Source organism: Paraburkholderia sp. BCC1885, from assembly GCF_900996235.1.
GTDB lineage: Bacteria > Pseudomonadota > Gammaproteobacteria > Burkholderiales > Burkholderiaceae > Paraburkholderia.
On the sequence record NZ_CAAJGM010000241.1, the window covers coordinates 227,979 to 280,002 of the forward strand.

The following is a 52,024-nucleotide window of genomic DNA, read 5'->3' on the forward strand; positions in this document are numbered from 1 at the left end:
AAGGCATTTCCGAATCGCTCGCCACCGAAGTGAAGCCGCTCGGCATCGACGTGCTGCTGGTCGAACCGGGACCGTTCCGCACCAACTGGGCGGGGCCGTCCATCAAGCAGTCCGCCACGCAGATCGACGATTACGCGGCCACGGCCGGCGAGCGCCGCAAGCAGACCGCGGCGCGCAGCGGCAACCAGGCCGGCGATCCGGTCCGCGCCGCCCAGGCGATCATCGACGCCGCCCTCTCGGACTCGCCGCCGCTGCGCCTGCTGCTCGGCAAGGCTGCGCTCGAACTGGCGCGCAAGAAGCTCGATTTCATGCGCAAGGATTTCGACACGTGGGAAGCCACGACCGTCGGCGCGGACTTCCCGGAAGGCACGCAATAACGTCGGCTTAAGTGTTAAGTGTCTAGATCAACCCGAGCGTCGATGCCTTGAGGGTAGCCGCCGCCCGGGTTGAGCACTCGAGCTTGCGGAACACGCTTTCCACGTGCGTGCGCACCGTGCTCGGGCTCATCTGCAGCGTGCGGGCCACTTCCTTGTTGCTCGCGCCGAGGCTGATGTGCTTGAGCACCTCGGATTCGCGCGGCGAAAGCAACGAAGCGCGGGCCGCGCGGGTTCGATCGGCCGCCGGCTCGTGACCGTCTTTCTCGAAAGACAGCAACGCGTCCACCGTGCCTGCGTCGAAGCGTCCTTTGATGGCTTCCTCATTGAGCAGCTTCGCCGCCTCGTCGACGGATAGCGCGGCGCGCCACGGACGCGGCGAGCGCAACGCGACCCAGCATGCCGCCGTCGCCAGCACCCGTGCTTCCGGCCCGATCGCCGCGCCGCTCGCGCCGCGAAAATAACCGGAGCCGTCGAGCCGCTCGTAAGCCTGCGAGGCGATCTCCGTTTCCTGCGCGAGCGCGCCGATCTGCTTGCCGGCGCGCGCGGTCCAGTACGGCACCAGCCGCACCTTTTCCCACGCGGCGGGCGACAGCCGCCCCGGCGTGTTCCAGATGGCATTCGACACCGCCATGCGTCCCATGCCGTGAATCAGTCCCGCCAGATAGATTCGCTGACGCACCGCTTCGTCGAAGCCGAGGCGCGTGCCGCAGCCCGCTGCCGCCTCGGCCACGCGCCGCGAATAGCCGGCCATCCACGGCAGCTTCAGGTCGATCACATCCGCGACGATTTCGGGCGCGGTGCCTTCCTGCATCGGCAATGCATCGAGCGGCGCGTCGCGGCCTACGGCGGTTTGCTGGTCGAGTTCCTCGAGCCAGCCGCCGGCCTGCTTGCAGGCGATGCGCGACAACTCTCCCGGGTATTGGCGTCCCGCCTTCTGCGCGATCAGTTTCTGCGCACCGTCCAGCCCATAGACGCGGCTAAGAATCTCCAGATCGCTCGCGAGTCCGACCAGAAACACGGCCTGCGGCACGCGCGTGCCGTTCAGCCGCTCGGGAAGGCCGCCGCCGTCCCATGTTTCGAAGATGTGCCGCAACGCCGTCTGCGTCATGTCCTTCAGACCGAGCATGCGGGCGATTTCCCCCGACACCTCGCAGTGAATCTGCGCGAGCGGCTGGATGGTCGCCTCGAAGCGCCCCTCGGCTTCCGAGTCGCCGCTCCAACCCGGCCGCATGGCAAGCATCGCCTCGCGGCCGCCGATATCGTCGCCGAGCCATTCGGAAAAGCCCGCCGCGTTCGCCGTGCAGCCCGACCAGCGCAACAACGAGACCTCCTGCACGACGCTGCACTGCGTATCGTCGTGGCCGGCCTCGGCGGCCAGCCGCGCGGCCAGCCAGCTGGTGCGCAGCGAATGATCCGTCGGCTGGCCCATGCTGAGGTCGCCGATGAAGGCCAGCGCCTTGACGGCGTCCAGCGCACGGATGGTTGAAACGTCTGCCATGTATGTCGACCTGTTTGAGTTCTGTCTCGCGGTTGCTCGTCGGCAGGCACACGGCCGCCGGGCGCCCCATGATCCGGCCCTCGGTCATTCGACCGATATTGCCGCGCGGCGGATCGGCGCATCCTTCACTCCGTCCTAACTCTTCTCAACGAGAACTCTATTATGAATACCCTGCTCAAAAAATGTCTGGGCGCCGCAGTCATGCTCGGCAGCCTTCTTTCGATCAGCGCGCTGACGCCTGCCAGCGCCGCAGCACCGTCCGACGATCTCAAAGGCAAGAATGTCGTGCTGGTGCATGGCGCGTTCGCCGACGGATCGAGCTGGAACAAAGTCATTCCGCTGCTGGAAGCCAAAGGCCTGCACGTCGTGGCCGTGCAAAATCCGCTCAACTCGCTCGACGGCGACGTGGCCGCCACGCGCCGCGTGATCGAGCAGCAAAATGGCCCGGTGATCCTGGTCGGCCATTCGTGGGCCGGCGCCGTCATCACGCAAGCCGGTAACGACGACAAGGTCAAGGCGCTCGTCTACGTCGCCGCCTTTGCGCTGCAAAAAGACCAGTCTATCAACGACCTGCTGAAGGGCAAGCCGGCGCCCGAATGGGCCGCCTCGCTGCAAAAGGACTCGGCAGGCTATCTGACGCTCTCGACCGATGCCGTCATCCACGACTTCGCGCAGGATCTGCCGGTGGCGCAAGCGCGTCTGGTGGCGGCGACGCAAGGTCCGCTGTTTGCCGGCTGTTTCGACGACAAGGTAACGCAGCCCGCATGGCAAAACAAGCCGTCGTGGTTCGTCGTGACGCAGAAGGATCGCATGATCCCGCCGCAACTGCAGGAAGCGATGGCGCAGCAGATCGGCGCGACCGAAGTGAAGGTGGATTCGAGCCACGTGGCGATGCTGTCGAAGCCGACTGAAGTCGCCGCCGCGATCATCGCAGCGGCGCGTGCGGCGCACTAACTGCCAAATCACGGCGAAATGACCGCACAGCAAGTTAGGCCTTCGAATTGAATCAGATGCTTTTTGTCTGGATGGGCTGAGCCGAAAGCAACGTCATTCGGCTCAGCGGATAAAAAAGCGGCGCCGGGATTTCTCCCGGCGCCGTTTTTTTGCATCTTCGTTTCTTTGGCGAATGCTCACAGCCGCATTCGCCCACAGCCTGAAGTTAGATCACCAGACGCGAAATCTTCGAGCCTTCCAGCGAAACGCCGGCCATCAGCCCTTCGTTGGTCATCACGAATGCCTGCACCGGGCTCGTTGCCGTCGACGTATCGATGTCGCCGTTCGCGCCTACCTTCAGCACGGCCACCGTTGCATCGCCGCCTGCAGCCCAGCCTTGGCTTTCGCGGAATTTGGTGAGCGCGTCCTGCGTCATGAACAGGAACACAATTGCCTTGGATTGCGCGCCGATCTGCAGACCGAACGATCCCGCAGCAATGCTGTAGTACCCCGAAGGACGTCCAGCCACGCGCAGCGCGCCTTGGCCATACTGACCGCCCACCCAAAAGCCCGCCGCGATAACCGACGGGAACACCAACACGCCTTGCGCCTTGGCAACCAGTTCGCGCGAACCGTGCACGGTGTCGAACAGGCGCGAGAGTGTCGAATCGACGCCGGCGTTGATAGTCTGACGCTTGCCTGCGTCTTGTGATGCCCCGGTGTCGGATGACGGCGGAGTCGTCGTACAGCCAGCCAGTGCGAGACCGCTGGCAGCGAGCGCAGCACTGGACGAGAGGATGAATTGTCGGCGACGCATGGTTGATTCCTTTCTTTTGTGGTGATGGGTGTTTTAGTTAAATCAATCGGTCGATCTGGCGATGATCGGCAACGACGCTCCAGAGCATCGCTTTAGCCGAGCGTCTTCCTGATCCGCGCCCTGGCCTTGCCGAAGGACTGACGGATTCCGCCCGCGGCCTGCTGCAGATCGCCTTTGAGTTCCTGCGACCGGTTGCCGGTTGCTTTACCGACCGCTTCATTGAGCTTGCCTTTGGCCTTGAGGGCCACGCCTTTAATCTGGTCTTCGTTCATGTGAGCTCCTTGAATGATGAGCCAGCTTCTCGCGGCTACTCTCCTCTACTGCAAAATGCGGGCCATGTCACGAGATGTGCAGTGTCGACGAGGCTGCATACGCAATACGCGTGCCGCGCAGGGCGCGATAGCATGGGAAATGAAGGCGGGAGGAAAAGGACAGTGAAGTGCCGATCAGCCGCTACCACCAGGGAAAAACGACATCCGACCGGTAGGACTTACGCACGAGCTCGCAAGTCAAGGGCCGTGGCCCTGCGAAGCTCAGGTGCATGAAACCACCTAAAACCCATCTAAAACCTTAACGCGGCGGGCGAGCACTTGCCCGCCGGTTTTTCCAGCTTTGGATCAATAGAGCGATTACCCCGCCTAGCGCAAGCGTCGCCACATAGCCCGCCGCACGGACGACCCCTTCGCCGTAGCCGCTCGAAAAGAGCGTGACGAGCGTCGCTACGACAAACAACGCCAGCAATCCGAGCATCGGTTTCATGTGTCACGCCTCTGAAGTTGGCGTCCGGAAGACTACTCCACGTGAAATAAGAAACTCGACGAATAAAACACGCAAGTGCGGCAAACCCGACGCTGCGCTGTGACCAAGCGCGTAGCTGGTCAGGTTTTCGGCACGCGCGTATCTCAGCTACCAAAGAACGGCGTGCAGAAATCGACCGGACCGACGCACGTATCGGCCGTCGCCTTGTGGTTCGTCGTGTCGGGCTGGCCGCTATTGCTGGAACCCGACATGGCCGCGCCAACGCCGCTGGTGTCGCGCTGTTTGAGTTGGACGACCTGTTGCGCGTAGATCGGGCTTACGTCGGGATAAGACGCGTCGGTCACGAAGCGCGAACCGTTGTTCTCAGCCTGGATCAGTTCCTGACGCACTTCGGCGCGGGTCTTTTCCTGTGCGAAAGCATTCGAGAAAACGCCTGTCGAGGCAAGCACGGCAACCGACATGGTGATCATGGCAATCTTTTTCATTTCGAACTCCTGATTGATAGTGAAGAGATGACGCATTCATCACGGCGAACATCGGAACGGCGTCGAGTATGCTCTGCTTCCAAAAAGCTCAAAAAAACAAATTCAGCAGGCCAGAAAATCTCTGCAAATTTAATTCGTACTGCTATTCGATGCAGAAACGCCGACGACCTTGCTGGCGTTTGCCGACGAAGCCGCGGCCTGTTGCTGCAAGCGCGCCACCTGTTCGGCGTAAATCGGGTTGACTTCGGGATACGAGGAGTCGGTCACGTAGTTGAGGCCGTTTTGCTGGGCCTCGATCAGTTCCTGATACACCTGCGCGCGAGTCTTCCCTTCTGCGAAGGCGCTGGACGAGGCAAGCACGGCGACGGACAGAACAGCAAAGGCAATTTTCTTCATGATGAACTCCGGTGAGTTTGGGTCAGCCTACGTATGGGAGAACCCATCCGGCCAGTCTTTTATTCCCGGCAATGTGAAAAAACACGTGCCAAGCGAGAAAAATTTCGTTGGCGTACAAAACCTTGTCACACAGGAACCGACGGGGGAATAAATCAGGCACTGGCCGTGTTAGCGCCTACGAACAGGTCCATCGCTGCTCGCACGATTAGCAATGGACACGTGGCCGAATCATTCGGACCCGCACCTGCGAAGAAACCCGTGCATCTGAACGCAGAGCAGCCCATGCGAAATGTCTTGACCATCGAAGGTGGCGAACGCGTCACGCGCAGCTTTGTCCCGACGCTGAAGCAAAGCGGCTTTTGCGTCGACGTGGCCCTGTCGGGCCGCGCCGGCGTCACACGTCTGATGGCGCGACAGTACGACGCCGTGATTCTCGAACGCACGCTGCCCGATCTCGATGGCCTCGCCGTCGTCACGACGCTACGCGGCATCGGCATGGATACGCCGGTGTTGATGCTCAGCGCAACCGCCGACGTTGAGCAACGCATCGAAGGATTGCGCGCCGGCGTGGACGACTATCTATGCCTGCCATTTTCGCCTGAGGAAATGCTGCTCAGAATGGAAGTACTCCTGCGTAGAAGGCCCGACCGCCTCAACCCCAAAACCGTGTTGCGGATCGACGAACTCGAACTGGACCTCATCAAACGCAAGATGGCGCATCAGGAGAGCGCCGAGAACCTGCAGCCCACCGAATTTCGCCTGCTCGAATTCATGATGCGGCATGCGGGCCAGGTACTGACGCGCACCATGATTCTCGAAGCGGTGTGGGGTATCCACTTCGATCCCAGCACCAACCTCGTCGACGTGCATGTGGGACGGCTGCGCAAAAAGGTGGCGGCGCTTGGCGCACGCCCCGTGATCCAGACCATCCGGGGCGCGGGTTACCGCTTTGGCTAAGACGATGCGGATCAAACGATTACACGCGCATTCGCCGCGTCAACGGCTTCATGTATATCGGCTTTGCGCGCTGCTCAGTTATGTCAGCGCGGCCATGCGGATGAGCTGTCCCGACACGGATACGCTCAAGCCGTGAGGCCGTGTTTGTCGCGCTCTGCGGAGACAGCGCGCGCTGCGCCAAGCCACGCCAAGTTGCATGGCGTTACTCGAAGCGCTACCAGTTGACGACCAAAGGATGCGTGACGCGGCTCGATGCACCGCCCGGTCCGGCTGGATCGGGATTGCCGAAACGCGGCAAGGCGCCGTCCGCGCGAGCCTGCTCCAATTCCATGCGGACCTCGGCACGCGTTTTCGGCTCCTGCGCGACTGAGCTCGACGGTGGCGTCCATGCAGGCACTGACTGCGCCTTCTGCACACCCTGCACCTCCTGTCCGCTCTGCGACGCCTGCGCCAAAGCAGGCGCAGGGGCCGGCGAAGGCGCTTGCGCCTCGGACGGGAACGTCAGCCGCGGTGCGAAGTTCATCTCGGCGTTCGCCGGAACAACGGACGGCGCGGAGCGCATCGCCGCCGGGGCCGCTGCTGCCCCGGTTTGCGGCGCGCGTGCATTGGCGACGTAATCAGGAGAGGTACCCGCCCGCCCGGCGGTCCTCCACGATGCACCATACCGATGCTCATAGCGTCCGGCGTACCGCGCCGCCCGCCCCGACCGTGACGACGCAGCCGACGCCGACGGCTCGACGGCCCGCGCCTCGCCACTCGCCTGTTCGCGCGCCTGCAATTCCCGCTGCAACGCCATGACCCGCGGGTCGTCGCGGTACAAAGCCCGCTCGGCACCGAGCGCGCCCAACAAGACTCGCGCGGAGGCGAGGTCGCCGTGGTTGAGGCTCGCTCGAACCGCATCGAGAACCTGCGTCACATGCGCGTCCGCCTGGTTCTGCGCGGCGACCTTGCCGGACGCCAACGCCGTCGGCCTTGGATGATCCGGCGCGCCCGCCGACGACGCATCGCCTTGCCGGAACCCGGATGGATCTGCGGGTTGACCGCCCGTTTCGGGCCGCAACGCCAACGCGGCTATCGTCAGCGCGCCGACCGCCATGCTGGCCAGAATCGCTATCTTCGGATGAACAATCGGGTTCGTGATCATGAAGTCAGTTCCGTCTTGTCGTATAGGCGGACGCATATCGGGTAGCACCGCAGACGCCGCCTAAGTGGCTCCGATGCCTTACATCCTCAATTACGGGCTTGCGAGTCACGCGGATGCGCCAACGTTTAGCCCTGGTCCGCCAGGACGGCCCGATTCAAGCGCGCCCTTTCGCCCACTTCCTATTTCGACAACAACGCCCAAGGACCACTTCTATTCGTCAGTTCAATCGGTGAATTCGCCGGTATGATCGGCCTGAGCGACCGCCACCAGGGTGTCGCCACATCGCAGACACGCTTTCAAAACACCGACGAACAAAATGACAAAAGGCCACCTTCGCAACCTGATGCTGTTCGCCGTGCTCGCCACGGATCTCGCCGCGCTCACGCCTGCTCACGCGGCGCTCGGAAGCGCGCCCACCTACGCAATGAAGGCCCACGCCGCAAGCAACGGCACCGGCGGCACCGCGCAACTCACAGCGGCATCCGGTAGCGCCGCGGCGAGCTTCACCGTGAACCAGACCACGCTCCCCTCGGGCACTGTCGTCAACGAGTACGTGGCGGCCAACAACACCGTATTCGCCCTGAGCTGGCATGGTCCGACGCAAGCGCCGCTGCAGACGCTCCTGGGAAGCTACTTCCCCGCCTATGTCGATGGCCTCGCCGCGGTGCACGCAGCCAACGGAGGCGGTCACGGACCGGCCGCCGTGCATCAATCGGCGCTCGTCGTCGAAACCGGCGGCCACATGGGCGCGTTCTCCGGCAGGGCGTATCTGCCGCGCGCCCTGCCCCAGGGCGTCAGCGCCGACGACATCAAATAAATTGCCCGGAACAATTAGAAGAGGAAACAACATGCGCCAGATTGCATGGATCATCGCCGTGACGCTCGGTCTTTGTGTCGCCGGATGCGGCGGCGGCGGTGGCAATAATAGTTCCGCGCCGGCCGCGACCAATTCATCGAACAGCCCCAGCACGACAAGCAGTCCCGTCGGCAATACACCCGATACCGCCGCCAGTAACGCGCTGGCCGTCGACGCGTCCGCCGTGCCCACGGCCGTGAACTCGACCAATGCGATACCCGTCACGGTATCCAACACCGGCATCCCGAATCAGCCGATGGTCAGTGTCACCGTGTGCGGCAGCGGCAGCGCGACCACAGGCAACTGCACGACGATTCCGAACGTGCTGCTCGACACGGGTTCATACGGGTTGCGGCTGTTCCGCTCGGTCATTCCGGACAGCACGTTCAGCGCATTCGCACCGGTGACGGACAGCGGTTCTGGCCTGCCGCTCGCCGAATGTGCGGTGTTCGTCAGCGCCTATGGATGGGGCACGGTGCATCAGGCAAACGTGAAGCTCGGCAGCGAAATCGCCACCCAGGTGCCGATTCTCGTGATGGCCGACCCGGCGCTGACGGCCCCGCCGCCAAGCCCCTGCGTCACCGGTACGGAACTGACGGCGCCGGCCGCGCTGGGTGCGAATGGCATCCTCGGGGTCGGCCCGAACGTGCAGGACTGCGGCATCGGTTGCGTGCTCGCCACCCAAGACCAGTTCTATTACACGAGCGCGGGCAATGTCACGACTGCACCGATCGCGAAGCAGGTCGCCAATCCCGCCGCGATGTTCACGCAAGACAACAACGGCCTGATTCTGGAGATGGCGCAGGTGGCCGATAGCGGCGCTGCCACCGGAAGCGGCACACTGGTGTTCGGCATCGACACGCAGAGCAACAACGCGTTGCAGGGAACCAGCGCGACGCTGATTCCCACCGACTCGGGCGGCAACTTCACGGCCGCCTTCAACGGCGCCACGCTGCAGGACGGCGCGTTTTTCGATTCCGGATCGACGGCCATGTTCTTCGGCGACACCTCGATCGATCACGCCAGCAGCAACGAAAGTTCGCTGTATATCCCGGCCACGACGGTGGGCCGCATGGCGACGCTGTTCACAGGCAGTGCGAGCACCGCCAGCGTCGGCTTCAATATTGCGAACGGCCTCACACTGAGCGCGTCGGGCAACAATGCGTTCAACGATATCGGCGCCTTTTCGAGCGGTACGCTGGACTTCGGTCTGCCGTTCTTCTACGGGCGTCACGTGTACTACGGCTTCGCGGGCAAAACATCCTCGGGCGGCGGCACTGGGCCATACGTGGCATACGTTTCGAACTGAACCGGCTCTTGCCGTTCAGTGCGGCGCGTTAGCGGGCCCACGGGCCTTGCTAACGCGCGCCGACGTCGCATTACGCCGCGTCGTCGCGGCTTCGATCATGGCCGTAACACGGCCACTTCGACAATCATCCGCATGGCATGCGGTATCATGCCCAACGGCACTGATATCCGATGGGAGTGCACTATGCGCGATGCCCGGATTTTTGTTGCAGCGCTTCTAGCGACGCTGTTTGTACAAATTCTTCAGCCGGGCGTCGATATTCCCTACTGGAAAGACCTCACGTCAGCGGCCGTGGCCACGGCGGCCGTGGCTGTGTTTTACCGCGTCGGCGATTACGGCAGGCGGCATCAACGAGAGAAATAACGGACATGAAAACCGCCTCATCCGCTACGACTCATACATTCAGCAAGCCCTGCTTGTCTGAATCCGGACGCGCATGAAACGAGGCTTCTACACGATCATCGCCGCGCAGTTCTTCTCCTCGCTTGCCGACAACGCACTGCTGATCGCAGCGATCGCCCTTCTCGCCGAGCAACATGCGCCGCCCTGGATGACGCCGGTGCTCAAGCTGTTTTTCGTGCTGTCCTATGTGGCGCTGGCCGCTTTCGTGGGGGCCTTCGCCGACGCCTTCCCCAAGGGGCGCGTCATGTTCGGCACCAACCTCGTCAAGGTGGTGGGCTGCGTGGCCATGCTGGCCGGCGTGCCGCCGCTGATTTCATACGGCATCGTCGGACTCGGGGCGGCCGCGTATTCGCCTGCCAAATACGGCATTCTGACCGAGCTTCTGCCGCCGGACCGGCTGGTTGCCGCCAATGGCTGGATGGAGGGCACGACAGTGCTGTCCATCGTGCTCGGCACCGTATGCGGCGGCATCCTGATCAGTCCGCACATCGTTCAGCAGATCATGCACCGCGGCATGCCGTTCACCGGCCACGCCCCGCGAGCGGCCATTCTGATCATCACGGTCATTTATGTGATCGCCGCCGTCTTTAATCTGCGGATTCCGGATACGGGGGTGCGTTATCCGCCGCAGCAACACGGCCCGATCCGGCTCGCGCAAGACTTTGCCAACTGCTTTTCGGTGCTATGGAAAGACCGTATCGGGCAGATCTCTCTCGCCGTCACGACGCTTCTGTGGGGCGCGGCCCAGACCCTGCAGTTCATCGTGTTGCAGTGGGCGCAGCATTCGCTCGGGCTGTCGTTATCGCAGGCGTCGATCTTGCAGGCGTTCGTCGCCATTGGCGTGGCGATCGGAGCGGTGGTCGCCGCCGCGAAAGTGCCCCTGCGCAAGGCCTTGAATACGTTACCGGTGGGACTCGCGATCGGCGGGTCGATCCTGTTGATGGCGTTCTTCTCGCGCGATCTGGTTCCGGCTGCGTGGATGCTGCGCGTCGGCGTCTATCATGTGCCGGCATATATTGCGGTGGCATGCGCGTTTCTGGCGGGTATCGGCTTTCTGTCCGGGTTCTTCGTCGTGCCGATGAATGCCGTGCTGCAGCATCGCGGACACGTCCTGCTTTCCGCCGGTCATTCGATCGCGGTGCAGAACTTCAACGAGAATCTCTCGATTCTCGTCACGCTGTGCCTCTACACCGTCATGGTCTGGTTTCACGTCTCCATCACGACGATCATCGTCACATTCAGTTCCTTCGTGATCTTCGTAATGCTCCTGATCATTCGGCAGCACCGGGACAACCGGCTCAGGGATGCGGCGCCGCATTGGTGAATCCACGCCACGGCGGGTGAAAATTGGGTTTTCGCCCGCACAATCGTTCAAGACGGCGCACGCCGTGTCCAATTAATATCTCAAGTTGACGCCGCCGGCACGACGCTGCTGCTCGCGCAAGGCGAAACCGGCCATGCCGCATGCGCGGCTACAGCAAAGGATGGAGGCATCCATGCAGATTGGATTCATCGGTCTGGGCGTCATGGGACAACCCATGGCGCTCAATCTGGCCCGCGCGGGCACGCCGCTCATCGTGTGGAACCGTTCCGAAGACAGACTCGAACCGTTGCGCTCAGCGGGCGCCAGCGTCGCAAAGAGTCCTGAGGAGGTATTCCGGCAAGCAGACGTCGTCATCCTGATGCTGGCCGACGACGAGGCGATCAATACGGTGCTGGGCCGCGGCACGCCACAGTTCGGCACCCATGTCGCAGGGCGCATCGTCGTCCACATGGGAACGACCTCGCCTGAATACTCGCGCGAACTCGGCGCCGAAATCCGCACCGCCGGCGGCGACTACGTGGAAGCGCCCGTCTCCGGCTCGCGCAAACCCGCCGAGGCCGGGCAACTCGTGGCGATGCTCGCGGGCGAGAGCGCCGCCGTCGAAACCGTGCGTCCGCTACTTGCACCGATGTGCCATGAAACGATGCTCTGCGGTCCGGTTCCGAACGGACTCCTGATGAAACTGGCGGTCAATCTGTTCCTGATCACCACGGTCACCGGTCTTGCGGAAGCGGCGCATTTCGCCGAGCGGCACGGACTCGACATGCAGCAGTTTCGCTCCATCGTCGATGCGGGACAGATGGCAAGCGGCGTCTCACGTGTCAAAGTCCTTAAGCTCGTGAACCGTGATTTCGAGGTTCAGGCTTCGATTACGGACGTGCTAAAGAACAACCGGCTTATTGCCGAGGCCGCCAGAGAGGCCAAGGTAGCGTCGCCGTTACTCGACATCTGCTACGCGCTTTACGGCGAGACCCTGGCGCTTGGACATGGACGCGCGGACATGGCGGCCGTTGTTCGTGCAATCGAGGCACGTACCGACTCATCAGGCGCCTGAGTTCTTCTGCAATCTCTCGCCAGGGCGGTCTTCCGACCGCCTGCGCGTGCGCCTCATGTCGCGGCGGCCGCCCAATTTACAAACACGGTCCCCACCTCGCGCAAAACCGCCTCGCGCGAATCCATACTGACATGAGGCGCGTCGTAGTACGCGGCGACGAGAAGCGGGGCGCGCCCTGGCGGACGCACGATCGCATAGTCATTCGTTTCTGCTTCGATGCTGGTTCCGGGCCGGTCGCCCGCTCGCCAATCCGCAGGCAAACTGGCGCGAAGCCGGTTAAGGCCGGGCTTGCAGGCGATCATCCAGCTTTCCAGTTGCGTGCGCGATTGGGCGCTTAGCACATCACCCAACAGAATGCGGCTTACCGCTCCGATAATGGCTTTGGGACTCGTCGTATCGAGCACACCGCTGTATTGATTCGAGGCAGGCTCATACCGGTCTGAGCGCGTGACCGTATCATCAAGACTCCGAACGAATTGCGTCAGGGCAGCAGGACCGCCCACGCTTTTCATCAACAGGATAGCAGCCGTGTTGTCGCTGACTTCCACAATAGCCTGGCACAACGCGCCCACCGACATGGCGCCCTGTGCAACGTTCGCTTTCGTCACGGGAGAGGTAAAAATGAGGTCCTTCCCGGTGTAATTCACGAGACGATCGAGACGCTCTTTGCCGGCGTCGACGCGCGCAAGCACCTGCGCCGCCAGAAGCCCTTTAAAGGTGCTGCACATCAGAAAGCGTTCATCGGCGCGATACGCGAGGGTTCGACTTGAAGCGGTATCGATGGCGAACACGCCGAGACGTCCACCGTGCTGGCGTTCGATATCGGCTAACGGCGAGTCCGCTGCGTAGAGAGGACGGGTAACGTCAATCGCCAGCAGAAGCGGCAGACCAAGGATCAAACGGCGGCGCGTAACGGAATGGATCACTGATTACCTGTTTAATCGGGAGCAATTGTGTATAACTGAATGCGTAAGCCTTGCGTGATGTGGCAAGGCGCTACAACGAAGTCCGAAGATGCACAGAACTTTGAAAGCCGGTTGAATGCTCGCAGGAAGATTCCGCTTACGCAGCGTTACAAAGCGCCCTCTTCGTAATTAGCGGTAAGTCTTCCTCCCATGCCCACTATCGGCGTGACACGTTGCGCTGCTATGCTCGATGCGCTTATCTCGTCCGGCAAGTTTTTCCTATCACCGCCAGATACCCGAACCGCATCAGCTCGCTTTCCCGCCTCGCCTACATTTCATTCATAACACCGCCTGCTGCGCTCCTTGAACATGCCCATTGAACAACTTCTTTCCGCTGCCTCTTCCGATCATCAGGAAGGCCGTTTTGAACGGGCCGAGGGTCACTATCGCGAAGCGCTGAGTCTCGACCCGCATCACTGGAATGCGAGCTTTGGACTCGCCCAGGTATTGATCCGGCAGAAGCGCTTCGATGAAGCCATCCGCTGGCTGAATCCATTGCTGGGCCGCCCCGGTGATCATGCCGCCGTGCATCGCCAACTCGGGCTCGCGCATGCTTGCGTGGGGCGTCGCCAAAACGCGCTCGATCATTTCAAGCGGGTGCTCGAGCACGAGCCCGATGATGCCGCGATCCTGCACGTGGTGGCAAATTTTCAGCAGGCGCTGGGCCTCGCGCGTGAAGCCGACGCAACCTATCGTCGTGCGATACAACTCAAGCCGCTCGTCACCGTGCCGGCCGCCGTCATGCCGCCGGATTTCCGTGCACTGTTCATATTCGGTCCCAGCGCCGGCAACACGCCCATCGAATATCTGATCGAGCATGCACGCTTTGAAAGCAATATTTTCACGCTGTTGCAGGATATGGATTATGACGTCGATCGTCTGCGCAGTTACGCCAACGTCGTCGTCAATCTGATTTCCGATGTCGATCGTGGTCAAGCCTTCCTCGCGCCCGCGCAAACGCTGGCAGAGCGCATCGGCGCACCTGTCATCAACCTTCCGCACTTGATTGCAGGCACCGGACGTGAGTCGATCGCGCAGCGCCTGGCGCCGTTGGCCGGTTGCCGCGTGCCGCAAACGCAGCTCTATCGGTCCGCCGACCTGCGCGCTCTGCTCAATTCCGCTTCGCCCGACCTGCCAGCGTTTCCGTTGCTGGTGCGGCCCGCCGGCACGCACGGCGGCGACAACTTCGAAAAGATGGAAAACCCTGCCCAATTGCAGGCTTTCCTTAGCGGACATGAGCCAGGCAGCTATTACCTCAGCGCGTTCGTCGATTACCAGGCGGAAGATGGCTACTTCCGCAAATACCGGTTCTTTTACGTCGGCGACGAAATTCTGCCGTATCACCTCGCCATCGACGATCAGTGGAAAGTCCATCATGTGAGCACCAGCATGGCCACTCATACGTGGATGCAAGACGAGGAGCGGGCGTTTCTCGACGATCCATGGCAGGCGTTCGGTGAGGCGCAGCAAGCGGCGCTGCGGGCGATTCGTGAGACGATCGGCCTGGACTATTTCGGCATCGACTGCGCGCTAGACCGCGACGGCGCCGTCGTCGTATTTGAAGCCAACGCGAGCATGCTGGTGCACGGGAGAAACCAGCAGTTTCCCTACAAGACGGTGGCTGTAGAGCGCATCCGGCACGCCTTTCAAGGATTGCTTGCGCAGCGGGCGCAACAGTCCGATAACCCTGGCATCTGATTTGCACGCGGTCTATCGAAGTCATTTTCCCGTTTCCACTCCTGTGGCACACTTCGGTCTCTCGTCCACGCGCAGGCCCTAGATGAAAACATCGCCGCCTATAGCAAGCCCGGTCTTCCTTTAGCAGACCGCGTGGCTTAGGCGATTTCCGCCTTCGTCAAGAACTCGAAGACTGATCGAAGCGCCAGGACCGGTTGATAGAATGAGAATGCACGCTCTTAAAAGACCACAGGTGGACGACACTCAGGTAGTCATCAAACCTTTGACGCGTAATGACGCAGAGGCCTTCCGCGCGCTTCGTCTGAAAGCCATTCAGGATTCCCCGGCGGCGCTATGGCCGACCTATGAGGAAGAAGCACGCGCCACTCTCGAAGCGGTCATTGAGAGAATCCGCAAGACCGACCACCAGATTGTCTTCGGCGCGTTCAACGACCTTGAGTTAATTGGCGTGACTGGCTTAAGGCGCGAGGCGCTTGCGCAAGTTGCTCATAGGGCCATGCTGTGGGGCGTATTTGTGGATGTAGCCTGGCGTGGCCGAGGTATCTCTCGACGCTTGCTTGAAACTGCGATTGCTCATGCTCGCGAGACTCATGTACTGCAAATCCATCTTTGCGTACATACGGAGAACCTTCGCGCAGAAGGCCTGTATCGATCGGTTGGATTCGAGGAAAACGGCCTCGAAGCGCGCGCCATCCGCGTCGGAAATCGTTTCTACGATGAACGGCGCATGATGCTGCGCCTGGATGACTGACTTCAAAAGCAAGGCCTCCCGTCCAAAATCTACCGCTCGGCCCTTCTTGAGGAGGTATCGGCACAATGAGCAAGTCCGATTTAAGCTATCTGGACGATCTGGTCGAAGAGGCCATGGAGCATTGGCAAATTCCAGGGCTCGCGCTCGCGGTGCTGCAAGGCGACGAAATCATCAAGCTACAGGCCTATGGCACGCGAGACGTGAGCACACGTCTGCCGGTCACGGTCGACACGCAGTTCTCGATCTGCTCGCTGACGAAGTCGTTCACCGCCGCGGGACTGGGGCTACTCGTCGACGAAGGGCGGCTTGACTGGAACACGCGAGTGCGAGATGTCTTGCCCGATTTCCAACTCTATGACGCGACAGCCTCGGAGAATCTCACTGTCCACGATCTGCTAACGCATCGCAGCGGCCTGCCGCGTCACGACAGAATCTGGTCGCCACCCGCCGAGCGTTCGCGCGCGCAAATGTTGGAATCCATGCGCTACCTGGAACCGAATCGCGGCTTTCGCGACATCTACCAGTATTGCAATCTGGGCTACCTCGTTGCCGGAGCGGTGACCGAGCAGATCAGCGGACATAGCTGGGAAACCTTCACGGCTGAACGCCTGCTAAGTCCACTAGGCTTTAAAAACTTCAACTTTTCGACGCAGCAACTTGAAGCATCGAACGATCACGCCCATCCTCATCCACGCAATGGCCGCCGCGCCTATCGCGGCAGGTTGTGGCCCATGCACGCGGCGCCGGCGGGCGGTATCAACACCTCTGCTTCCGAGATGACAAAGTGGCTAGGTTTCCTGCTTTCCCAAGGCAGGGCCAATGGAAAACAGTTGCTGTCGTCAGCCGTCACACGGCAGATGATGACGCCACAGATCCACGTTGAAGAATCCGAGTTTGGCGAGATTGGCACCCGTCACTACGGGTTGGGACTTACCTGCGAGCAGTATCGCGGCGAGCGCACCATTTCGCACACAGGCAGCATGCCGGGGTGGGGTTCGATGATGAGCATGCTGCCGGAGCATCGCATTGGGGTGGTGGTGCTCACCAATCGGGATCCCAGCCCCGTGCGCGATATTTTGATCTATTCCGTTTTCGACCGGCTACGTTCCCGCGAACCGCTTGACTGGCTAACCACGCATCGCACACGGCGACGTAAAAGCCTCGAAGCGGAAGAACAGGAACGTCTTGATCGCCTGACGCTTAAATCGACATGGAGTCAGCCCATCCATCCTTTGAGTGCTTTTATCGGCGAGTATAGAAATCCGGCATACGGGGAAATTTCGGTATCCGAAGTTAGCAGCGGACTCGCATGGCACTGGCGAGGCCTGACCGGCACACTGCAAAGCTGCGACGGGAAAACATTCGAACTGGTGGAAGACGGCGACGCACGTTTCAACCCGCCGCTGCAGGCCACTTTCCAGTTCAATGCAGACGGCGTGATGGAGAGCCTAAGCTGCCTGCTCGAACCCACCGTTGCAGCGATCAACTTCAAGCGTAATAACCTCCCCGCCTTCCGCAGCTAATACACGTCCCACGGCGGCGGCTCACCGAAAGCATCCGCCAGATACTCGATGAATCGCCGCACCTTGGATGGGACGTAGCGCGCAGTCGGATAGACGGCATGAACCGTTAGTTCAGGGGCCCGGTATTCGGGCAACAGCACCGTCAGGTCGCCGGTGCGGATATGCGGTCCAAAAACAAAGGTCGGGCCATATGCGACGCCCAACCCGGCAAGCGTCGCCGATAGCAGCATCTGCATGTTGTTCGCCTGCATGCGGTATGGCCCGTCGATGGTATGCACGCGCCCCTCTGCGTCGCTCAATGTCCACTCAGGTATCGAAACCGCTTCGCTAAAGGCCAGGCGCGGCGCGCGCTGCAAATCCTCCGGCGTGAGCGGTACGCCCTCGCGCCCGATAAACGCCGGAGAAGCGCAGACGGTCATCCGGCATGGCGCAAGGCGCCGTGCGACGAGTTGAGAGTCGGGCAAGCGGCCAATGCGAATCGCCACATCGATGCCGTTGTTCTGCAGATCGACATAACGATCGTCAAGCGACACCTCGATGTTCACGTTGGGGTGATTCTCGAGGTAGCGCGCGACGACGTCGCCCATATGCAGCGCCCCGAACGTCACGGGCGCGGCCACACGCAACGTCCCGCGCGCCGTGCTGTGTGCATCGCTCGCTTCGCTGTCGGCGTCGTCCAGTTCATCGAGAATCCGCTTGCAGCGCAGGTAATAGGCGCGGCCGGCATCGGTCAAGCTAAGGCTGCGCGTACTCCGCTGCAACAAGCGCACATTGAGCTGCGCCTCCAGCGCGCCCAGATATTTACCCGCCATTGATGCCGACAACCCAAAGCGCCTGCCGGCCGCCACGAGACTCCCTTCGTCCACTGCGGCGACAAATACGGAAATGCTCGCGAAACGATCCATGACGCACCCATTCGATAGTTTGACGATCGACTGATGATAAGGGATGCGGGATTATCGCGCTCGACGATCCAATTTACCATCGCTTCATGGTCCGGAAACGGCATCGTATCAACGGAAAAAGAGGGAGCGTTGCAATGAAAATCGTATCGAATGGCGTTCAGATCCACGTCGAAGATCACGGCGGCGGCCTACCCGCCATCGTGTTTTTGCATTACTGGGGCGGTTCATCGCGCACATGGAGCGACGTCATTGCGGCACTGCCGCAGACGTACCGCACGGTTGCCCTCGATCATCGCGGCTGGGGACAGTCCGACGCTCCTGCCAGCGGCTACGCGCTCGCCGATTTCGCCGACGACGCTCAATGTGTCATCGACACGCTGCAGCTTCAGCAATTCGTTTTGGTAGGGCATTCGATGGGCGGCAAAATCGCACAACTGCTGGCATCGCGCCGTCCCGCTGGATTGAAAGGGCTGGTGATGGTTGCGCCCTCGCCGCCGGTGCCACTGGATCTTCCGCCAGAGGTGCGGGCGCAGATGGAGAACGCCTATACGTCTCGTGCTTCGGTGGAAGCGAGCATCGATCAGATGCTTACCGCTCGCACGCTAAGCCCGGCTAATCGTGAGCAGGTTATCGTGGACAGCCTGCGCGGCGCCCCTCAGGCCAAGCTGGCATGGCCGGCCTACGCCAGCCGCGAGGACATCACCCGTGAGGTCGCGGCGATCGATGTGCCTGCTATTGTCATCGCCGGCGAACTGGATCGCGTAGACAGCGTCGACACGTTGCGTACACAACTGCTTCCCCACATTCCGCAGACTCGCATGCATGTGGTGCCGGGCACAGGTCACCTGTCGCCGCTCGAAGCGTCGCACGAGGTGGCCGCTCTCATTCGGGATTTTGTCGATTCGCTTAGGCTTGCAAACTAAAATCACGCTCGCCGCACGGCGGTCAGATCGGAGACATCGAAGACGATCGACGCGACCCCCGGCGGCGAGCGTCGCCTCTTAAAACCGATGCCGCATCCCCACGCCTACCAATACTTGCTCATTCGTCGACGAGGGCGTCTGTCCGCTGATATCGGCCGTGAGTCCCGAGCCGTCACTGTTAATGTGCTGATAACTGGCTTGCACATACAGGTCCGTGCGTTTGGAGAGGAAGTAGTCGGTCTGCACCGACACTTCCTGCCACTTCGGATGATGCTCGCCGCTCGCCGTAGAAAGCGCGGCGTCCGTATAGGTGTATTCGCCGATCAGCTTGAGCGTCGGGCTTAACGAATAACTCGCGTTCACTTCATAGTTATTGAAGCTCGCGCCCTGGCCGTTCTCCGTGAGGCCTAGGCTATTGGCGCCGTTGATCGTGTCGAGCCCACCCAATTGTGTCCGCGTCCAGACGAAGCCGAATCTCGCCGCGCCGACGAGGTAGTTCACGCCCGCGCCATAGGTGCGTTGCAGTGCCGCGACGAAACTGCGATCCGTCAAGGTCAACGCGCCATTCGTGTTGCTGCTGCCACCGTTGTTCGCCTGCAGATAACCCGCAGCGAACCTGAACGGCCCGGCGTCGTAAGCAGCTCCAAAGCTGTACAGGCGGTTGTCGTCGAAGCCGCCTGCTTCGTCCGAGAAACCATACAGCGCGCCGAAACGCAGCCCCTCGTATGGCGTACTGGTGAACTTCACCGCATTATTGACGCGGAATGAGTTATTCAGGTTGTCGTTATCGAACGGATGCGCGGAAAAATTATTGCCGCCTGGCCGAATGCCCGTAAAGCTGAGCGGCGCAACATAGTCCACCACCGAGTCGTACTGACGGCCAAACGTCACCGAGCCCAAACGGTTATTCAAAAGTCCCACATACGCCTGATAGCCGAACTCGCGGCCACCCTGACGCAGCGTGCCGTTGGTCACGCTAAAGCCATTTTCGAGCTGAAAGATCGCCTTGTTGCCGCCGCCCAGATCTTCGGATCCAGCGAAACCCCAATGACTTCCGGTTACGTTGCCGCTGCCCGTTTGCCATTGCGCGCTACCCTTCGCATTGTTGGTATACGAAAGCCCCGCGTCGATCACCCCGTAAAGCGTCACGCTCGATTGTGCCTGCGCCCCGCAGGCGTACACCGCCGCGCAAGCGGCCATGACCAGTGTCTTCTTCATGTGTGTCCTGAAGTTTCTATTGAAGGCCGCCCGTGCGCGCGCCAAAGCGACGCCACGCTGACGGGCGTCGTCGGTACGGCATAAGCGGCATGAAAGGGGCTGGCTGGGCCGTGTGGTTAACGGCTGGCGATGCCCGTCTAAGCGACGAGTCCGTCGATCAGAACTTGATGGTGGCCGCGCGAGCAGGGCTCGATACGCGCGGCGACACCGAATACCTGGCCGAGGGTCGCAGGCGTGACGACTTCGGACGGCGGCCCGAAGCGCACGATGCGCCCCTTGTGCAGCAACATTGCGCATTCGCATGCGCGCATTGCCGCGTTGATATCGTGCAGGACGACTACGGTTACGATGCCGCTTTCGCGCGTGACGTCGCGCAGCACCTGCATCACCTGAAACTGATGATTCAGATCGAGCGCCGATAGCGGCTCGTCGAGCAGCAGGACCTGCGGGTCGCGCACGAGTGCCTGCGCGATACCGACCAGTTGCCGCTGACCGCCTGAGAGTTCATCGAGCGAACGCGAAGCGAGATCGTCAATGCCCAGCTTGCGCAAAATGCCATGAGCGTGAATGAGATCGTCGCCATGCGCGGCGTGCGGCGCCGCGGCGCCATATCCGCGCGTCGCGCGGCACGCCACCAATACGGATTCCAATACCTGCAGATGCACACCTGCGGGCAATGCTTGCGGCAAATAGACCACACTGTGCGAACGGGCGCTCGCCGCCGAGAGAGCGAGCGTTTCGCCGTCGAGAGAAAGCGAGCCTTGATGAACCCGTGTCAGACCGGCCAACGCACGCAGCAGGGTGGATTTGCCGCTGCCGTTGGGACCCAGCAACGCGGTGATCCGACCGCGCGGCAGCGGCCCTGCTTCGAGCGAAGTCAGAACCTGGCGCTTGTCGTAGCGCACGCTCAAGTCGTGGATGCAGAGGCCGTTCGTCCCTTCGTTCATCCCATCTGCCCCTGTGAGCGCACCACAATGCCGAGAAACAGCGGAATGCCCACCAATGCCGTGACAATCCCGACCGGAATCAGCACGCCCGGAATGATCAGCTTGGATGCAATGGACGCCAGCGATAACGTCAGCGCGCCGATCAACATGCTGCCCGGCAGATAGAAGCGATGGTCCTCGCCGAACAGGGTGCGCGCGATATGCGGCGCAATCAATCCAACAAAGCCGATCGTGCCGACGAACGACACCGCAAGCGCGGACAACACCGACACGCGCAGCAGCGTCGAAAGCCGCAGACGCCGCACGTCGATGCCGAAACTGGCCGCGCGGTCCTCGCCGAGTCGCAAGGCGGTCAGGGTCCACGCGTTGCGCATCGATAGCGGCAGCGCTAGCGCGAGAGCAATCGCCAGTACGCTGATCTTGGGCCAGTCGGAGCGGGCCAGTGAACCGAGCGTCCAGAACACGAGTCCCTGAAGGGCATCAGCCGAGGCCATGAACTGCATCAACGAAACGAGCGCATGAAAGGCGAACACGAGTGCGATGCCGAGCAATACGACGCCTGCGGTGTTCATGCCACGCCAGCGCGCAACCGAATCGAGCAGCAGCGCGGAAAGCAGCGCAAACACGAAGGCATTTGCAGAGACAATCCACGTCTGCGATACGCCCGGAATCGCGACGTCCAGCACAATCGCCAGCGACGCGCCAAATGCGGCCGCCGCCGACACACCCAGCGTATAAGGGCTCGCGAGCGGATTGTTGAGGATGGTCTGCATTTCCGCGCCCGACAGTCCCAACGAAGCGCCCACCAGCAGCGCCATCACTGCATATGGCAGGCGAATCTGCCAGACGATTACGCTGGTCGCCGGATCGGCTGAGGCGCGATCGAAAATGGTATGCAGCAACGCGATTAACGGCAAACCGGACGGTCCGGTACGCAGATCGAACAGCAACGCGCAGACGATCAGCACCATCACCGCGCAGAGCCACATGACACGCCGATGAGTCAGACGCCGGTAATGCCGCACGCTGACATCGTGCGGTGCGGCCTGGTGTTGAAGAGTCGCCATGTACCGCTCTCGCTCAGTGCGACGCCACGGGCGTCATGGCGGACGAGGCCGCGGCGCCGGGCGCGGCTGCGCCCACGCCATCTACCCAATACGCGCCGTCGGGAGGCACCGCGAGAAAGCGCCGATATAGTTCGGACTGCGTTTGATTGACGTCCAGGTCCTTGAACTGCTGCGGATAGAACCACTTGGCGAATGCCTCGATCGCTACGATGTTATACGGCGAATCGTAGTAGTTGTGCGAGATGCCATGCACACGGCCGTCGTGAATCGCCTTGATCGTGTCGAAACCCGGCCTCGAGACTAGCGCGGCGAGGCTCGCCTGCGCGTCGCGCTGGCTCGTCAGCGCGCCGACGCGCAAAGACGCGAGGCCCGCTTTGCTGCGGCTGCCGGTGGCGATGTATACGTCCGGCTGCGCCGCGATGATCTGCTCCATGCTGATGTCGCCTAGCACGCCCGGCATCAGGCCGGCGGCGATGTTGCGGCCGCCGGCGACCTGGATGAATTCGCCAAAATTGCCGTTGCCCGCCGTGTGGCAGCAACCCGCGTCCCAGACACCGGCGAGCAGGTCGATAAACACCTTGGGCCGCTGCTGCGGCGGAATCAGGTTCACCACCGCCTGCACGCGCGCCAGATGCTGGCGGTAAAACTGCACGTATGCGTTGGCTTGCTGCTCGCGATGCATCACCCTGCCGAGCAGTTCGATGCTCGGTAGCGTGTTCTGCATCGGATGCTCGCGGAAGTCCACGAATACGACCGTCGTACCCGTTGCCTCCAGTTGCTTGACGAGCGCGTTATAGCGGCTCGGGCCGTGGCCCGCGAGGCTGAAGATGGCAAGGTCCGGTTTGACGCTCAGCGCCTTTTCGTCGCTGATGCTATCTTCGGTCGCTTTGCCGATTAGCGGAACCTGCTTGATGCCGGGGAATTTGTCGGCGTAGGCATTGAAGGTCTGCGGATCCATGGTCGGCAAATCGCCCTGCCAGCCGACGATGCGAGCCAGCGGCTGTTTGCCTTCCAGTAGCGCGACGGCCATCAGCAGACGGCTTTCGCCCAGCAGAATCCGCTGCGGGTCCGCAGGAATGCGAACTGTGCGGCCCGCCAGGTCGGTTACGGTCTGCACCGGTGCGGCAGATGCGGCCGGCGGCGTCGCGGCGTGCGCGGCCACGCTGGCCCCCAGGCTCGCGATGCCGAGCACCGCGCAAGCCGTCAACGCCCGCGTCATCGCGCCGCCTAAACTTGCAAGCTGCGATACAGGCGAACGTGCAAATGCACGCGCGAACGGCTGAGGCCGGAAAATCGACATGGTATAGTTCTTGAATGAGAATGATTGCCATTAGCGGGCTCCACTCTAGCGGCCCGATGTAATGGCAATGTGTTGAAACAAGGCTGTTTTGTAATGGAATGTGTTGGCGCGAACGCGCGCAAATAGCAGCGTGGCATTGAGCCTGCGCCACCACCCGAACCTGACGATGGACCACATACTCGTTGTCGATGACGACCCCAACATCCGCCAACTGCTGCAGGACTATCTGCGCAGCATGGGCTATGGCGTCACCGCCGTCGAAAGCGGCCTGCAGATGAAGCAGGCTCTCAACACGTCGCAAGTCGATCTCGTCGTGCTGGACCTGATGCTCGAAGGCGAGGACGGTCTGGACATTACGCGTGATCTGCGGCGCACGCATGCGGTGCCGATCATTATTCTGAGCGCGCGCGGCGGCCTGCTCGACCGCATCCTTGGCCTGGAAATGGGCGCTGACGACTATTTGCCCAAGCCCTTCGATCCGCGCGAACTCGTCGCCAAGATCAAGGTGGTGCTAAGGCGCACGCGCAGTGTGCCGGGCGAACGGCTCACCGACTCGTCCGCGTATGTGAGCTTTGCCGGCTGGAAACTCGATACGCGCATGAAGCAGATGCTCTCGCCCGAAGGCGTGATCGTGTCGCTCGGCGGCTCCGACTATCGCGCGCTGCGCACGCTGCTCGATCATCCCAACCGGCCGCTGTCGCGCGAGTTTTTGCTGGACCGCGTCTTCGGCAAGGAACGTACACCGCTCGACCGCTCCATTGATGTTTGCATCAGCCGCCTGCGTCAGCACCTCAAGGACTCGCCGCGCGGCGCCGGATTGATTCGCACCATGCGCAACGAAGGCTATATGCTGGCTGCCGATGTCACGCACGAAGCCTGAGCCGCGCGGCGCGATGAAAGTGCCGGTCTGGTTGCGCCTTTGGCCCAACACGCTGTACGGGCGGCTTGTGCTGATTCTCGTCGTGGGCATGTTCGCGGGGCAGCTTTTCACCAGCACCATCTGGTTCGAAACGCACGACAACCGCACGCTCGAAATACCCGCACGGCTTTTTGCCAGCCGTCTCGCGGACACGGTCCGTCTGCTGCAACACGCGCCGGACGACGCGTCGCGCCGCACGATCGCCAGCGAACTTGCGGATCAACGCTACCGTCTGCAATGGATCGACGCGCCCACCGCGGCACCCGCCGGCTCGCTTGCGCAACGCACGGTCGGCGATCTGATAGCGGGGGTGATCCGTCGGCGTCTCGGCGAACCGGTTGAGATTCGCCTGCTCGACGCGCAGCTGCGTGATGAAGCCGGCCACCACCACGGTATCCTCAGCCTGTTCAATTCACGCATGCCGTCGGGCGATTTTCATTTGCAGCTGATGCTGCCGCAGGGCGAGTGGCTCGACGTGCAGGCCAACGAAGGGCAGGCCGGCATGCTGACCGAACCAGGTCCGCTCGTGCTCGACTATCTGCTGCGGATTTACCTGGTACGACTAACGGCTGTGCTTCTACTGGCGCTGGTAGCCGTGCGCTTTGCCGTAAAGCCGCTAAAAGACCTCGCGAAAGCCGCCGACGCACTGGGCCGCAACATCTACCGGCCGCCGCTGCCGGTAACGGGACCGCTGGAAGTGCGCACCGCCGCGCAGTCGTTCAATTCGATGCAGGAACAACTCACGCGCAGTCTCGCCGAGCGAACGCGCTTTCTAACAGCCGTCTCGCACGATTTGCGCTCGCCGCTCACCCGCCTGCGGCTGCGCATGGAGATGCTGCCGGACAGTGAGGCCCGCGACCGTCTGCGCGGCGATCTCGATGAGATGGAGGCAATGGTGGGCGCCACGCTCGACGCCGTCCAGGGCGTCGAGATTACCGAGCCGCGCCATCCCATCGACATCAATTCGATGCTCGAAGGACTCGCGGAAGATGCGCGTGAAGCGGGTCATGCGGTCAGCGTCGAAGGCGAGGCGGATCGGCCCTTGTCGGGGTATCCGCGCAATCTGAAGCGCTGTTTGCAGAACCTGCTCGATAACGCAATCCGCTATGGCGGTTCGGCCCACGTCAGCGTGCACGACGGGCGCGCCATGCTGCGCATCGTCATTCGCGATCAAGGCCCCGGTATTGCCGACGACGCTTTGCTTGAACGCGTGTTCGAGCCTTACTTCCGCATCGCTGGCTCACGCAACGGTGCAAGCGGCGGCACTGGCCTCGGATTGACAATTGCGCGCAGTGTCGCGGCAGCGCATGGCGGCACGCTCACGCTGCGCAATGGTGCCGTCAAGGGACTGGAAGCGACGCTCGCATTGCCGCGCGATGAACACCCAGCAGAACTGTCATGGCGGATGGGCTAGACACACGCGCGGCGCGTGTCCGCCTGCATCACGCTTTCGCGCGGCCTGTTGCCGCTTCGGCTCGCGCGGCGTCCTCTTCCTGCAGCTTGCGCCACAGTATCTTGCCGCTACCCGACTTGGGTAGCGACGTCACGAACTCGACCAGCCGCGGGGCTTTATACGACGCCATCTGCTCGTGCGCCCACGCGATGATGTCGCTTTCGGTGAGCTTATCCGCGTAACCCGCAGCCGGCACCACGAGGGCTTTCACGGTCTCGCCGCGGCGCTCGTCCTTCACCCCGATCACGCAGACTTCATGAATGCCCGGATGCCGGTACATCAGCGTTTCGACTTCCGCCGGCCAGACCTTGTAGCCCGACGCGTTGATCATGCGCTTGAGGCGGTCGGTCATAAAAAAATAGCCATCCTTATCAATATGGCCTAAGTCACCGGTACGCAAAAAACGCTTGCCGTCGAGTTCGATGAACGCGTCAGCGGTCCCCTTGGGATTGCGCCAGTACCCCTGCATGACCTGCGGCCCGTTCACCACGATCTCGCCAGTTTCGCCTTGCGCCAATTCCTGCAGCGTGGCCGGGTCGATTACACGCGCGTCGAGATCGAAGACCGGAATGCCCAGGCACTGCGGCTTGGGACGATGCGGCGGGTTGATATGCGTCGCCGCGATCGTCTCGGACATGCCGTAGCCCTCCACGTAGTCAAGGCCGGTCAACGTCTTGAGCTTGGCGGCAATCGCGGCGGGCATCGCCGCGCCGCCGCCACGCGTGCCGCTTAGCGACGAAAGATCGTATTCGGCAAGCCTGGGGTTGGACAGAAAATCGACCATCATCGTCGAAATGGACTGCCACGATGTGACGCCGTAACGCTGCATGCATTGCGCGGCGGCATCGCGATCCCAGCGCGGCAATATCACGATTGTCGAGCCCGCGTACAACGGCCCATTCATGCCGCCTTGCATGCCGGTGACGTGAAACAAAGGTAATACCGATAGATGCGTGCTGTCCTGTGATCCTGAGAACCACACGTTGCAGCCCACCAGCGTGCTCATGACGCTTCGATGCGTATGCATGCAACCTTTCGGCTTGCCGGTTGTGCCGGACGTGTATGGCATCACGCAGAGATCGTCCGGGCCGACGGTCAAGGGGCCCGGCGCCAGGTGACGCTCAAGCATCGTGGCCCAGGCAGAGACGCCGGCGCGGTCGATCTGCTTCCTTGGCGCGGCGACAAAATCAGGTGGCGTAATCGGCGACGGGCATTTCAGATAGTCACTGTAAGTCGCGACAATCGCATGCTTCAACCCCTGGTGTGGCGCGTCGCCCAATAACGGCTCGATCTGCTCATAGAGGTCTTGCGGCACGATTGCGGTCGTCGCACCGCTGTCCTCCACGTAGTGACGCACCTCGTCGGTCAGGTTCATCGGATTAACCGGCACGACAACGGCATTCGCTCGCAAGATTCCGTAGTAAGCCAGCACCCATTGCGGACTGTTCTGCATGTAGAGCAGCACTCGGTCACCTGCCTTGACTTCGCATTCCTGCTGCAAAAAACCGGCCAGGCGTTCCGCCTCATCCCTGAACTGCGCGAACGTGACGGCCGTGTCGTAGAAAATGATGAATGGCTTGTCGGCAAAGCGCGTCGCCGCGACCTCCGCGTTATAAAACAGGTTCGTTTTGGGCAAGCTCAGGTGATGCGGCACGCCAACCGGCCAGTGCGCGTGATGAAGCGTGTTCATGGTGTCTCCTGTTCGCGCCTGCGCCGTCACACAATGCTTGAACCGCCGTCTACCGCCAGATACTGGCCCGTGATGTGGCGCGACGCCTCGCTGGCGAGAAACACTACCGATCCCTTCAGGTCATCGTCGCCGCCGAGCCGGTGCAATGGCGAATGCGCAATGATCGTGTCTTCCATCGTGGCCAGCAAACCCGCCGACATCTTCGACGGGAAAAAGCCCGGACAAATCGCATTGACGTTGATATTGTGCCGCCCCCACTCCGAAGCCAACGCCCGCGTGAAGTTAATCGCTGCGGCCTTCGACGTGTTATACGCAATCGTATTCATGCCCGCCGGCGCACCCTTTAAGCCCGCAATCGAGGCGATGTTAACGATCTTGCCCGCGCGGCGTGGAATCATGCTGCGCTTGCCGACTTCACGCGCAAGAAAAAACGGTGCGTTGACGTTCAGATTCATGACTTTGTGCCACGCCTCATCGGGGTAGTCTTCCGCTGGGGCGCCCCACGCGGCGCCCGCGTTATTGACGAGAATGTCGATGTGGCCAAATGCGGCCAGCACGTCGCTCACAAGATCAGGAATCCTCTCTAGTTTTCCAAGATCGCAAGCAACGGTTTGGACTTCGATGCCTTGTTCTTCCAGATGCGCTTTCGCCTCGGCGAGTTCGTCGGCTTTGCGCGCGGTAATCGCCACGCGGCAGCCCATTTCGCCCAGGGCTTCGGCCATTTGTAAACCGAGCCCGCGTGAACCGCCCGTCACCAGCGCTACCTTACCTTCCAGTTGAAACAGGTCTTTCACATGCATCTGGCGTCTCCTTGATGAGGGTCCCGCTTGGCGGTTTGCTCTGTTTTGTTCGACCCATCATACGTGCGAGGATTCGCCATGTAAATAAAAGCATGGTCGTTTCATTCTGAGTAGCCCGCGGCGGATTGCCTGTCATCGGGACTTACCCGACTGACCGCTTTCAGGAGCGCACCGTTCTGGTTGCGCGCTGCGCTGCAACATCGCGTCTCGCATGCATCCCACGTCGCATCGTTAGCGCGGGGCGTTAGCCGGTAGAATCGAGCCCAACGGAATCAACCCGCCGGCATGCATGCCGCTCGCCCCATCACAGTGACTTCCACTCTCGACCAACTATGCGCCGGACAGTTGTCCGGCACCCAGCGTCTCAAGCTAAGCTGCGGACTCGACGAATTTCCACGCGCAATCTTCGATCTGGCGGATACGCTGGAGGTTCTCGATCTCTCCGGAAATGCACTCTCGTCTCTGCCCGACGACTTGCCACGCTTGCGCAAGCTGCGCATTATCTTTGCCTCCGACAACCGGTTCACTGAGCTACCTGATGTGCTCGGCCAGTGCGAGCAGTTGAGCATGGTGGGTTTCAAGGCGAACCGGATCCGCACGGTCTTCGGCAAATCGTTGCCTCGCGCACTGCGTTGGCTGATTCTGACCGACAACGAAGTCGAAGCACTGCCGCCTGAAATCGGTCAGTGCGCGCAACTGCAGAAACTGATGCTGGCAGGCAACCGCCTGCAAACGTTGCCGTCGCAACTGGCTTCCTGCTCACGTCTTGGACTGATCCGGCTCGCAGCAAATCAACTCACAGCGCTTCCCGCATGGTTGCTGACATTGCCGCGACTTTCCTGGCTGGCCTATGCGGGCAATCCATTTACTGCGGATCTGGAAGCCGCTGCGTTGAACGAAACGCCCATTCCGGATATGCATTGGGATTCCCTGGACCTGCATCATCAACTCGGTGAGGGTGCTTCCGGCGTTATCCATCGTGCGGTGCATCGGATTCCTAATGAAGAGATGCGACACGTTGCCGTCAAGCTATTCAAAGGCGACGTCACGAGCGATGGTTTGCCGTACTCCGAGATAGCTGCCTGCATCAACGCCGGCGCCCATCCCAATCTGATTCCGGTGCTCGGCAAGGTGACGCGCCATCCTGCCGACAGCCACGGACTCGTGATGGAGTTGATCGATCCGCAATTCAAAAACCTGGCCGGGCCGCCTAGCTTCGATTCGTGCACGCGCGACGTGTATAGCGACGACACCCGCTTCGATCTCTTATCCGCGTTAGGCATTTCTAAAGGTATCGCATCGGCTGCGTGTCATTTGCATGAGCGAGGCATCATGCATGGCGATCTGTACGCCCACAATATTCTGCATTGCGGACAAGGGCGGGCATTGTTGGGCGATTTCGGTGCGGCCTCGTTCTACGCGACGGATGATCGGACGCGAGCGCCATGGCTTCAGCGCATTGAAGTACGCGCCTTCGGTTGCCTGCTAGAAGAACTAATTGCGCGTTGTGATGGGCTGGGGTCGGCGACGGCCATCCTGGCCGCTATGGCGCAGCTCAAGTCCGTCTGCTTGAGCGGGGCCGTCGCAAGCAGGCCGTCGTTTGCGGAGATTGTCGATACTCTTGCCGCGTTGACGGCGCGTCTGGAAGCAGATTCCTGAACGCAAATTCGCCGCATCGCACAATGGATTTAAGCAAATGCTGGTCAGATTAGACGGATGCGATAGCGCACGGCGGTCTCGTCGGGCGGCGGGCATAGATAAGGGAAAACGACAGGAATTCGATCAGGCCTGATCGCACAAAGACGCAATCAATACGTCACACTAAACAAAAAGCAACGGCCCCGATAAGGGGCCGGATTATGTCTAGCGAATTGTAATGGGTTGAACGAGGTCAGTCGCGAGCAACGAGCTGGTCGTTGATGCGTGCCTCGCCTGTGACGAGACAACTCGACAGGAAGTTCTGGCCTTGCCCGCTGGAAGCGGCTTGGGAGAATCCCTTGTCCATTGCGCTTAGCCGGATCATCTCGGCGCCTCTTTCGCACGACACCGAACCTTCTTCTCCGGCTTGCGCGTGAGTCAGTGCGCGGCCCACGGTCAGGTACGCAAGGAGCATCAGTACAGCAATATTAAATACGCGTCTCATGGTTTGCCTCCTCTGGTAAGAAGACTAGCGCGAACCATGCTCACACGGTGTTAGGGCTTTCCCGATTAGGGGAAGCAAGATGATTTAAGTCAATCAGGACGCCACAATTTACCGAACGCGGGTTTTCCCTTTGTCGAAATGTCGCATTTCTCCGTTGTTGCAGACAGAAATCATGCACCGCAGCAAATGCTCGTTTAGTACAGCAGAGCGCCCGCCCCGCCCTTGACTGCCCTACCTCGCTGAGTTCTACTCAAAGCCAATTTCATCGATTGCTTTGGCAAAGACTGCTGCACGCAGCAGCTTTCATGACGACAAGGAGAAAGCCATGCTTCCCGCAGCGCAGACTTACGAAGCGTTGGCCGCACGCTTTGCATGGCAGATTCCGCAGCGCTATAACATCGGTGTAGATGTATGCGACAAATGGGCCGACGGCTCCGGGCGCCTTGCGTTGATCTACGAACAGCGCGACGGCAGCGCCACGCGATATAGCTTCGACGACCTCAAGGCCCGCTCGAATCAATTCGCCAATGCATTGCGCCGCAGCGGTGTCGTTCAGGGCGACCGGGTGGCCATCTTCCTGCCGCAATCGCCTGAGACCGCCATTGCGCATCTGGCCGCCTATAAAGCCGGCTGCATCGCAGTACCGCTCTTCGCATTGTTCGGCGTCGACGCGATCCAGTACCGCCTCGCGGACAGTGCCTCAGCGGCGCTCGTCACCGACGCGGCAGGCTTGCGCAAACTCGCCGAAATTCGCCATTTGCTACCCGAACTGAAAGCGGTGTATTGCGTCGACGCCGATCAAGCCGCCGCAACCGGCGTGCAGCCCTTCTGGGACGCGCTTAACGCCGAGCCCCAAGCATTCGCTCCGGTGAATACGTCGTCTGACGATCCTGCCGTCATCATCTATACCTCAGGGACCACGGGAAAACCGAAAGGCGCGCTACACGCGCAGCGCGTGCTGCCCGGGCATCTCCCCGGTGTCGAGCTATCGCAGGCGCTGTTTCCGGATCACGCCAAGGTGATCTGGACTCCTGCGGATTGGGCATGGATCGGCGGTCTCTTCGACGTCCTGCTGCCCGCCTGGCATCACGGCATCACCGTACTCGCGCGCCGCTTCGATAAGTTCGACGGCGAGGCCGCTTTCGATCTGATGGCGCGCCATGCCGTCACGCACACGTTCCTGCCGCCTACCGCTCTCAAGATGATGCGCACCGTCACGCATCCCGAGCGCTGGAAGCTGTCGCTACATGCAGTGGCAAGCGGCGGCGAATCGCTCGGCGAGGAACTGATTGCTTGGGGACGTGCCGCGCTCGGCGTGACCATCAACGAGTTCTATGGGCAGACCGAGTGCAACGTCGTGGTGTCGTCGTGTGCATCGCTGTTCGCCCCGCGTATCGGCGCCATTGGCAAAGCGGTACCTGGACACGATGTGGCGATCGTCGACGACGATGGCGCGCCCGTACCGGACGGCACGACGGGCAACATCGCGGTTGCCGGTCCCGACCCGGTGATGTTTCTCGGCTATTGGCGCAATGAGGCCGCTACGCGCGAGAAATTCCGCGGGCGCTATCTGCTGACGGGCGACCTGGGCCAGCGTGACAGCGAAGGCTTCATTCGCTTTGTCGGCCGAAACGACGACGTGATCACGAGCGCCGGGTATCGAATCGGTCCGGCTTCGATCGAGGATTGTCTTTTGCAGCATCCCGCCGTATGCATGGCGGCAGTCGTGGGCGCGCCCGACGCCGAGCGCACGGAGATCGTGTTGGCGTTTGTCGTGCTTAATGCCGGGTTCGTGCCGAACGACGACCTGGTGCGCGAGATTCAGCAGCATGTGAAGACACGTCTTGCCGCACACGAATATCCGCGCGAAATCCGCTTCGTGGACAGTTTGCCCATGACGGCGACCGGCAAGGTGATGCGTAAAGAACTGCGCGCCAGTCTCGCGCCGGGCAAGCCGACTGCGACGTTGGCCTTAAACGGGCATAATCCTCGTGCCGTAGCGCGCCCGCCCCGCGCGCCTCGATAAAGCCAACGGAACACTCGAATTGCAAAGTCTACGTGCAAACGAAGCGCTCACCCATCCAGGATCGCTGCTTGCCCCGGACGGTCGCGTCATCGCGCCGTTCGATCTGGAGCAGCGCGATGCGGAGATCGGAGAGCACGTAGCACTCGCCAGCCAGCCAGACATTCTCAACGCGGCGGCGCAACCGTTCGAACTGGATTACTCCAATCTCAACGTCGCGCACGTGATCAACGGCATGGGCGTCACGCTCGGCGATTCGATCGTCGGCCTGAGTGCGCTCGCCGCAATCAGGCACGTGTATCCGCAGATGCGTTTCGTGGTCTACCGCCCCGAGCTTGCGCCGCCATACGTCGAACAACTCTATGCTCTCGCCGCGGGCAAAGTGGCGCAGACGCGATCGTTGCCGTGGCCACTCGCCAGTATTCCTGCGGATGAGACGCGCATCGACTTGGGCAACCATCTATTTTGGCCCGGCTTCATGTCGTTGCCGATGATCGATTTTTTTCTTGGTGCACTCGGTGTGCGGGCTGAGCGTATCGCGTCCTCACATAAAGCCAACCGCTGGCTGCAGGCTCTCGAGTTGCCACATTTGCCCGAAGCCTGGCGGAACCAGCCTTACGTGTTGTTTTGCCCTGCGGCAAGCACGCCAATCCGCAGCATCCCGCATCGGGTGCACGCTACCTTGGTAGAGCGTTTGTCCGAGCGCTTTGACCTACCTGTGCTCGGCTTTGGCCCCGTGGATCATCCACGCTACATTGACGTTGCAAGTGCTTCCGCCAACACGGCGCACTTTCTCGCGTGGGTGAAACACGCGCGCTACGTGCTGACCTCAGATACCGCGGCCGTGCATATCGCTGCCGGCTTCGATATCCCCAGCACCGCGTTTTTCACCACGGTCGCGCCGGAGTTGCGGGTGCGCGACTATCCGCGGTGCCTGCCTGTCACGCTGAATCTTCCTGAGTTGCGCAATGTACAGGCTAGCGATCGGCAGCAGGACATGCTGCGCCTAAACGCGGCATACGACACCGCCTTGAAGGCGGAATTGCCGTTCTCGCCGCGACGCGCAACGCTGGCCTCCACCGCGCTAAACCAGCCATAAAGAGAGTAGGCACGCGCAATGCTGGATAGCAGTCGTACTGCAACCATCATTCAGAGGAGAACTCTCATGCCTTATCTTCTTGGCTGGCTACTTGGCGTGCCGTTGATCGTCCTCGTCATTCTGTATCTGATCTTCCATTGACGTCACGTCTTAAGCGCTTAAGCTCCCGGCGATAAGGCGTCCGCTCGTAAGCGGACGGCATCCTGTGCCTTATCGGAACGCCTATCTTGGCATTGGCCGTTGCGCATCCATGAGATTCATGGACGAGCAACGGCCAAGGTTCGTTCGGACGCGTGGGTCCAATTTCAGCAAGCGTCTTGATTGTGCTTTTCAGCCTCGTACAATGTGATCCGGCAGCGCAGTTACCCGACAACACTGGCCGCTGACGTAACGCCTCGCACGGCACCCGGAAATGGACAGCGTTCGAGGCGTGTATTAAGGAGCGCATTCATGGCAAATACCGAGTACTTGCTATCGCATCAGGACCTCGTCAAGGCCGTGATCATTCATCAGAACATTCACGAAGGGTTCTGGCGCCTCAACATCAATTTCAATGTCGCTGCCATGCATGGCAAAGACGTGCCGGACCCCAGCCTTGCCGTGACGATTCAGGGCATCGGCATCATGCAGGCGGATTCCACGGACGAGATGGCGGTGGACGCGGCACGCGCCAATCCGGAGAAGACGGTATCCGCAGCCAGCGAGGCGCCGCGCGCGCCAGCCGGCATGCAATTTTGCCGCGACGTGTATCGCAACATCGAGGTGCGTCTCGATGACGCCGCGCGCCCGGTTAGTGCCTCAACCGCCGTCGACCTGCGAGCGCGGCAGCAGCATAAATAAACATGCTGGGCGGCGTTCCGCTCGCACGTCATATGCGCCTTGCCGCCCGCATCATCGCGACATACAGCACAGCGCCAACTATTGCGCCGATTAGCCAGCCGAAGTTGTTGTCCGGCAAAACGTGCAACAGTTGCGTGCAAAGCTCCCAGCCGACCGAGATGATTCCGGCAATCACGAGCGCGGAAATGCCTACCTTGTTCCAGCCGCCGTCGTAATAGAAACGCCCGTTCGGCGCCATGCTGTACAGCTCGGCCGTCTCTATCTGTTGCTTCTTGATGAGATAAAAATCCGCCATCATCACGCCATATAGCGGCGCGAGCACGGAGCCGAATACGCTGACGAAGATCGTAATCGCCTTGGGGCTGTCTACGAAAATCCACGGACACACCAGCACCGCGAGGATGGAGGCCACAAGGCCGCCCTTCTTGAAGTCGATATGCTTGGGAAACAGGTTCGCAATGTCGTAGGCGGGCGAGACGAAATTAGCAACAATGTTGATGCCCATGGTCGCCACGATAAACGTCAGGCTGCCGATCACCACGGCCGCCTTGTTCTGGATATGCGCGACGACTGCCACCGGGTCCATGATCATCGAGCCGAATACCGTCGCACTACCCGACGTCACGACCACGGTGATGATGGCGAAGACGATGAAATTGACCGGCAACCCAAGGAAATTACCCACTTTCATTTGCCGCTCGCTTTTGGCGAAGCGCGAGAAATCGCCGAAGTTGAGCAGCAGCGCGGCGAAGTAGCTCACCACCAGCAGCATGGCGTTGCCCATGCTGGCAAATTGTTCGGCGCCGGATAGAACCTTGCCGCCGAGTGTGAGGCTAAGACTGCCCAAGCCCGCCTGCGAAAGAATCCACGCCATCAGCGCGAACATCACGACATACACGGCCGGACCGCAAAAGTCGATGAACTTGCGGATCGTCTCCATGCCGCGCTGGAAAATGAATAACTGGAACGCCCACATAAATAGAAAGCTGATCCAGCCGAGGCCATCGAGCCGCAGGAAACTGAAATCATGCAGTGCTGTGGCCGCAGGAAAAAACAGAATGACAAGCGTGGCCACCGCTTTTGACGCGAAGTAGGTCTGCACGCCATACCAGACAATGCCAACCACTCCACGAATCACGGCTGCGAGATTCGCCCCCATCACGCCCATGCTGACGCGGGCCATGACCGGAAACGGAATGCCGTGCACGTAACTAGGTTTCCCGACCAGATTCATCAACAAATAAACAATCAGGATACCTACAGTTAGCGCGATCAGTACCTGCCAGCCCGAAATGCCCAGCAAAAACAGACTCGCCGCAAACGTGTAACCGCCAACGCTATGCACATCCGACATCCACATGGCGAAGATGCAATACCCGGTCCATGTTCGGCGGTTAAGCGGGACTGGCGCGAGATCGTGGTTATACAGACGTTCGTCGGTCGGTGCGATGTGCCCACCCGCATCGAGTGGGGCGCCGCTATCAATGAGCGGTGAGGTCGACATGTCTCCCCCTTGTGCTTGACTGAGGATTGGTCCCGACGCCGTTCCCTGTCGGGTAGTGGATGGACCGCGGGCCGCGCTGCCGGCCGCATTGCCACTGCAACAATGCAGATGGTTCCACGACAAAAAAGATCGCGCCGAAATAATCGAGCGGTGGTAATGGAGGTAAAGCGCAAACCTTGGGATAGGCGACGAACGAATTGATAATGCTTAGGCCTGCTGCTAAAAACCGACCGCCCAAAGGGATGACGAACGAGGACATGCATGCGGGCATTGCAAGCGCTCGTCCGTCTCCGCAATGTTTTTCGTTTTAAATAAGTACAACAAACGAATTAACTGACTGCTCTCTCAGGTCTAACAGCACATGCTCGTAGCGGGGCGCAGCGCGCTGACTTCGGGTGCTCGCGTATCGAATCAGTTCGGAGATGCGGTCCGCGCGCCGAAGAAATGATCTTAATTCGGCGCAACGCAAATGATCAATATGTGGGAAATATTTATAAGATAAGTGCCGGCAGATGATTCCCGCGTGAAGCGACCTCGCAATTTGCGTTTGGCCGAAGCGGGTAGAGCGTTTGAATGGTGCGCGAGGCGAAGGCGGAACCGCCGATTGACAAGGCACTGCCAGGGTAAACAGATGCGATGCGTCGGGTCCGGTCAGATTACGGACCAGGAAAATGCATCCATGCCCGGCGGGCACAACATCCTGTGCGGGTGAACCCAGGAGATTGCCCGCCACGCCGTCTACGGTAGGGGTCGGCGTGGTACCAGGTGGCAGCTTTTGGCTACGCCGGTTGAAGCGGAAGAATCATCCGTCCAACCGGAAGCTCGTCCCGGGCATGAAAGCACCCTCAAAATATACCGGTAACGCCAGTGGACGGGCTTCTTAAATGATCGCCTCAAACCACTCCGCAAGGGACGATATTCCGATAAAATCAGATTTAGCTAAACATTATTCCACTTTCGACGTGACAACCCGAAACCGCCCTCTGGACACGCAGGATCGCAAGATCATGCGGGAGCTGCAAAAGAACGCGCGCCTTTCAAACGCGGAACTCGCAGACCTGGTCGGCATGTCGACCACTGCGTGCTGGAATCGAACGCGTCAGCTCGAAACCGAAGGCTACATTCGCGGCTACGTGGCGTTGCTCGATCAGCAGAAACTGGGCTTTGCCGATGTGGTCCTCCTCGAGGTGACGCTGGACCGTCACGACGAAGACGCGCTGGCGCGCTTCGGTGCCGAACTGGCGACCCTGTCCGAAGTGCTCGAGGCGTATCTGGTGTCCGGCGAATACGACTATCTGGTAAAGGTCGCGGTAGACGGCACGGCGGGCTACGAGCGATTTTTGCGCGAGAAGCTGTATCGGATCTCCGGCATTCGCCACAGCCGCTCGATGTTCGCGCTGCGCTGCATGAAAAATATTGCGTCGGTGCAAATCTAGGCATGCCCGTTCAGGTCGGGCCGGCCTAAGGTCGCGGCGCGGCGGTTTCAGCGCGTCGGTTGTGCGGACATGAAGGGCTTGGGCGTGCTTTAGTCGGAGCTTTAATCAGGCAGTTGCCATGATGGCGCTGCAAACCTCGCCATCATGACAGCGCGCGGCGCTCAGGCGCGTGTGGGACAGGGGACGTCTCCCACGCAACGCAGGCAGCATAGCCCACGGGCGCGGCGAGCCAGCTTGCCGACAGATTGCGCGCCTCGTCAGGCACTTCGGCACGCAAAGTGACGCGCGAGCCTTCGCGCGGCAGCACGGTCAGGCGTTGCAAGCCGCGCACCACGCCAACGCCGGTTGTCTTGAGCAAGGCCTCCTTGGCGACCCACGCGTCGTAGAAGCAATAGAGACATTCGCCGGCATCCCGTTGTTCGAGCCATACCGCTTCGCTTTCGGATAGCGTCATCGAGGTGAGCGCGCGCCAGTCGAGTTGTGCGTCGTATCGTTCAATATCAACACCAACCCGGCGACGCCTCGACAGTGCAATCAGGCCGCGCGCGCCGGAATGGGACACGTTGAAATCAAGCGGATTCGGCTCAAGCTCCCGCGCACAATCTGGCATTCCAGCCATTGCGGCCAGGCAGGGACGTCCCATCGCATCACTTGCAAGCTGCACGGCTTTTGGCTCGATGCCCAGTGCGTCGGCAAGCAACTGGCGCAGCGCCGCACGGACGGTGGCGAAGCGCAGCGCGTCTTCTGGGCGGCGGAACACGCGCGCCCGAGCATGCTCGTCGCTCGCGAGCGCGCTGAATGCCGGGCTTTCGAGCGTTGTATCAAAGGCGATATCGACCCGCCAAACCTGGACGTCGGACGGGCCGTCGTGAGACACCGGAACGAGGGAGAAACGCTGCATCGCAGATTCGAGAGGGCTAAGGGGTGCGCTGGAAAGCGGCCACTGTACCTGAATTGGCGGTTGACTCCGAGACGACGCCGACACTTGCGGCCGGCCGGAATTGAGTATCCCTATCGTGCAGGCCGTTACCGGAACATTTTCCGAAGAAGCGGGTCTTTAACTGCGGCCGGTCGGCAACATAGTCCGCGCCATGACCAGCGCTGCTGGCCACCCGGTCACCCCGCCGCCACTACGACGACTCCCCCGCCGCCGGCTCCGGTTCATGCGCGAGCCGCGCCTTCGCATGGCGCATCTTCTCCAGCGTCTTGGGTCCGGCCTTGAGCGCCACGCCAATCGCCAGGGCATCCATGATGCACAGATGCACCAGCCGCGACACACCCGGCGTGTTCGGATCAATCGCGCTCGGCACGCGCAGCAGCAGCGGAATATCTACCAGCCACGCGAGCCGCGAGCCGACATTGGTCAACGCAATGGTGGTCGCGCCACGCTCCTTGGCGATCTGAATGCTTTCGTTCACCTCGACGCTGCGCCCCGAGTGCGAAATGGCAAACGCCACATCGCCTGGTTCAAGAAGCCCGGCGTAAAGACGCTGCAAATGACCATCGGTAAACGCGCTCGCGGCGATATCGAGCCGCAGAAACCGCAGCGCCGCATCCTGCGCCACCAGTCCCGAGCCCGAGCCCACGCCGAAGAAATACACCCGGTGCGCTGCGGCCAAGGCGGCGATCGCGGTCTCCACGACGCCCGGGTCGAGTGCTCCACGTGCATGCTGAATGCCTTCGACCGCCGCTTCGCCGACCTTGTCCATCAGCGTCTGCACGTCGTCATCGCGCGCCACGGCAGTCGACGCATACGGCAAGCCGCCCGCCACGCTCTGCGCCAACTGCATCTTGAAGTCGCGCAGCCCGTTCGCACCCACGGCGCGGCAAAAACGCGTCACCGAAGGCTCGGACACATCCGCGCGCTGGGCGAGTTCGGTAATGCTCGCGCGCATCGCAAAGTCGACGTCGCTCAGCACCATCTCGGCGACCTTGCGCTCAGCCGGGCGCAACTGGGGCAACGCGCCGCGAATGTGGGGGATCAGGTTGGGAGCGGACACCCGTGTGTTCCTTTTGGGTTCAAGGTCTGGAATCCGCGTCGTTGGACACTGTCAAAACCGCGGCCACGCGCGATTTCAGTCGAGCCTGCGTCCACTCTCCGTGTCGAACAGGTGAATGTGCCCGGCCGGCAGGCGCAGCGCCACACGTTGACCAGGCTCGATCGCCGAGCGCTGGCGCGTCGTCACGCACCACGTACTGCCGCCGATTTTCCCGTACAGATGCGTCTCGGCGCCGGTCGGTTCCACGACTTCGACTTCCATGGAGACGCCATCCGGCGACGCCAGCGTTTCGATATGCTCGGGCCGAATGCCGAGCGTCACCTTCGCGCCGGTTTTAGCGGAAGCCGGCGCCTGCGACAAGGCGATCTCACTGCTATCCGCCAGTTTCAGCACCAGTCCGCCGGCCCCACTCACGAGCACGCCTTCCACGAAATTCATCGAAGGCGAGCCGAGGAAACTGGCCACAAACAGATTCGCAGGGCGATCGTACAAATCCAGCGGACGGCCGATCTGCTCGATACGGCCCGCGTTCATCACGACAATGCGGTCCGCCATTGTCATCGCCTCGATCTGATCGTGCGTGACGTAGATCACCGTATTCTTCAGGCGTTGATGCAGCGCCTTGATCTCCGTGCGCATCTGCACGCGCAGCTTGGCATCCAGATTCGATAGCGGTTCGTCGAACAGGAACAGCGACGGCTCGCGCACCACCGCGCGGCCCATCGCCACACGCTGACGCTGGCCGCCGGAAAGCGCGCGAGGCAGGCGGTCGAGGTAACTGCCGAGATTGAGCATTTTCGCTGCGGCTTCGATGCGCGGCTTGAAGCTGCTGGACGATTCCTTGCGAATCCGCGGTCCGAACGCAATATTTTCGTACACCGAAAGATGTGGATACAGCGCGTAGCTCTGGAACACCATGGAGATATTGCGCTGCTGCGGCGCGAGCGTGTTGGCGCGCGTGCCGCCGATCATCAGATCGCCGCCGCTGATCTCTTCGAGCCCCGCCACCATGCGCATCAGCGTGCTCTTGCCGCACCCCGACGGCCCGACCAGCACGACGAATTCGCCGTCGTCGATGTTGAGGTCGATGCCATGCACCACCTGGGTGTCGCCGTAACGCTTGAAAATGCCGCTCAGTTGCACTGCTGCCATGCTGTCCTCATCGTCGTCCGGTGCCGCCGCCGCGCGGGTGCACCACGTTCACTGGTTCAAAGCGTCTCGAGCGTCAATTCCTCGGCCATCAGCCGGTTGCCCGCCATCAGGCCGCCGTCGACCGGCAGGGCTACGCCGGTGATCACACGCGCCATCGGCGAAGCGAGAAACTGCACGGCGTCGGCAATATCGTCCGGCGTGGCGAAGTCGCGCAGCGGATAGTATTTCTTCAGGTTTTCGAAGACCTGCGGGTTCTTGTCGACCCGTGCCTGCCAGGCTTTCGTCTTCACGGTCCCAGGACACACAATGTTGGCGCGAATGCCATGCTTGCCCAATTCCAGCGCCAGCGCCTTGGTATAGCTGATCAGGCCGGCCTTTGCCGCGCTATACGCCGGATGACCGAGCGAGGCGAGGCCGTTCACCGAGCCGATCAGCACCAGCACACCCTGCTGGCGTTCGATCATCGAGGCGCGCACGGCTTCCACCGTGTGATAGGTGCCGTTCAGGTTCAGGTGGACGTCGCGGTGCCAGCTGGCGACATCGGTTGTGGCCAGCGTCAGCCCTTTGGCGCCGCCCGCGTTGGCGACCAGCACGTCCACCGGTCCGCGCAGCTTGACGGCCTGAGCAACCGCCTGTTGCACCGCCGCGGCGTCCGCGAGGTCGGCCACTACCGGCGTGACGTGCTGCGCGCCCAGCCCGGCAGCCAGCGCATCGAGCGCCGCCGGGTCGAGGTCGAGCGCCAGCACGCTGTCGCCCAGTTCGACGAAGCGCCGGCACAGCGCGCTGCCAATCCCGCCACAGGCACCGGTCACCAAAACCACTCGATTCATATCCGCTCCACCGTTTTTGCTACCCGCCCGGCTTGCCGGCACCGCGCCGAAACCACCGGTCAAACGCTCTCAGGTTCCTCTCCAAAGGCTTCGCGTGCTGTAAATTTCCAACACAGCCTACCTGCGACGCATATCTGACGCTTCGCCGACACGCGCCGCACCCGCCTTCGCACCGCACAAAATACGCCTTCTTTACAGCATCTTATGCAAAAAAGGCTCCAAGAAAAAATATCGTAGACCCTACGTGACAACATTTTTTTACTCCTGTAGGATTTTTTCAAACAATTTGATAACCCAGCAGCCGGCGACGGCGGCAGACCACCCCCCATCGTCGTTGGATGGGACCGGAGTAAGCGCTAAAGCGCTAACTCCGATCGACACAGGAGAGAGAAATGTCGTTGCAAGCCCGTGCTTCCTTCGCGCTCGGCAAGATTGCCGTAGCGCTCGCGTGTGCAGGAATGGCCGTAGCGGCGCATGCCGACACGGTCCGCGTCACCGTCGCCCATTACAGCGACGCGACCGCGCCGTACTTCGAGAAAGTGGCCCAGGACTTCGAAAAGGCCAATCCCGGCACGACCATCAAGATCGAAGACGTCAGTTGGGACACGCTGCAACAAAAGCTGCAAACGGACATTACCGGCGGCGCCAACGCCGACCTGGCGATTGTCGGCACGCGCTGGCTGCTGGACTTCGTGAAGGACGACGTGGCTGAGCCGCTCGACGGCTACATGGACACGAGCTTCAAGAGCCGCTTCATCGGCCCGTTCCTCGCCCCGGGAGAAATCAACGGCAAGATCTACGGTTTGCCGATCGCCGCTTCGGCTCGCGCGCTGTACTACAACAAGGATCTGCTGGCGAAGGTCGGTTATCCGAACGGCCCGAAGACGTGGAATGACGTGATCGACGCGTCGAAGAAGCTGAAGGCGCAGGGCATTGCCGGCTTCGGTCTGCAAGGCAAGGAAATCGAAACGGACGTCTATTTCTACTACGCGCTGTGGAGTTACGGCGGCGACGTGGTGGGTAAGGACGGCAAGGCTGCCTTCAATTCGCCGGCTGGCGTGAAGGCCGCGACGCTCTACAAGACGATGATCGACGAAGGTCTGACGGAACCGGGCGTGACGGGCTATAGCCGTGAAGACGTGCAGAACCTGTTCAAGCAGGGCCGGGTGGCGATGGTGATCTCGGCGCCGTTCCTTTCCAAGCAGATTGCGAAGGAAGCGCCGAACCTGAAATACGGCATCGATCCGATCCCGATGGGCACGAAGAACGCCACCTATGCCGTGACGGATTCGATCGTGATGTTCAAGAACTCGAAGGTGAAGAAGAGCGCCTGGAAGTTCCTCGATTATCTGTTCACGAAAGAACCGCGCGTGAAGTTCACCAGCACGGAAGGTTTCCTGCCGACCACCAAGGCCGAAGCAACCGACCCGGCGTTCGACAATCCTGATACGAAGGCATTCATCGCGCTGCTGCCGAGCGCGAAGTTCGCTCCGACCATCACGGGTTGGGAAGACACCGCCAAGGCCGTCTCGGACGCAATGCAGTCGATCTACCTCGGTAAGGCCCAGCCGGCAGCCGCGCTCAACGCCGCAGCCGACAAGGCAAACGAATCGCTTGGCAAGTAATGCCAGGATAGTTGCTAACGCAACCCTGTAGACCGGCGCGCGCTACTGCCAACTGGCGGCGCGCGCCGTGTTGTACCCGGCCCATCCCGTTGCGCCAGCTCAGAAGCCAGGCGCAACTTACGATCGAGCACGCATGAGCCGTCCTGCTTCCCCGCGCCTGTCGGCGCCCTGGTTGCTGATTGCGCCGAGTCTGATACTCGCGCTGTTTATCATCAGCTATCCGATTTTCAACATCGTGTATCAGTCGCTGCACGATGTGTCGCGCTTTGGCGCGATCCGCGACTTCACCGGCCTGAAGAATTTCTATACCGTCTTTGCCGATCCGGAATTTCTGGGCGCATTGCGGCGCACGATCTATTGGACCTTTTTCGTGGTGGGCGGCACCGTGCTGATCTCGGTGCCGGTCGCCCTGATCCTTAATCAGGACTTCTATGGACGAGGTGTCGCGCGCACCATCGTCATGCTGCCCTGGTCCGTTTCGCTGACGATGACCGCCGTGGTATGGCGCTGGGCTTTCAACGACGACTACGGCATGGTCAACGTCACGCTGCATCGACTGGGCCTGATCGACGGACCCATCCATTGGCTTGCCACGCCGGAACTGGCCTTTCCGGTGGAGATCGGCGTCGGCATCCTGGTGTCCATCCCATTCACGGTGACGATTCTGCTGGGCGGCCTGTCGTCCGTGCCGGGCGATATCTACGAAGCGGCCCGCATCGACGGCGCGAGTGCGTGGCAACAGTTCCGCAAGCTGACGCTGCCTCTGCTCAAGCCCTTCGTCAACATGGCGATCCTGCTCAATGTGATCTACGTGTTCAACTCGTTTCCGATTATCTGGGTCATGACGCAAGGCGGCCCGGATGAAAGCACGCACATTCTCGTGACCTATCTATACGAAGTCGGCTTCAGGCTTGGACGTCCCGGTCAGGCGGCGGCGGTGTCGCTGATCATGCTGGTAATGCTGTTTGTGTTTTCGATGCTGTATCTGCGCATGCAGCCGTCGAAAGAAGGAGAAGGCACATGAGCCTCAAGATGAAACGCACGCTGTGGTGCTGGCTCGCGCTGTCTCCGCTGATCGTCCTCGTGCTGTTCCCGTTTGCCATCATGCTGTTTACCGCGCTCAAGCCGGCGAACGAAGTGTTCGTTTATCCGGCGCGCTGGCTGCCGGTGCACTGGCAATGGAGCAACTTTGCCGACATGTGGGAAGCCGCCAACTTTGGCGTAGCCTTGCGCAACAGCGTGGTGATCAGCCTGCTTTCGATGGCGCTCGCGTTGGCCGTCAGCCTGCCCGCGGCTTATGCGCTGGCGCGCTTCCCGTTCAAGGGACGCGGCCTGTATCGCCAGTTCCTGCTCGTCACGCAGATGCTGTCGCCTATCCTGCTGGTGGTCGGGCTGTTTCGCCTTGCCGCGATGATTCCCTATGGCGACGGCAACCTGGTGGATTCGAAGCTCGCCGTGATCGTCTCGTATGCGGCATTCAACATTGCGTTCGCGGTGTGGATGCTGTCGTCGTACTTTCAGACCGTGCCGCGCGATCTCGAAGAATCCGCGTGGCTCGAAGGCTGCGGACGCGCCAAGGCCGTGTTCAAGGTGTTTTTGCCGCTGGCCGTGCCGGCGATCGTGGTCACCGCGATCTTCACGTTCATCAACGCGTGGAACGAGTTTGCGGTGGTTTATACGCTGATCCGCTCGCCGGAAAACAAGACGCTGACCGTGCAGGTCACGGATATGGTGGCCGGCAAATACGTCGTCGAATGGCACCTGGTGATGGCCGCGACCTTGTGTGCCACGCTGCCGGTTTCGGTGGTGTTCGCATGGCTGCAGCGCTATCTGGTGAAGGGCCTGGCTTTAGGAGCGGTGAAGTAAAACTCGCCCCTTGAACTGAACCCACCAGGACTCAACTCGCGTTCTTCAACACAAGCCGCGCTTCCAGGCCACCGCCAGCGCGGTTTTGCAACGACAGGCTGGCGTCCATCGCCAGCGCGAGTTGCCGCGCAATCGCGAGTCCAAGCCCCGTGCCGCCGGTGTGGCGATTGCGCGAGCCTTCGAGTCGCACAAAAGGTTCGAACACCGCTTCCAGCGATTCGTCAGGAATGCCAGGTCCGCGATCGAGCACCGAGATCGTCACGTGGCCGTCCTGCGCTTTAGCAACGGCAATCTGCGCCGCGCCACCGAATTTCAGCGCGTTATCCACGAGATTGCCGATGATGCGCCGCAACGCCTGGGGACGCGTCACCAATGCCGAGGCGACCTGCCCCTGCAACGCCACGTCCTTGCCCGCATCCAGATAATCGCAGACGAGGCTGTCCAATAGCGCATCGGGATCGATACGCAGCGGCACCTCGCTCGCGCCGTGCATGGTGCGGGCGTAGGTCACGCCCTCCTTCACCATCGTTTCCATATCATGCAGGTCCTGCTGCAGTTTTGCGCCCTGCACGTCGTCGTCCATCACGTCGACGCGCAAACGCATGCGCGTAATCGGCGTTTGCAAATCATGCGAAATGGCCGCGAGAATCTGCAGGCGTTCGGTCATGTATAACTTCACGCGGTCGTGCATGGCATTGAAAGCGCGCGCCGCGCGAGCAACTTCGTCGGGGCCGTCTTCGGGCAGACGCTCGGCTTTCAGGTCCGGACCTAGCGTGTCGGCCGCGTGGGCCAACTGGCTTAACGGACGCGTCGCCAGCCGCACCGCCAGCCAGCAGCACGTACCCAGCACGATCAACTGCAGCGCCAGCACTACCGGTAGCCACGGCGACAAGGGTACGCCCGCCATCGGCCGGTAGTCGATGGTCAGCGGCGCGCCGTCGCTCAAACGCAAATGCACCTGTAGACGGGATGGGTCGCCGGGGACGGCATTCGCGGTCAATGCATAGCGCTTGCCGATACCGTCTTCTATCGATTGCGCCACCCGCGCCGACAACTCCGCATTCGGCTGCTCCGCGCCTGCGACGCCCGGCCCGAGAATGAAGCGATACGTGCGCCGCTCCAGACGCGGCAGCCATTCGGCACGCTCGTTGGGCGGCAGATGATCGAGCAGCGCAACGGAGCTGGTCACCTCGCGCTCGATGTAGCCCACCATCACATTGTTCATGGTCTGGTTGCGCTCGGTCAGAGTGAGCCAGACCGACATGGTCTGCGCCAGCGCGAGCCCCACGAACAGGATCAGCGCGAGTCGTGCAAACAGCGTGCGTGGCCAGTGCGGCCATGCATTGAGTTTCATGGATTGCCTTCGAGCATGGTCACGGCCGCCGAAAACACATAGCCTTCGCTGCGCAGCGTCTTGATGTAGCGCGGCTCGCGGGCGATGTCCTGCAGACGCTGGCGCAAGCGGCTAACCAGCAGATCGATCGACCGGTCGAACGGATCGGCCTGACGCCCTTGCGTCAGATTGAGCAACTGATCGCGCGTAAGCACGCGTTGCGGATGATCGAGGAACACGCGCAGCAGACGATATTCCGCGCCGCTGAGGGCAACCATGGTGCCTTCGGCGTCGAGCAGATGCCGAGCGACAGTGTCGAGCCGCCAGTCGCCGAAACCGATCATCGGCGCGGTTTCCGTCACCTGCATGCCCGGCGGCAGCATGCGCGCGCGGCGCAGCACGGAGCGGATTCGCGCGAGCAGTTCGCGCACGGCGAACGGCTTGGCGAGGTAATCGTCGGCGCCCATCTCCAGCCCCACGATACGGTCCGTCTCCTCGCTGCGGGCGGTCAGCATCAGTACCGGAACCGCACGGAACTTGCCCGCGCGCAATTCGCGGCACAGCACGAGACCGTCTTCGCCTGGCAGCATGAGGTCGAGCACGATAAGATCGGGCGCGCCCTGCTCCAGCACGGCACGCATCTGCCTTCCATTGGCGGCAAGCGAGACGCGCATGCCGTTCTTCTCGAGGTAACCGGCGATCAGTTCGCGAATGCCGCGATCGTCGTCGACGATCAGCACGTGGTCGATGGTTTCCATCATGCGATCATTCCTCGCGGCGTGTGAGACGCACCCGGCTCACGTTGACGAGCGAACACTGAAGCGGATGCGCCATTTCCGCCGCGAATCCGCCCGCCAGAATGACCAGCATGGCGAGCAGCCGGCGAGCCGGCGCAAGGGCCGCGGCGGCCTGTTTTGGTCGGGTCGTCATGAAGCGCTCCACGGTAGTCACGACTGCTTTATAGCGCAGTTCGCGGAGCGCTTTGTATCCCAGTGTATCCGGAGCTTCGCCCGACACATAACATTGCACCGGTAAGGCGCAAAAGGCGTCGTCAGGCCACGTTTCGTTCAACGTGGCCCGGAAACGATGCGCCAGGCGCGTGCGTCACACGCCTTCGACGAGAACGGCGCGATAGCGCGATCCCTTGAAGCGATGCTGCGCGGCTTCCTGATACTCCGGGCTGTCATACCACGCACGCGCTTCCGCAGTGGACGGAAACTCCACGATCACCACCCCCTCCGGCGCGTCGCCCTCCAGCACCTGCTGCGGCCCATAGGCGGCGAGAATCTTGACCGGACGGTTCTTGAAGGTGGGGCCTACCTTGCTGGTATAGATGTCGAGCTCCGCCTGGTCCTGCGTGCTCTCCCGCGTGAAGACAATATAAGTCGCCATGATGTACGCTCCTGCCGTGCTGTGAAAGTGCGTTAGATGATGCCACGAAGAGCGGCTTTGCGTCGGCTCCGCGGCCATTGCGATAGACTGCTGCCATACCGGAGAGCGCCACTGTGTCCACCCTGCAATTCAGGCTTGTTTGCTTCAAGATGGCTTGCGCTTTCGCCTGCGCGTCGGGCGCGTCAGGTGTGTCGGCTGCGGCTTACGCAGCATCGCCCGCGTCTGCGTCCGCCGCCAGTTCCGTCAACGCCGCGAGCCAGCCGGTGAGCACGGCCACCACGGAGATCCTGTCGGTGCGGCCTGTGGTGGGTGACGACCCCATTGCCATCCGCGATACGCTGGCAAAACACAGCATCCACGGCAATGCACCGTCATTGCGCGACCGCATTCGCGCACTGCTTCCTTTGCGCAAGTCGTCGCACAATCTCGACCTCACCAAAGCCAGTCTCGATCATGCACTCGTGTTCGTGGTACCGGTCGGCTACGGTGTGCTGTACCGCTCGAACACGCACGTGCTGACGGTCGACGCCGATCTCGCCAGCGAGGACACCCCTGGCGCAATCCTGCTGAAGAAAACGGTGACCGGGCCGGATGGCCGTGGACTGACGGTGGCCGCGGAAGCCAAGGCGAAGGGATATGTCCAGCAGATCGATCTCATCGGACTCAAGCTCGACGAAACCAGCAAGACGAAGATTCGCGGACACCTCACGATCTCGCCGGCGATGTTCGCCAAAGTGGATGGCGACTTCGCCATTGCGCTGATCTGCAATCTGACGCCACCGTATCTGAACGATCAGCGCACGCACACCGATCCGACCGACGAAGAACCGACCGACATCACCACCCGAACCTCGACCCTTTACACCGAGATTCAGGCGGTCTGGCTGATCAGCCCGCAGACGGGCACCGTGTTGGCGAAAAACCTGCATTTGTCGGATTGATGCGGCGCCGCGCGAGCGGCACGCTTCAGACTTCAGCCGGTTGGACCTGAAATTCCGCCGTCGACCCGGCGAGCGCCTGACGCAGCGCCTGCGCCAGTTCACCGGCCGCAAACTTCGCGATATAACCGTTCGCGCCGGCATTTTTTACGTGCGCCTCATTGGCCGCGCCGGTGAGCGACGAGTGAATCACCACCGGAATATCACGCATGCGCGCATCGCCCTTGATGTGACGCGTGAGCGTGAAGCCGTCCATTTCCGGCATTTCCAGATCGGTCAGTACAAGGGCGATCTTGTCGCGCACCCGCACCTTCTCCGTCTGCGCTTCACGGGCAATCTGCTGCAGCATGGTCCATGCTTCTTCGCCGGTTTTCGCCATGATGTACTCGGCGCCGATCGCGCCCAGCGCCTGCTCGATCAGCTTGCGGGCAAAGCCGGAGTCGTCCGCGGCGAGAATCTTCGAGCCGGCCGGCATGCGCAGGCTATCGCCGACGGCTTTGGGATCGACCGCGGGATGCTGCGCCGGAAAGACGTCGCGCAAGACCTGCTCGACGTCGATCACCTGGGCAAGACGCGAGTCGCCGGTATTGCCGTCGATACGCGCGATGCTCGTGATGGACTTACCGGCGGCGGAGCCTTCGGCCGTCAGCACCTGATTCCATTCGAGGCGCACGATGTCGTCCACTTCTTCCACCGCGAACGCCTGGGTGGAGCGGGCGAATTCCGTTACCAGCAGAATGTTGAGACCGCGCGTCGGCTGGCATCCCATCAGGCGCGGAAGATCGATGACCGGAATGATCTGGCCGCGAATGTCGACGGCGCCCATGACGAATTCCGATGCGCCGGCAATCGGCGTGATGGAGGGCATCGTCGAGATCTCGCGCACCTTGAAAACGTTGATGCCGTAGAGTTCGTGGGCATCGCTGTCGGGGACCGAGCCGAGACGGAACAGCAGTAATTCGAACTTGTTCGAACTGGTCAAGCTCGTGCGCTCGTCGGTCACGCGAAAGTCTGCCGCCATTGCCTATTCTCCGCTTCGATTTTCAGGCACCACGTGTAGATGTCGCTGATCGACACCGATCGAACGCTTCCGCCTCATAGGTGGTTATCGGCCTGGGATGCGCAAAATTCAGGGCTCCGAGCTATTTTGTCCGGATTTGCGTGCGCGTTTGCGGTTCGCGCGCGACACGCAAACGATTGCGCATCACACGAAAGCGGTGGCCAAAAGCAATTGAGCGAGTCTATTCAGCGCGTGCTGAATCGCTTTCTTTTAATGGCGTTCCTTTCAACAAGCCGATACGGCCGGAGTCCTGAGCAAATTTGTCTGCGGAATGACGGACTGCGATGCCACGCCAAGGCGACCCTGCGGGCGGCGGTCAACCCTCTCGCAGGAGGCATGGCATACTCGTTTCACCATCTTGCGCGAGCGCCGCCTCCGGGCATCCGTTATCGGCGCCGCACGCCCTTATAACCAACCGGCCACGCAGGAGTCGCTTCAATGCAGCAAGCCATTCGCCATTTTCACGTCACCGCGCCCGAACGCGGGCTCGTCGAATTCACCGCCGACGTCCGCGAGTTTGTCCACGACCAGTCCATCGAGACCGGCCTCCTGACGCTGTTTTGCCGTCATACGTCAGCCTCGCTCCTGATTCAGGAGAATGCCGATCCGTCCGTGCAACGCGATCTGGAGACGTACTTCGGCACCATCGCGCCGGAAGACCGCAACCGTTACGAACACGACGCCGAAGGGCTCGACGACATGCCCGCACATCTGCGGACGGCCCTGACGCAAGTGCAGCTATCCGTGCCGATCGAACATGGACGCATGACGCTCGGCACGTGGCAAGGCATTTACCTGTTCGAGCACCGCCGCCATCCTCAAAGCCGCGATATCGTTGCACATATCATTGGTGAGTGAGGGTCGGTCCTCGCTCACGAATTCGTGTTCTGGCTCGCGCGTCCGAATACGGTTCGATCAGCAATCCAAACTAATAGCATGCTGACACCCATCAGTGGAAACAAAATACCAAGCAGTATCAGACCGGTTTTCCACGCCCGCATGGGAGGCGCAAAACGTTCGCGGCCTGGCGCGCCAAGCGAACCTTTGGCGCGCCGTTTCCACCACATCACGCAGCCTGTTAGCGCCATGGCGGCAAGACCTAACGAGATCAGTGCGCACACGATCTGGTTGGCTGGCCCAAAGTAGCGGCCCATATGAAGCGAGGTGCCGTAGGAGACGGCTTTCGACACTGCTCCGTAGTCGCTATAGCGAATGTCTTTGAGGACGGCGCCGCTATATTGGTCGATAAAGATTGTCCGCTCCTGCTTCGGGTCGGGCGGGTAGTAGGAAACCGTATAGACGCCCGTCGCCGACGCGGGCATGACGATGTCGTAGCCATTCGTCACGCCAAGCGACGCTGCCAGATCTACAACGCGTCCGAGCGCAAAGCGCGCTTGGGTGGCGTCACTTTGCGAGCGGGCGACCGGCATGTCGCCGGTGGCCCACGGCTTCGTCGGCAGAGGCAGATCGTCCATGACCATACCGGGCATCGACTCCATGGTGGCTTCCTGGTGCCCTGTCTTCGCGGGTTGAGGTTTCGCTGCCCCTGCCGGCACTCGGGAGTGCCATGACGATCCACCCCACGCGCCCGGCGGCGCGCCGAGATTGGCGCTAGTCGCCAGCGCCTTGAACTGCCTTCCCCACGATCCCGACCACGGCAGCCCTGACAGCACGAAGGCCAGCGCGCCCAACGCGAGCCAGATGCCCAGGACGGCGTGCACGCTTTTCCAGAGCGCGCGGCCTTTGAGCGCGAAGTCCGGCCGTAACGCACTGCGCAGCGCCATCTCGCGTGGCCACCAAAGCGCGATGCCGGTGCCGATCATCACAAGCGTCCAACATGCGGCCAGTTCCATCAGCAATTCGCCAGGCTTGCCGAGCAACAGCTTGCGATGCAACATGCGATCGACCTGCATGAAACGGTGTTCGACGCTCAGCGTGCCTAGCACTTTTCCTGTATATGGATTCAGATAGACGCTTGTCTTTTCGCCATCCGGCAATCGAAATACGAATTCGGCACTGCGCGCGGGATCCCGGCTGATGGTAGCGGTCGTCGCCATAGAGCCCTCGGGCATCGCCAGACGTGCGCGGGCCAGCAACGCATCTTCGTTTAAGCGCGGTTGCGCTTGCGGCTCGACCACCATGCGATGCCGGTACAAAAGCGGCTCGATTTGCGGCTGAAAGCAGTAAAGGAAGGTCTGAACAAATCATTTTCAGCCTGACTGTTCGCCACATTCGAAATTGGCGGGTCTCGAAAGTCGTTTTCTTGTTGGGAACCGAATGAATACCGACCAGAAATTGATCTCGATGTTTGAA

Annotated in this window: 51 protein-coding genes and 2 pseudogenes (1 of these 53 running past the window's edge); 25 read left to right on the forward strand and 28 right to left on the reverse strand. The window is 61.2% G+C overall.

The window, feature by feature from the left end; translation table 11 throughout:
- Positions 1–377, forward strand: the end of a protein-coding gene (locus FQ755_RS31315; protein WP_144160299.1) for an oxidoreductase. 478 nt of this gene lie to the left of the window's left edge; the window shows 377 of its 855 coding nt (coding positions 479–855); its start codon lies off the left edge, out of view; it ends in the stop codon at positions 375–377.
- A 22-nt stretch (positions 378–399) separates the two neighbouring features.
- Here the strand turns inward: FQ755_RS31315 and FQ755_RS31320 are convergent, their stop codons facing one another.
- On the reverse strand, positions 400–1,875 hold the full coding sequence (locus FQ755_RS31320; RefSeq protein ID WP_144160302.1) for an HD domain-containing phosphohydrolase: 1,476 nt from the start codon (positions 1,873–1,875) through the stop codon (positions 400–402).
- 162 nt (positions 1,876–2,037) lie between these two features.
- Here FQ755_RS31320 and FQ755_RS31325 point away from each other — a divergent pair, with 162 nt between their 5' ends.
- A complete protein-coding gene (locus tag FQ755_RS31325; RefSeq protein ID WP_144160305.1) occupies positions 2,038–2,829 on the forward strand; it encodes an alpha/beta fold hydrolase in 792 nt (263 codons plus the stop codon).
- Positions 2,830–3,034: 205 nt separating this feature from the next.
- Here FQ755_RS31325 and FQ755_RS31330 read toward each other — a convergent pair whose 3' ends face one another.
- From FQ755_RS31330 to FQ755_RS31350, 5 genes are all read right to left on the reverse strand, one after another.
- Positions 3,035–3,625: a YSC84-related protein gene (locus tag FQ755_RS31330; RefSeq protein WP_144160308.1), complete on the reverse strand. Its 591-nt coding sequence runs from the start codon at positions 3,623–3,625 to the stop codon at positions 3,035–3,037.
- Between the two features lie 92 nt (positions 3,626–3,717).
- The gene (locus tag FQ755_RS31335; protein WP_144160311.1) at positions 3,718–3,897 is read right to left on the reverse strand and encodes a CsbD family protein; all 180 of its coding nucleotides are present in this window, start codon (positions 3,895–3,897) and stop codon (positions 3,718–3,720) included.
- A 298-nt stretch (positions 3,898–4,195) separates the two neighbouring features.
- Positions 4,196–4,384: a hypothetical protein gene (locus FQ755_RS31340; RefSeq protein WP_144160314.1), complete on the reverse strand. Its 189-nt coding sequence runs from the start codon at positions 4,382–4,384 to the stop codon at positions 4,196–4,198.
- A 143-nt stretch (positions 4,385–4,527) separates the two neighbouring features.
- Positions 4,528–4,854 (reverse strand): DUF4148 domain-containing protein, encoded by a 327-nt coding sequence (locus FQ755_RS31345; protein WP_409937789.1) that lies wholly within the window; start codon positions 4,852–4,854, stop codon positions 4,528–4,530.
- A gap of 144 nt (positions 4,855–4,998) precedes the next feature.
- The gene (locus FQ755_RS31350) at positions 4,999–5,265 is read right to left on the reverse strand and encodes a DUF4148 domain-containing protein (protein ID WP_144160320.1); all 267 of its coding nucleotides are present in this window, start codon (positions 5,263–5,265) and stop codon (positions 4,999–5,001) included.
- 282 nt (positions 5,266–5,547) lie between these two features.
- On the opposite strand from FQ755_RS31350, the gene FQ755_RS31355 reads away from it, so the two are divergent.
- A complete protein-coding gene (locus FQ755_RS31355) occupies positions 5,548–6,222 on the forward strand; it encodes a response regulator transcription factor (protein WP_144160323.1) in 675 nt (224 codons plus the stop codon).
- Positions 6,223–6,436: 214 nt separating this feature from the next.
- Here FQ755_RS31355 and FQ755_RS31360 read toward each other — a convergent pair whose 3' ends face one another.
- Positions 6,437–7,366 (reverse strand): DUF4148 domain-containing protein, encoded by a 930-nt coding sequence (locus FQ755_RS31360; protein WP_186308707.1) that lies wholly within the window; start codon positions 7,364–7,366, stop codon positions 6,437–6,439.
- Positions 7,367–7,682: 316 nt separating this feature from the next.
- Between FQ755_RS31360 and FQ755_RS31365 the strand changes: the two genes are divergently transcribed.
- The 5 genes from FQ755_RS31365 (at position 7,683) to FQ755_RS31385 (ending at position 12,311) form a co-directional block, all read left to right on the forward strand.
- Positions 7,683–8,183, forward strand: a complete 501-nt coding sequence (locus FQ755_RS31365) for a DUF2844 domain-containing protein (protein ID WP_260858948.1) — start codon at positions 7,683–7,685, stop codon at positions 8,181–8,183.
- A gap of 31 nt (positions 8,184–8,214) precedes the next feature.
- The gene (locus tag FQ755_RS31370; protein WP_144160329.1) at positions 8,215–9,531 is read left to right on the forward strand and encodes a DUF3443 family protein; all 1,317 of its coding nucleotides are present in this window, start codon (positions 8,215–8,217) and stop codon (positions 9,529–9,531) included.
- A gap of 183 nt (positions 9,532–9,714) precedes the next feature.
- A complete protein-coding gene (locus tag FQ755_RS31375) occupies positions 9,715–9,894 on the forward strand; it encodes a hypothetical protein (protein WP_144160332.1) in 180 nt (59 codons plus the stop codon).
- A 73-nt stretch (positions 9,895–9,967) separates the two neighbouring features.
- Positions 9,968–11,257, forward strand: a complete 1,290-nt coding sequence (gene lplT / locus FQ755_RS31380) for a lysophospholipid transporter LplT (protein WP_144160335.1) — start codon at positions 9,968–9,970, stop codon at positions 11,255–11,257.
- Positions 11,258–11,417: 160 nt separating this feature from the next.
- Complete coding sequence (locus FQ755_RS31385; RefSeq protein ID WP_186308708.1) at positions 11,418–12,311, forward strand: NAD(P)-dependent oxidoreductase; 894 nt, start codon at positions 11,418–11,420, stop codon at positions 12,309–12,311.
- A 53-nt stretch (positions 12,312–12,364) separates the two neighbouring features.
- Here the strand turns inward: FQ755_RS31385 and bla are convergent, their stop codons facing one another.
- On the reverse strand, positions 12,365–13,237 hold the full coding sequence (gene bla / locus FQ755_RS31390) for a class A beta-lactamase (RefSeq protein ID WP_144160341.1): 873 nt from the start codon (positions 13,235–13,237) through the stop codon (positions 12,365–12,367).
- Positions 13,238–13,585: 348 nt separating this feature from the next.
- Here bla and FQ755_RS31395 point away from each other — a divergent pair, with 348 nt between their 5' ends.
- The 3 genes from FQ755_RS31395 to FQ755_RS31405 all read left to right on the forward strand — a co-directional run bounded on the left by FQ755_RS31395 (position 13,586) and on the right by FQ755_RS31405 (position 17,248).
- Entirely contained in the window at positions 13,586–14,974 is a 1,389-nt protein-coding gene (locus FQ755_RS31395; RefSeq protein WP_260858960.1) for a tetratricopeptide repeat protein, read from the forward strand.
- Between the two features lie 208 nt (positions 14,975–15,182).
- Positions 15,183–15,725 (forward strand): GNAT family N-acetyltransferase, encoded by a 543-nt coding sequence (locus FQ755_RS31400; RefSeq protein WP_144160347.1) that lies wholly within the window; start codon positions 15,183–15,185, stop codon positions 15,723–15,725.
- Between the two features lie 65 nt (positions 15,726–15,790).
- Positions 15,791–17,248 carry a serine hydrolase gene (locus tag FQ755_RS31405; protein WP_144160350.1) on the forward strand — a complete coding sequence of 486 codons (1,458 nt, stop codon included), beginning with the start codon at positions 15,791–15,793 and terminating at the stop codon, positions 17,246–17,248.
- On the opposite strand, the gene FQ755_RS31410 is transcribed toward FQ755_RS31405, so the two are convergent.
- Positions 17,245–18,153, reverse strand: coding sequence for a LysR family transcriptional regulator (locus tag FQ755_RS31410; protein ID WP_144160353.1), 909 nt, complete (start codon positions 18,151–18,153; stop codon positions 17,245–17,247). The two genes, FQ755_RS31405 and FQ755_RS31410, sit on opposite strands and share 4 nt — an antisense overlap.
- A gap of 134 nt (positions 18,154–18,287) precedes the next feature.
- Between FQ755_RS31410 and FQ755_RS31415 the strand changes: the two genes are divergently transcribed.
- The gene (locus FQ755_RS31415; RefSeq protein ID WP_144160356.1) at positions 18,288–19,076 is read left to right on the forward strand and encodes an alpha/beta fold hydrolase; all 789 of its coding nucleotides are present in this window, start codon (positions 18,288–18,290) and stop codon (positions 19,074–19,076) included.
- Between the two features lie 78 nt (positions 19,077–19,154).
- Here the strand turns inward: FQ755_RS31415 and FQ755_RS31420 are convergent, their stop codons facing one another.
- From FQ755_RS31420 to FQ755_RS31435, 4 genes are all read right to left on the reverse strand, one after another.
- Positions 19,155–20,294: a porin gene (locus tag FQ755_RS31420; RefSeq protein ID WP_144160359.1), complete on the reverse strand. Its 1,140-nt coding sequence runs from the start codon at positions 20,292–20,294 to the stop codon at positions 19,155–19,157.
- Between the two features lie 137 nt (positions 20,295–20,431).
- A complete protein-coding gene (locus tag FQ755_RS31425) occupies positions 20,432–21,241 on the reverse strand; it encodes an ABC transporter ATP-binding protein (RefSeq protein ID WP_144160362.1) in 810 nt (269 codons plus the stop codon).
- The gene (locus FQ755_RS31430) at positions 21,238–22,308 is read right to left on the reverse strand and encodes a FecCD family ABC transporter permease (RefSeq protein WP_144160365.1); all 1,071 of its coding nucleotides are present in this window, start codon (positions 22,306–22,308) and stop codon (positions 21,238–21,240) included. Before FQ755_RS31430 ends, FQ755_RS31425 begins: the two co-directional genes overlap by 4 nt.
- A 13-nt stretch (positions 22,309–22,321) precedes the next feature.
- Positions 22,322–23,527 (reverse strand): ABC transporter substrate-binding protein, encoded by a 1,206-nt coding sequence (locus FQ755_RS31435; RefSeq protein ID WP_144160368.1) that lies wholly within the window; start codon positions 23,525–23,527, stop codon positions 22,322–22,324.
- A 247-nt stretch (positions 23,528–23,774) separates the two neighbouring features.
- Between FQ755_RS31435 and FQ755_RS31440 the strand changes: the two are divergent.
- From FQ755_RS31440 to FQ755_RS31445, 3 genes and pseudogenes are all read left to right on the forward strand, one after another.
- Positions 23,775–24,449 (forward strand): annotated as a pseudogene (locus FQ755_RS31440) (response regulator); the annotation flags it as partial.
- Positions 24,416–24,505: pseudogene (locus tag FQ755_RS38815) on the forward strand (hypothetical protein); the annotation flags it as partial. The pseudogenes FQ755_RS31440 and FQ755_RS38815, both read left to right, overlap by 34 nt.
- Positions 24,469–25,941: a sensor histidine kinase gene (locus FQ755_RS31445; protein ID WP_260858954.1), complete on the forward strand. Its 1,473-nt coding sequence runs from the start codon at positions 24,469–24,471 to the stop codon at positions 25,939–25,941. The pseudogene FQ755_RS38815 and the gene FQ755_RS31445, both read left to right, overlap by 37 nt.
- 28 nt (positions 25,942–25,969) lie before the next feature.
- Here the strand turns inward: FQ755_RS31445 and FQ755_RS31450 are convergent, their stop codons facing one another.
- Complete coding sequence (locus FQ755_RS31450; protein ID WP_144160374.1) at positions 25,970–27,670, reverse strand: long-chain fatty acid--CoA ligase; 1,701 nt, start codon at positions 27,668–27,670, stop codon at positions 25,970–25,972.
- A 26-nt stretch (positions 27,671–27,696) separates the two neighbouring features.
- Positions 27,697–28,470 carry an SDR family oxidoreductase gene (locus FQ755_RS31455; RefSeq protein WP_144160377.1) on the reverse strand — a complete coding sequence of 258 codons (774 nt, stop codon included), beginning with the start codon at positions 28,468–28,470 and terminating at the stop codon, positions 27,697–27,699.
- Positions 28,471–28,779: 309 nt separating this feature from the next.
- On the opposite strand from FQ755_RS31455, the gene FQ755_RS31460 reads away from it, so the two are divergent.
- Entirely contained in the window at positions 28,780–30,129 is a 1,350-nt protein-coding gene (locus tag FQ755_RS31460; protein WP_144160380.1) for a leucine-rich repeat-containing protein kinase family protein, read from the forward strand.
- Positions 30,130–30,361: 232 nt separating this feature from the next.
- Here the strand turns inward: FQ755_RS31460 and FQ755_RS31465 are convergent, their stop codons facing one another.
- A complete protein-coding gene (locus FQ755_RS31465) occupies positions 30,362–30,613 on the reverse strand; it encodes a hypothetical protein (protein WP_144160383.1) in 252 nt (83 codons plus the stop codon).
- Positions 30,614–30,938: 325 nt separating this feature from the next.
- On the opposite strand from FQ755_RS31465, the gene FQ755_RS31470 reads away from it, so the two are divergent.
- From FQ755_RS31470 to FQ755_RS31480, 3 genes are all read left to right on the forward strand, one after another.
- On the forward strand, positions 30,939–32,639 hold the full coding sequence (locus tag FQ755_RS31470) for an acyl-CoA synthetase (protein WP_144160388.1): 1,701 nt from the start codon (positions 30,939–30,941) through the stop codon (positions 32,637–32,639).
- A gap of 19 nt (positions 32,640–32,658) precedes the next feature.
- Positions 32,659–33,735 (forward strand): glycosyltransferase family 9 protein, encoded by a 1,077-nt coding sequence (locus FQ755_RS31475; RefSeq protein ID WP_144160391.1) that lies wholly within the window; start codon positions 32,659–32,661, stop codon positions 33,733–33,735.
- A 450-nt stretch (positions 33,736–34,185) separates the two neighbouring features.
- A complete protein-coding gene (locus FQ755_RS31480) occupies positions 34,186–34,575 on the forward strand; it encodes a hypothetical protein (RefSeq protein ID WP_186308709.1) in 390 nt (129 codons plus the stop codon).
- 28 nt (positions 34,576–34,603) lie between these two features.
- Here FQ755_RS31480 and FQ755_RS31485 read toward each other — a convergent pair whose 3' ends face one another.
- Entirely contained in the window at positions 34,604–36,079 is a 1,476-nt protein-coding gene (locus tag FQ755_RS31485; RefSeq protein WP_144160394.1) for an NCS1 family nucleobase:cation symporter-1, read from the reverse strand.
- Positions 36,080–37,041: 962 nt separating this feature from the next.
- Here FQ755_RS31485 and FQ755_RS31490 point away from each other — a divergent pair.
- Positions 37,042–37,515 (forward strand): Lrp/AsnC family transcriptional regulator, encoded by a 474-nt coding sequence (locus FQ755_RS31490; protein ID WP_144160397.1) that lies wholly within the window; start codon positions 37,042–37,044, stop codon positions 37,513–37,515.
- 142 nt (positions 37,516–37,657) lie between these two features.
- Here FQ755_RS31490 and FQ755_RS31495 read toward each other — a convergent pair whose 3' ends face one another.
- From FQ755_RS31495 to FQ755_RS31510, 4 genes are all read right to left on the reverse strand, one after another.
- Positions 37,658–38,416: a 4'-phosphopantetheinyl transferase family protein gene (locus FQ755_RS31495; RefSeq protein ID WP_144160399.1), complete on the reverse strand. Its 759-nt coding sequence runs from the start codon at positions 38,414–38,416 to the stop codon at positions 37,658–37,660.
- 229 nt (positions 38,417–38,645) lie between these two features.
- On the reverse strand, positions 38,646–39,515 hold the full coding sequence (locus tag FQ755_RS31500; protein ID WP_144160402.1) for a MurR/RpiR family transcriptional regulator: 870 nt from the start codon (positions 39,513–39,515) through the stop codon (positions 38,646–38,648).
- Positions 39,516–39,590: 75 nt separating this feature from the next.
- Positions 39,591–40,667 (reverse strand): ABC transporter ATP-binding protein, encoded by a 1,077-nt coding sequence (locus tag FQ755_RS31505; RefSeq protein ID WP_144160405.1) that lies wholly within the window; start codon positions 40,665–40,667, stop codon positions 39,591–39,593.
- A gap of 56 nt (positions 40,668–40,723) precedes the next feature.
- On the reverse strand, positions 40,724–41,497 hold the full coding sequence (locus FQ755_RS31510; RefSeq protein ID WP_144160408.1) for an SDR family oxidoreductase: 774 nt from the start codon (positions 41,495–41,497) through the stop codon (positions 40,724–40,726).
- A 392-nt stretch (positions 41,498–41,889) separates the two neighbouring features.
- Here FQ755_RS31510 and FQ755_RS31515 point away from each other — a divergent pair, with 392 nt between their 5' ends.
- The 3 genes from FQ755_RS31515 (at position 41,890) to FQ755_RS31525 (ending at position 44,988) form a co-directional block, all read left to right on the forward strand.
- On the forward strand, positions 41,890–43,122 hold the full coding sequence (locus tag FQ755_RS31515; protein WP_144160411.1) for an ABC transporter substrate-binding protein: 1,233 nt from the start codon (positions 41,890–41,892) through the stop codon (positions 43,120–43,122).
- 133 nt (positions 43,123–43,255) lie between these two features.
- Positions 43,256–44,146: a carbohydrate ABC transporter permease gene (locus tag FQ755_RS31520; RefSeq protein WP_144160414.1), complete on the forward strand. Its 891-nt coding sequence runs from the start codon at positions 43,256–43,258 to the stop codon at positions 44,144–44,146.
- On the forward strand, positions 44,143–44,988 hold the full coding sequence (locus FQ755_RS31525) for a carbohydrate ABC transporter permease (protein WP_074267374.1): 846 nt from the start codon (positions 44,143–44,145) through the stop codon (positions 44,986–44,988). The genes FQ755_RS31520 and FQ755_RS31525 overlap by 4 nt, the downstream gene beginning before the upstream one ends.
- Before the next feature lie 31 nt (positions 44,989–45,019).
- Here the strand turns inward: FQ755_RS31525 and FQ755_RS31530 are convergent, their stop codons facing one another.
- From FQ755_RS31530 to FQ755_RS31540, 4 genes are all read right to left on the reverse strand, one after another.
- Complete coding sequence (locus tag FQ755_RS31530; protein ID WP_144160417.1) at positions 45,020–46,342, reverse strand: ATP-binding protein; 1,323 nt, start codon at positions 46,340–46,342, stop codon at positions 45,020–45,022.
- The gene (locus FQ755_RS31535; RefSeq protein WP_144160486.1) at positions 46,339–47,079 is read right to left on the reverse strand and encodes a response regulator; all 741 of its coding nucleotides are present in this window, start codon (positions 47,077–47,079) and stop codon (positions 46,339–46,341) included. Before FQ755_RS31535 ends, FQ755_RS31530 begins: the two co-directional genes overlap by 4 nt.
- A gap of 7 nt (positions 47,080–47,086) precedes the next feature.
- A complete protein-coding gene (locus FQ755_RS37665) occupies positions 47,087–47,251 on the reverse strand; it encodes a hypothetical protein (protein WP_186308710.1) in 165 nt (54 codons plus the stop codon).
- 174 nt (positions 47,252–47,425) lie between these two features.
- Entirely contained in the window at positions 47,426–47,713 is a 288-nt protein-coding gene (locus tag FQ755_RS31540; RefSeq protein WP_144160420.1) for a DUF1330 domain-containing protein, read from the reverse strand.
- Positions 47,714–47,826: 113 nt separating this feature from the next.
- Between FQ755_RS31540 and FQ755_RS31545 the strand changes: the two genes are divergently transcribed.
- Positions 47,827–48,654 carry a hypothetical protein gene (locus tag FQ755_RS31545; RefSeq protein WP_144160423.1) on the forward strand — a complete coding sequence of 276 codons (828 nt, stop codon included), beginning with the start codon at positions 47,827–47,829 and terminating at the stop codon, positions 48,652–48,654.
- A 25-nt stretch (positions 48,655–48,679) separates the two neighbouring features.
- Here FQ755_RS31545 and FQ755_RS31550 read toward each other — a convergent pair whose 3' ends face one another.
- Positions 48,680–49,672: a chemotaxis protein gene (locus tag FQ755_RS31550; protein ID WP_144160426.1), complete on the reverse strand. Its 993-nt coding sequence runs from the start codon at positions 49,670–49,672 to the stop codon at positions 48,680–48,682.
- A gap of 477 nt (positions 49,673–50,149) precedes the next feature.
- On the opposite strand from FQ755_RS31550, the gene FQ755_RS31555 reads away from it, so the two are divergent.
- Positions 50,150–50,569 carry a secondary thiamine-phosphate synthase enzyme YjbQ gene (locus FQ755_RS31555; protein WP_144160429.1) on the forward strand — a complete coding sequence of 140 codons (420 nt, stop codon included), beginning with the start codon at positions 50,150–50,152 and terminating at the stop codon, positions 50,567–50,569.
- Between the two features lie 14 nt (positions 50,570–50,583).
- On the opposite strand, the gene FQ755_RS31560 is transcribed toward FQ755_RS31555, so the two are convergent.
- Together FQ755_RS31560 and FQ755_RS37880 are read right to left on the reverse strand one after the other, a co-directional pair.
- On the reverse strand, positions 50,584–51,879 hold the full coding sequence (locus FQ755_RS31560) for a PepSY-associated TM helix domain-containing protein (protein WP_144160432.1): 1,296 nt from the start codon (positions 51,877–51,879) through the stop codon (positions 50,584–50,586).
- On the reverse strand, positions 51,819–52,024 hold a 206-nt coding region (locus FQ755_RS37880; protein ID WP_222105807.1), incomplete at its 5' end, for a hypothetical protein. The genes FQ755_RS31560 and FQ755_RS37880, both read right to left, overlap by 61 nt.

Bases quoted from the DNA above. Each gene is read 5' to 3' on its own strand.
- FQ755_RS31335 (WP_144160311.1), bottom strand. From the start codon at position 3,897: ATGAACGAAGACCAGATTAAAGGCGTGGCCCTCAAGGCCAAAGGCAAG.
- FQ755_RS31540 (WP_144160420.1), bottom strand. From the start codon at position 47,713: ATGGCGACTTATATTGTCTTCACGCGGGAGAGCACGCAGGACCAGGCG.
- FQ755_RS31480 (WP_186308709.1), top strand. From the start codon at position 34,186: ATGGCAAATACCGAGTACTTGCTATCGCATCAGGACCTCGTCAAGGCC.
- FQ755_RS31465 (WP_144160383.1), bottom strand. From the start codon at position 30,613: ATGAGACGCGTATTTAATATTGCTGTACTGATGCTCCTTGCGTACCTG.
- FQ755_RS31345 (WP_409937789.1), bottom strand. From the start codon at position 4,854: ATGATCACCATGTCGGTTGCCGTGCTTGCCTCGACAGGCGTTTTCTCG.
- FQ755_RS31395 (WP_260858960.1), top strand. From the start codon at position 13,586: ATGCCCATTGAACAACTTCTTTCCGCTGCCTCTTCCGATCATCAGGAA.
- FQ755_RS31450 (WP_144160374.1), bottom strand. From the start codon at position 27,670: ATGAACACGCTTCATCACGCGCACTGGCCGGTTGGCGTGCCGCATCAC.
- FQ755_RS31330 (WP_144160308.1), bottom strand. From the start codon at position 3,625: ATGCGTCGCCGACAATTCATCCTCTCGTCCAGTGCTGCGCTCGCTGCC.
- FQ755_RS31405 (WP_144160350.1), top strand. From the start codon at position 15,791: ATGAGCAAGTCCGATTTAAGCTATCTGGACGATCTGGTCGAAGAGGCC.
- FQ755_RS31320 (WP_144160302.1), bottom strand. From the start codon at position 1,875: ATGGCAGACGTTTCAACCATCCGTGCGCTGGACGCCGTCAAGGCGCTG.
- FQ755_RS37665 (WP_186308710.1), bottom strand. From the start codon at position 47,251: ATGACGACCCGACCAAAACAGGCCGCCGCGGCCCTTGCGCCGGCTCGC.
- FQ755_RS31430 (WP_144160365.1), bottom strand. From the start codon at position 22,308: ATGGCGACTCTTCAACACCAGGCCGCACCGCACGATGTCAGCGTGCGG.
- FQ755_RS31400 (WP_144160347.1), top strand. From the start codon at position 15,183: ATGCACGCTCTTAAAAGACCACAGGTGGACGACACTCAGGTAGTCATC.
- FQ755_RS31365 (WP_260858948.1), top strand. From the start codon at position 7,683: ATGACAAAAGGCCACCTTCGCAACCTGATGCTGTTCGCCGTGCTCGCC.
- FQ755_RS31505 (WP_144160405.1), bottom strand. From the start codon at position 40,667: ATGGCAGCAGTGCAACTGAGCGGCATTTTCAAGCGTTACGGCGACACC.
- FQ755_RS31355 (WP_144160323.1), top strand. From the start codon at position 5,548: ATGCGAAATGTCTTGACCATCGAAGGTGGCGAACGCGTCACGCGCAGC.
- FQ755_RS31550 (WP_144160426.1), bottom strand. From the start codon at position 49,672: ATGGCGGCAGACTTTCGCGTGACCGACGAGCGCACGAGCTTGACCAGT.
- FQ755_RS31530 (WP_144160417.1), bottom strand. From the start codon at position 46,342: ATGAAACTCAATGCATGGCCGCACTGGCCACGCACGCTGTTTGCACGA.
- FQ755_RS31515 (WP_144160411.1), top strand. From the start codon at position 41,890: ATGTCGTTGCAAGCCCGTGCTTCCTTCGCGCTCGGCAAGATTGCCGTA.
- FQ755_RS31520 (WP_144160414.1), top strand. From the start codon at position 43,256: ATGAGCCGTCCTGCTTCCCCGCGCCTGTCGGCGCCCTGGTTGCTGATT.
- FQ755_RS31410 (WP_144160353.1), bottom strand. From the start codon at position 18,153: ATGGATCGTTTCGCGAGCATTTCCGTATTTGTCGCCGCAGTGGACGAA.
- FQ755_RS31485 (WP_144160394.1), bottom strand. From the start codon at position 36,079: ATGTCGACCTCACCGCTCATTGATAGCGGCGCCCCACTCGATGCGGGT.
- FQ755_RS31435 (WP_144160368.1), bottom strand. From the start codon at position 23,527: ATGACGCGGGCGTTGACGGCTTGCGCGGTGCTCGGCATCGCGAGCCTG.
- FQ755_RS31385 (WP_186308708.1), top strand. From the start codon at position 11,418: ATGGAGGCATCCATGCAGATTGGATTCATCGGTCTGGGCGTCATGGGA.
- lplT (WP_144160335.1), top strand. From the start codon at position 9,968: ATGAAACGAGGCTTCTACACGATCATCGCCGCGCAGTTCTTCTCCTCG.
- FQ755_RS31415 (WP_144160356.1), top strand. From the start codon at position 18,288: ATGAAAATCGTATCGAATGGCGTTCAGATCCACGTCGAAGATCACGGC.
- FQ755_RS31370 (WP_144160329.1), top strand. From the start codon at position 8,215: ATGCGCCAGATTGCATGGATCATCGCCGTGACGCTCGGTCTTTGTGTC.
- FQ755_RS31495 (WP_144160399.1), bottom strand. From the start codon at position 38,416: ATGCAGCGTTTCTCCCTCGTTCCGGTGTCTCACGACGGCCCGTCCGAC.
- FQ755_RS31510 (WP_144160408.1), bottom strand. From the start codon at position 41,497: ATGAATCGAGTGGTTTTGGTGACCGGTGCCTGTGGCGGGATTGGCAGC.
- FQ755_RS31350 (WP_144160320.1), bottom strand. From the start codon at position 5,265: ATGAAGAAAATTGCCTTTGCTGTTCTGTCCGTCGCCGTGCTTGCCTCG.
- FQ755_RS31360 (WP_186308707.1), bottom strand. From the start codon at position 7,366: ATGATCACGAACCCGATTGTTCATCCGAAGATAGCGATTCTGGCCAGC.
- FQ755_RS31445 (WP_260858954.1), top strand. From the start codon at position 24,469: ATGTCACGCACGAAGCCTGAGCCGCGCGGCGCGATGAAAGTGCCGGTC.
- FQ755_RS31425 (WP_144160362.1), bottom strand. From the start codon at position 21,241: ATGAACGAAGGGACGAACGGCCTCTGCATCCACGACTTGAGCGTGCGC.
- FQ755_RS31535 (WP_144160486.1), bottom strand. From the start codon at position 47,079: ATGGAAACCATCGACCACGTGCTGATCGTCGACGACGATCGCGGCATT.
- FQ755_RS31375 (WP_144160332.1), top strand. From the start codon at position 9,715: ATGCGCGATGCCCGGATTTTTGTTGCAGCGCTTCTAGCGACGCTGTTT.
- FQ755_RS31325 (WP_144160305.1), top strand. From the start codon at position 2,038: ATGAATACCCTGCTCAAAAAATGTCTGGGCGCCGCAGTCATGCTCGGC.
- FQ755_RS31555 (WP_144160429.1), top strand. From the start codon at position 50,150: ATGCAGCAAGCCATTCGCCATTTTCACGTCACCGCGCCCGAACGCGGG.
- FQ755_RS31525 (WP_074267374.1), top strand. From the start codon at position 44,143: ATGAGCCTCAAGATGAAACGCACGCTGTGGTGCTGGCTCGCGCTGTCT.
- FQ755_RS31340 (WP_144160314.1), bottom strand. From the start codon at position 4,384: ATGAAACCGATGCTCGGATTGCTGGCGTTGTTTGTCGTAGCGACGCTC.
- FQ755_RS31470 (WP_144160388.1), top strand. From the start codon at position 30,939: ATGCTTCCCGCAGCGCAGACTTACGAAGCGTTGGCCGCACGCTTTGCA.
- FQ755_RS31455 (WP_144160377.1), bottom strand. From the start codon at position 28,470: ATGCATGTGAAAGACCTGTTTCAACTGGAAGGTAAGGTAGCGCTGGTG.
- FQ755_RS31420 (WP_144160359.1), bottom strand. From the start codon at position 20,294: ATGAAGAAGACACTGGTCATGGCCGCTTGCGCGGCGGTGTACGCCTGC.